This window comes from Mycobacterium sp. E342, assembly GCF_001667665.1.
Taxonomy (GTDB): Bacteria; Actinomycetota; Actinomycetes; order Mycobacteriales; family Mycobacteriaceae; genus Mycobacterium.
On the sequence record NZ_LZJM01000070.1, the window covers coordinates 54,474 to 110,414 of the forward strand.

Sequence of the window (55,941 nt, forward strand, 5' to 3'; positions counted from 1 at the left end):
TGGCCGTCGCGGGGGAGCCTTACGCCAACCGGCTCCGAGAGGCCGGTGCGCCAACGGTATTGGGTGCCGAGCTGCTGCTGGAGGGCGCCGATGCCGCGGCGCCTGATGAGATCGCCGACCGCGATGCCCTGATCCTGTTCACCAGCGGGACAACGGGACTGCCGAAGGCCGTCGGCATCACCGGCCGGCAGCTGACACGGCGGATCAAGGGCATGGCGGCACCGTTTCGTACCGACGCCAAACCCTCGGTGGGGATGATGTGCGTTCCGTTCTTTCACGTCGGGGGCGCGCTGGGCACGCTCGGCAGCCTGTACTCGGGCAACACGTCGGTGGTGCAGCCGCGATTTGACGCCGGCGAGTGGCTGCGCCTGGTGTCCCAACATCGGGTGACCACCACATTCCTCGTTCCGACGATGCTGCAACGCATTCTCGACCATCCGCACTTCGCCGGCGCCGACCTGTCGTCGTTGGTCGCCATCGCCTACGGGGCCGCCGCCGCACCCGTCGCTTTGGTGCGCCGGGCGATGGCCGCCCTGCCGCATGTGGCTTTTACCAACGTGTTCGGGCAGACCGAGACCCTCGGCGCCTACACGACGCTGATGCCCGCCGATCACCGCGATCCTGCACGGGCGGGATCCGTCGGCCGGCCGCTGCCCGGGGTCGACGTGCGCCTGGTGGACCCCGAAACGGGAGAGGACGTGAAGCCCGGGACGGTGGGGGAGCTGTGGGTCAACACCACCCAGAACGTCACCGGCGGTTGGCTGCGCACCGGTGACCTGGCCCGCCAGGACGCCGACGGCTACTTCTTCCCGTGCGGACGGCTCAGCGACACCATCAATCGCGGGGGCGAGAAGTTCGGGCCGACCGAAGTCGAGGAAGCGCTGCGTTCGCACCCGGCGGTGCGGGATGTCGCGGTCGCCGGAATCGCCGATGACGAGCTCGGCCAGCGGGTGGGAGCTGCGGTGGTGGCTTGCGCGCCAGTGACTCTGGAAGATCTGCGATCGCACTGTCGCGAGTCGATCGCCTACTTCAAGCTGCCCGAGCGGCTGGCGCTCGTCGACGACATCCCCTATAGCTCGACCGGCAAGGTCAGCCGCCGCCAGCTCGCCGCGCTGATCGCCAATCAGGGCTGAAACCCGGGAGTTTCGATGCTGTTTCTTCACGAGACCCACCAGGTGGTCGGCACACGGCAGGACGAATTCGAGGCGGCCTACCGCGAGGGCTGGATGCCCACGCTCGCCGCCGCTGATGACGCGCGGCTGCTCTGGTACACCAACCACGCCCATGGATCCGGGCTGTCGTACAACGTGGTCACCATCACCGGCATCATCGACGGCGCGGCGTGGGAAAGGCTCGTGCGCAGGACTCAAAGCGGAGACCTGCGCCCATGGATTCGTGAACTGGACAACCTCCGCCACGAAGTGAGGGGCAAGCTGCTGCTGCCGGTCGACTGGTCACCGTTGCAGTCGGTCGATCTGGCCGGCGTGCCCACGACGGGCCAGACGCACCCGCTGACGATGTTCATGGAGGACACCGGTTGGCCGTACGCGCCGCTCGACGACTACATCCGCTCGTGGGACGAGATCTACTATCGGCCGCTGTCCCGGGCGCCGGCCAGGATGCGCATCCTGGACATCCAGGCGTGTTTCCAGGTGGCGCATGGGAGCCACCGGCGACGAGAGGCCATGCTGTGGCAGAAGATCGACGACTCCAACAACTACGCGGCCCTGGTCCACCTGCTGACCAAGGAGATCCCGCCGGAGCACCGGGCGCCCGGCAGCTACATGTTCGACGCCCTGCAGTACCGCGACCAGTGGCAGAGCCGGCTACTGCGGACGTCGGACTGGTCACCGCTGTACTGAGGCCGTTCGGTTGAGGATCCGGGCGGCCTGCTCGACCATGTCCGCCAGGATGTCGGCGGCGGGCCGGACCCGGCGAATAAGCCCCACCCCTTCGCCGACGAGTATGGCGGCGGTGTCGAAATCTTCGGCCGCAACAGCATTCTCATACTCGGCCACCGCTTCGGGCAGCGACGCGGCCAGCTGATCCTCGTTGCCGTGCCACCTGTCGAGGAAGGCGTTGCCCAGCGCCCGCGCGTTGTAGTCGTCCGGCCAATCCAGCCGTCGCACCAGGTCATAGGCGCGCGTGCGAAAGGTGTCGTCACCGCTGGCCGTCAGCGCCCGATCGTGCGCTAGCGGGGACACCAACGCCTCCGGCGACGCCCAGAACCTGGTGCCCACGAGGGCGCCGTCGGCGCCGAGCGCCAGCGCGGCGGCTAGGCCGCGCCCGTCGCTGACCCCGCCCGCGGCCAGCACCGGCGTGCCCGGAGCGCGTTCGGCGACCAGGTCGGCGACGTCGGGCACCAGCGTGAACGTGGACCGGACGGTCATCCCGTGCCCGCCCGCCTCGCCGCCCTGGGCCACCACGATATCGGCGCCGGCGTCCAGGGCCCGGCGCGCGTGGTCGAGCGTCTGCGCCTGCGCGATCAGCGGGACGCCCGCGGCGCGAATGCGATCGGCGAACGGCTGCAGCTCACCGAAGGACAGCATGATCGCGGCGGGCCGCCGCTCCAGGGCCTCGTCGAGCAGCTCGGGTTGCCGGGCCAGGCTCCAGGTGATGAACCCAGTTCCGACGTTCGCCCCCTCGGCTCGGTCGAATTCGCGCCGCAGCCATTCCGCGTCGCCGTAGCCGCCGCCGATGAGGCCCAGGCCACCGGCCGCCGTCACCGCCGCCGCCAGCCGCCCCCCGGAGATCATCGCCATCGGGGCGAGCACGACGGGGTGTTCGATGCCGAAGAGCCTGGTGACTCGTGTGTCGAGGCTCATTGCAGCTCCCCGGTGAGAAACTGCGCCCGGCCGTGGCCGAAAGACCAATCCTCGTCGCCGTTTTCGGTGACCGAGACGATCAGGTCGGCCGCGTCTAGCCCGCACCGCTCCGCCAGGTTGGTGGCCAGCAGTTCGTAGAACTTCTCCTTCATCGCCCGCGTCCGCCGCCGGCTCACCACATGCACGATCACCTGCCGCGCCGAGCGGGTGATGCCGAGGCCGGTATCCAAAGCGACGATTTCGTGGGCGGGATGGGTGCGCACCACCTGATAGCGGTCCCGCGGGGGCACGCCGAACGCTTCGACGACGGAGTCGTGAACGGCGTCGAGCAGCGCCCGGACCTCCGACGGCGTGCGGCCCTCGATGACGTCGATGTACAGCAGCGGCATTTCGTCTCCTCTGATTGATGTCCTTGGCTATGACGCTAGGTTCGTCGCGAGCGCCTGTGAAATGCCCGCTGTCATCGATCTATGCTTCTCAGGCATGGGCGTGATGGAGAGCGGCAGAGTTGAGTTGCGCCACCTGCGCGCCTTCGAGGCGGTGGCGCGGCTCAAGTCGTTCACCCGGGCCGCCGACGAACTCCGCATCACCCAACCGGCACTCAGCCGCACCATCCGCCAGCTGGAAGACGCGCTCGGTGTCACGCTGGTGGATCGCACGTCGCGGCACGTCGAGGCGACGCCCGCCGGACGGGCGTTCCTCGACCACGTCGAGCGGCTCCTCGCGGAGCTGGAGCGGGCCTTCGGCGCCGTACGCCGGCAGAGGAGCATCGGCCTCGGCTTCAGCTGGTTACTACCCGACCCCTGGGCGCAGGACACCGTGGCCCGCTTCGAGCGGGCCACCGGGACGACGGTACGGCTGGTCCGCACCGACGATGCGCTCAGCGCCGTGCAGCAGGGCCGGGTCGACGTCGCCGTCGTCCGCGGGCAGGTGACGTCAGCGGCCGTGCGGGTCATGCACCTGTTCGACGAGACCCGGGTGGCCGTGTGTTCGGTCCACTCGCCGTTGTCCGGCAGAAGCGAGTTGGACTGGGCCGAGGTGCCGCAGTGGCCGCTGGTCGTCAACACGGCCAGCGGGACCACCGGGCCGTGGTCGTGGCCGGCGGGCGAAGGACCGAAAACCATTGTGGAGACAGAGAATTTCGACGAGTGGCTGGAATCCGTCGCGGCGGACCGCGGCATCGGTGTGATCCCCGACGTCGCCGTCCGGCGCAACATCCACCCCCGCGTCCGATTCGTCGCCCTGCGGGGCGCACCCCAGAGCCCGGTCTCGCTGGCGTTTCTGCCCCGCGCGCGCAGCGCCGTGCTGCGCCGCTTCGTCGAGGCCGCCGTCGAGAGCGCGCGCAACGTTTGAGGGTGCGCTGACGGCTTCGCGCGTGCGCACCCGGCGCCATTGCTCGGCGTGTCGCCGCCGTGGGCGCACACTCAACGGATCAGGCGAGCAGCGCAAAACCCGAGCGCAGCAGCGCCAGGCTGGACGCCACGAGTTCGCCGAGATTGCCGGTACAGCCGTTGCGGCCCCAATTCTCCACCGCCACAACGAGAGCGGCGGCCAGGGCCGAGCCGGTGACCTCGGCGAGCAGGTCGCTGTCCGCCATGTCCGGGTTGCGGCCCTTGACGAAGTCGGTCAGCACGCGCGCGAACGACGCTTGCACGACGCGCAGATGGCCCGCGATCCGCTCGGCGCTGATCAACTCCGCGCGGGCCGTCGCGGCCTGGCGAACCACCTCGAGATCGTGCGGGAAGGCCGCGACGCTCGCGAGCACGGCGTCGAAGAGCGGCTCGGAGGCGGGCCGCCCCGCGAGCGCCTCCGCCAGCCATTCCAGCTGCGTCTCATAGTCCTGGAAGAGCACCGCCTCCTTGGTGGGGAAGTGGCGGAAGAAGGTGCGTTCGGTGACGCCGGCCTCGCGGGCCAGCTCGGTCACGGTGACGTTGGCGAATCCCTTGCGCGCAAAGCTGTTCAGTGCCGCGTGGCGCAGTGCCTCGTGCGTCGATCGGCGGCGTAGCTCGTGGCGGTTCGTCGGCGTGCTCATCCCACCGGGATGGTATCCCGGCCGATCGAAGCGCGTCAGGACTGACATCTTCCTATTGTGTCAGTACTGACATATTCTTGTCACGCGCCGACCCAGGAGGAAGCCATGGCGGACTATGACGCGATCGTGGTGGGAGCGGGACACAACGGCTTGACCGCGGCGACGGTGTTGCAACGCGCGGGCCTGCAAACGCTGTGCCTGGAGGCCAACACCTACGCGGGGGGCATGGCGGCGACCGTCGAATTGATCGACGGCTTCCGGTACGAGATCGCCGGTTCGGTCCAGTTCCCGACGGCGAGCCAGATCACCAAGGACCTCGGGCTGGACACGTTGCCCACGGTGGAGCCGGACGTGATGTCAACCAACATCGGCGACCGCGGTGAGGAACCGATGGTCTTCTACCGCGACCCGATGCGGCTGATGACTCACCTGGGCGAAAAGCACGGCATCGAAGCCGTCACCGGCATGGCCGAACTGATCGGGTGGAGCCAGGGTCCCGCTAAGGCGCTGGGGCGCTTCGACGTTCGCACACCACCGAAGTCCCTCGACGAGATGTACGCGTGCGCGGCCAACGACGCCGAACGGCGGGCCATCCACGAGATGCTGTTCGGGTCGGCGATGGATGTCATCGACCGATACCTGCCGGACAAGGACAAGCACGCGGTCATGCGGGGAATGCTCGCGTTCCTCGCGATCAACTCCACCTACCGCGGCCCCTACACGCCGGGAAGTGCCACCTGCCTGGCCTTCGCCCTGGCGGTGCCGGACGACTCCACGGCGATGATGACCAAACTCAAGGGCGGCATCGGCGCGCTCACCGAACACCTGCGGGAGCTCTTCGTCTCCGATGGTGGTGAGATCCGCTTCCGCGCCAAGGTGGAACAGATCCTCGTCGAGCGCGGCGCGGTGACGGGGGTGCGGTTGCGCGACGGGTCGACGATCACCGCGCCCATCGTGGTATCCAACCTCGCGCCGGACGTCACGCTCACCGACCTCGTCGCGCCCGAGCACGTTCCGGCGGAGCTGATCTCGCGCCTGTCCGGCCGTGACCACCGGGCCTCCTTCGTGCAGATTCACTTCGCCCTTGACGGGCTGCCCGAATTCGCCGCGCCCTACGAGTTCTTGAACGAAGAGGGCATGCAGCAGTCGGTCGGAATCTTCGGCGCGCCGGAGGAACAGCAGCTGCACTGGGAGAACTGCCGGCGGGGCATCGTGCCGGACAACCCGTCGATGGGAATGCAGATCCCGTCGGTGCACGATCCGAGCATGGCGCCGCCCGGCAAGCACGCAGCGAGCGCTTACGCGTACGCCTTCCCGGTCGAAGTCGACCGGCACGACCATGGGCGACTCAAAAACGAGATGGCACAGCGTGTTATCGACAAGGTCACCCGGTTGGCGCCCAACTTCAGGGAGATCGTGATCCGCCACATCACCTTTGCGCCCTACCACATGAACACGATGTTCGGCGCGCCCGCCGGCGACTTCTGCCACGGCCTGCTGCATCCGGACTTGATGGGGCCCAACAGGCCGGGGCCCAAGGGATTCCTCGACTTCCCGATCCCGATCGACGGCCTCTACCTCGGCGGGGCGGGATGCCACGGCGGGCCGGGCATCACCTTCACGCCCGGCTACAACGCCGGCTATCAGGCGCTCGACGACATGGCCTGAAGCCCGGTCAGCCGCCGAACGTTCCGGTGAGCTGCGCCTGCGCGGTCGCGGCGCCGGCGATCGTGTTCTCCGCCTGGACGCCGGCGAGGCCGTCGGGCAACCGGTAGTCGTTGGGAAGCTGGTAGAGCGTGAACCGGTAGTGGTGGGTGCCGGTTCCCGCGGGCGGACACGGGCCCAGATATGCGGCCTGCCCGCCGGTATTCGGCAGGGTGGTCGCCCCGGCCGGCGTCTGACCGTCGGCGGTGCTGCCGGAGCCGGGGGCGATTCCAACTACCACCCAGTGCACGTAGAGGCCGTTGACGGCGTCGGGGTCGTCGACCACGAGCGCCGCGCCCAGCGGGGCCGACCATGTCAACGGCGGCGCCATGTTGGCGCCCTTGCAGGTGTACCGCACGGGGATCGGCGCGCCGTCGGCGAACGCCGGGCTGGCGATGCTCAACGGTCCGCCGGCGGGCGCGGCCGGGACGCTGCGCCCCAGGGTCGTCACCTTCGGGGTCGACGGCGCCGTCGTCCGGGAGTCGCCGTGCCCGCCGCAGCCGGCCAAGCCCAGCACCGGTGCCAGCGCCGCCACGGCGAATGCGATCCGCCACCGGCTGCCCGTCGTCATGGTTTTCATAGATAAAGTGTCGCCGACCGGGGCGCGGCAGAAAAGGTGCTAGCTTCCGGCCTGCTTCACCTCCAGGACCCGCTTGCGCAAGCCCTTGGTGGCGGTGTCCATCAGGCTTTTGGCGCCCCGCTTGAGCAGGAAGCCCGGGACCGGCATCAGCAGGTCGACGGTGAGGTCGAAACGGACGCGGGTGGAATCCCCGTCAGGGGTCAGCGTGTACCGGCCCTCCTGCGCGCGCTGTTGTTTGGCGCTGTCCAGCGTCCAGCTGACACCGTCGTCGTGAACCACGTAGGACAGCACCTGCTCCTCGGTGAAGCCCACCAGTTTGACCACTTGCCGGGACCTGAGCGGATGGCCCTCGTCGTCGCGCTCGAGGATGTCGACGGTTTGATGCACCGAGGACCAGTCGGGCAACGACTCCAGGTCGAACAACACGTCCATGACCTCATCGGGGGTGGCCTCGATGACGACTTCTCGGGATTCGGTGACAGCCATGGGTGCAACATAGCCAGAGCGACGACGCCAGAAACCCGATTTCCCCGCCATAGTCGTGTGCCCTACTCGTGCCCCGTCCGGGGGCTACCGTCTGAAGCCGTGCAGTTGACGTGGGAACGGCTGACCGACGGCGTGCACCGCACCCGGCTGCCGTTCTGCGATGTCACGGTCGGGCTGGTGTGGGGGAGCAGCGGGGTGCTGCTCGTCGATAGCGGTTCCACCCTCACCGAGGCGGCGGTGATCGACGCCGACGTGCGGCGGCTCGCTGGACGCCCGGTGACTCATATCGTGTTGACGCACAAGCATTTCGATCACGTCCTGGGGTCGTCGGTGTTCGCCGGGGCGGACCTCTACTGTGCGCCCGGGGTCGTCGACGCGCTGTCCTCGGCGACGGGCGCACTCCGCGACGACGCGCTGCGCCACGGTGCCGATCCCCGCGCGATCGACCGGGCGATTGCGGCCCTGCATTGCCCCCAGCGGGGGCTGTACGACGCGGTCATCGACCTCGGCGGACGCACCGTCGAGGTTGCGCACCCGGGCCGCGGCCACACGACGTCCGATCTGGTGGCGGTGGCCCCCGGGAGAAACGCGGGCGACCCGATCGTGGTCTTCACCGGTGACCTGATCGAGGAGTCCGGAGATCCGGCCATCGACGCGGACTCCGACCTCGCCGCGTGGCCGGCATCCCTCGATCGAGTGCTTGCGCTCGGCGGATCGGAAGCCCGCTACGTCCCGGGACACGGACGTGTCGTCGACGCGGAGTTCGTGCGCCGCCAGCGCGACTGGCTCGGCCGACGTGCGGCCAGGCGGCCGGAATGACGAAAAGCGCTGTGCCGCACCACGTTGCAAGCTTAAACAGTCGCGCCGATGTGCGGCCCGCCCCGATCGGCGGCCACGCCTCGGCCGGGGTGGGCGCTCGATGGCTGCCGGACTACGGCACGACAACAGTTTTGGCTCGGGTCTTTTGACCCCTGATTGAACGGCCTGTTCCGGGGATAGACTCTCGTTTTCAGGGGAATCTCGCCGAAGAGGAGCTCACGGCCATGGCCATCATTGACTCGGACACCGAGGTCCGGACATCGTTCGAAGACGACCTCGCCGCCACCCAGCGGTACATGGACGGCCCGCGCTTCGCCGGCATCACCCGCCTCTACACCGCTCGCCAGGTAGTCGAGCAACGCGGCACGATCCCCACCGACTACCCGGTGGCGCGCAACGCGGCGACGGCGTTCTACGACCGGCTGCGCGAACTGTTCGCCGCCAAGAAGAGCATCACCACCTTCGGTCCTTACTCGCCCGGCCAGGCGGTGGCCATGAAGCGGATGGGCATCGAGGGCATCTACCTCGGCGGCTGGGCGACCTCGGCCAAGGGCTCCACCACTGAAGACCCCGGCCCCGACCTCGCCAGCTACCCCCTCAGCCAGGTGCCCGACGACGCCGCGGTGCTGGTGCGCGCCCTGCTCACCGCCGACCGCAATCAGCAGTACCTGCGCCTGAACATGAGCGAGCGGCAGCGCGCCACCACACCCGCGTACGACTATCGCCCGTTCATCATCGCCGACGCGGATACCGGCCACGGCGGTGATCCGCACGTGCGCAACCTGATCCGCCGTTTCGTCGAGGTCGGTGTGGCCGGCTACCACATCGAAGACCAGCGGCCGGGCACCAAGAAGTGTGGCCACCAGGGCGGCAAGGTGCTGGTGCCATCCGACGAACAGATCAAGCGGCTCAACGCGGCTCGCTTCCAGCTGGACATCATGCGCGTGCCGGGGATCATCGTCGCGCGCACCGATGCGGAGGCGGCCAACCTGATCGACAGCCGCGCCGACGAGCGCGACCAGCCGTTCCTGCTCGGCGCCACTAACCTCAACATCCCTTCGTACAAGGCATGTTTCCTGGCGATGGTCCGGCGCTTCTACGAGCTGGGCGTCAAGGAGCTCAACGGCCACCTCCTCTACGCGCTGGCCGATTCCGAGTACGCCGCGGCCGCCGCCTGGCTCGAGCGCCAGGGCATCCAGGGCCTGATCTCCGAGGCGGTGAACGCCGGGCGGGAGGACGGACACGACTCGATCGACGACCTTTTCGACCAGGTCGAGTCGCGGTTCGTGGCCGCCTGGGAGGACGACGCCGGACTGATGACCTACGGCGAGGCCGTCGCCGAGGTGCTCGCATTCGGCGAGAGCGAGGACGAGCCCGTCGGCATGACCCCCGAGCAGTGGCGCCAATTCTCCGAGTCCGCGTCGCTGTACGCGGCCCGGGAGAAGGCGAAGGAGCTTGGCGCGGACCCGCCGTGGGACTGCGAGCTGGCGAAGACGCCGGAAGGCTACTACCAGATTCGCGGCGGAATCCCGTATGCGATCGCCAAATCGCTCGCGGCCGCTCCGTTCGCCGACATCCTGTGGATGGAGACCAAGACCGCCGACCTGGCCGACGCCCGGCAGTTCGCCGAGGCGATCCACGCCAAGTTCCCTGACCAGATGCTGGCCTACAACCTTTCGCCGTCGTTCAACTGGGACACCACCGGGATGACCGACGAGGAGATGAAGCGCTTCCCCGAGGAGCTCGGCAAGATGGGTTTCGTCTTCAACTTCATCACCTACGGCGGGCATCAGATCGACGGCGTGGCGGCCGAGGAGTTCGCCACCTCCCTCAAGCAGGACGGCATGCTGGCGCTGGCCCGCCTGCAGCGCAAGATGCGCCTGGTCGAGTCGCCATACCGCACGCCGCAGACGCTGGTCGGCGGCCCGCGCAGCGATGCGGCGCTACAGGCGTCCTCCGGGCGCACGGCGACCACCAAAGCGATGGGCAAGGGCTCGACCCAGCATCAGCATCTGGTGCAGACGGAGGTGCCCAAGAAGCTGCTCGAGGAATGGCTGACGCTGTGGAGCGAGCACTACCACCTGGGCGAGAAGCTGCGGGTGCAGTTGCGGCCCCGGCGTGCCGGCTCGGATGTGTTGGTTCTGGGCATTTATGGCAATGGGGACGAGCAGCTCGCCAACGTCGTCTTCGACCCCATCAAGGACCGCCACGGCCGCAGCATCCTGACCGTCCGCGATCAGAACACCTTCGCCGAGAAGTTGCGCCAGAAGCGGCTGATGACACTGATCCACCTGTGGCTCGTGCACCGCTTCAAGGCCGACGCGGTGTACTACGTGACGCCGACGGAGGACAACCTGTACCAGACCTCGAAGATGAAGTCCCACGGCATCTTCAGCGAGGTGAACCAGGAGGTCGGCGAGATCATCGTCGCGGAGGTGAATCGGCCGCGCATCGAGGAGTTGCTGAAGCCTGACCGCGTCGCCCTGCGAAAGCTCATCACCAAGGAGGATTAGCCGGCGGACGGCGTCCTCCGCGCTGGCGAAGGCGTTGGACGGCAACACCATCCGGGTTTCGGGCCCCGCACGCCCTCGGGGTGGGTATCCAATTTACGAATAAGAAAATTTCTTATTGCCACGTTTGTAAATTCCCGCATGACAACAGTTGTCAGCGGATACGATTTGGCTCGCCGATGGCCCATTAGCCCGAGATGGGCCATCGGCCCCAACTCCTTCAGCCCCAAGGGCTTTCCGCTCGCGTCATCACCCGCGTCCAGCACCGCCCCGGCCCTTAGTTCAGGGGCTGGCGACGGGCGTGCCTTCCTGCGGTATCCGCTCGACGTACCACGCGCAATGTATCGTGTAGCAATAGTTGCATATATGTATGATTGCTCTCATGGATGCGCGCCACACACGACGCGCTGCAGCGGGAAGGAGCGGTTGATGAAGGCGCAGATCAAGACGGCGGTTGCAGTGTTCGGCGGGACGTCCGCGGTTGCCCTGGCGGTCGGATTCGGCGGGGTCGGCGTTGGCCCGGCGGGCGGCGCTTCGGCGCCGGCGGCGCACACGCCGTCCAGCACGGCGGCGACGGTGACGACCGGCGGCATCCACGTGGCCACCCTGGCCAGCTGCGTGTCCGGCCTCGACTGCTAGGCGCGCCATGATTCCGGTGGCCCATCCGCGTGATGGGCCACCGGCGTTTTTCGGGGGAAGTCACGGCGTCGAATCCCGTTTGCCCCCACGCACGCCGGGGTAAGGAGAAGTGGACCACTTGCACGCGGTGCGGGTGGGGATTGGGGACTGCGATGAGATCTGCAGCAAGAAACTCGGTCGCGCTCTTCGGCGGTGCGGCCATGCTCGTGCTGGCGGTTGGGTGTGGCGGCGGCGGCAACAAGGGGCCCAGCAGCACGACCACGCCGACGACGACGCCCTCGTCGAGCGTCGCCCCGTCGACACCGGGTGGCGGCGGCGGAGTCCCCGGCGGCCCGACCGGTGGCGGCGGGCCCGGCGGCGGAGGCGGCGGAGTCCCTGGCGGCCCGACCGGTGGCGGCGGGCCCGGCGGTGGCGGCGGCAGCATCCCCGGTGTCGGGGGTGGCGGCGGCGGCCCGGGTGGCGGCGGCGGGTGCGTCGGCAACGTCTGCGGCGGCTACTGACGCCCGTCTGCTGAGTTGACGCACCGAGACACAGACTTGCTCCCCTAGTCGGCGGGGCTGGGATCACCCGGCCCCGCCGGCTGAAAACTCGACTTCGCCGAACGTGGCGACGCCAACGCCCTAGGCCGGGCACCGCATTCGGGTTATGGTTCTGCCCAACTCGGATGCAAGGGGACTTCAATGGCGAAGCTCAGGTTTGGATATTTCATCGCCCCGTTCCATCGAGCGGGCACCAACCCGACGCTGGCCTTGCAGCGCGACCTCGAGTTCATCGAGCACCTCGACGCCCTCGGCTTCGACGAAGTGTGGATGGGCGAACACCACTCGGCCGGCAGCGAGATCATCAGCTCGCCGGAGATCTTCATCGCGGCCGCGGCCGAACGCGCCAAGCGGATTCGCTTTGGCACCGGGGTCATTTCGCTCTCGTACCACAACCCGCTCTGGGTCGCCGACCGGCTGATGCTGCTGGATCACCTCACCCATGGCCGGATCATCGGCGGCGTGGGTCCGGGTTCACTGCCCAGCGACTCGTCGATGATCGGGCTCACCCCCACGGACACCCGCGAGCTGCTCGAAACGAACCTCGACATCGTCGTCCGGCTGCTGGCGGGGGAGACGGTGAGCGCCAAGACGGCCACGCACCAGTTGTTCGACGCCAAGCTGCAACTCGCCCCGTACTCGGACGGCGGGATCCCGCTGTCGGTCGCCGCGGTCGCATCGCCAACCGGTGCGCGGCTGGCGGGCAAGCACGGCATCGGCCTGCTGTCCATCGGGGCGACGCTGACGGTCGAGGGTTTCAACGCGCTCTCCTATCACTGGGGCATCGTCGAGGAGCGCGCGGCGGCCTTCGGCACCCAGGTCGACCGCAAGAATTGGAGCCTGGTCGGCCTGTTCCACCTCGCCGAGACCGAGAAGCAGGCCCGGGAAGAGGTCAAGTTCGGCATCGAGCCATGGTTCCGCTATTTCCAGAAAGTGGCCGCCTTCCCGCAGATGACGATGCCGGGCGAGCAGCTCGACGAGATGATCGACGTCATCAACGACAACGGGGCGGGCGTGATCGGTACGCCCGAGCGGGCGCGCGAGCAGGTGCAGCGCCTGTGGGATCAATCCGGCGGGTTCGGCTGCATGCTGCAGATGGGCCACGAGTGGGCCAACCCGGCCGCCACGCGGCGATCCGCCGAATTGTTTGCCGCCGAGGTCATGCCGCATTTCCAGGGCCAGGCGCAACCGACGCTGGATGCCGCCGCGCGGGCCGGACAGGCCCGCGAGAGCCTGGCGCAATCGCAGCTGGACGCCGTCGCGCACATGACGAAGAAATACCAGGACGAGGTCGACGCGACGTAGCGGCTCAGCTGCTGCGCCTAGGGAAGCGAACTAGCGTCGGCCGTCCGATTCGCGCTCGGCCGCTTTCACCAGTCTGCCGGCAAAGTACCGGACCGCGCCGCCCATGGCGGCACGCATCACCGGACCCGTCCCGCGCACACCCTCGGTGAACGAACCGGTCCAGCGGATGTCGGTTCCGCCCGCCGGATTCGGCGTGAACACCACCTCGCCCGAGTAGTCCTTGGCCGGGGTCGGGGGCCCGACGAGCTTGTAGGCATGCCGCCGATCCTGCTCGTACTCGACGGTCTGCTCCTGGACCAGCACCGGCCACAGTCCCACCTTGCGGATGGCCCCGATCCCGCCGGGCGCGGGATCGCCCTGCCGGGCCCAGCTCGACTGCACGACGATGGGCTTGGCCCACTTCGACCAGTTGGCGCCGTCGGTCACGAGCCGGAACAGCGTCGCGGCAGGCGCGGTGCTGGTGCGGTTGACCTCGAATGAAAACGTTCTGCCTGACATGACCCACCCCCGCCTGAATTCAGCGACCACGCTGCGTGCCGCTCGCGCGTAGGCTACCGCCCACACCGTGCGTCTCCCGGGTGGGGTTCGCCGGCCGCCCTGCGCGCGCCCTGGCCCGAAAGCGCGACCGTCGGATCTGGCCCGAATGAGGTTCCCCGCGAACGTGCTTCGCGGGCGGCGTGCGGATGATCACCGTCGCGGCGCGCCGGATGCGGCGCGGCCCTGCCTACAGTAATTGCATGGAATCCGGTTTGCGTCGGCACGCCGAGGGCGTCCCCGGCTTGCTCGAGATCGAGGACTGCCTGGACGCCGACGGCAACGTCATGCCGCCGCCGGACGTCACGCTGATCTCGCTGATCGATCGCAACATCGCGAACGTCGGTGACGCCGTCGCGTACCGATTCCTGGACTACAGCCGTTCGGCCGACGGGCTGGTCGAAGAGGTGACGTGGAAGCAGTTCGGGGTCCGGTTGGAAGCCATCGGCGCGCGCGTGCAACAGGCCGCCAGCCGTGGCGAGCGGGTCGCGGTGCTGGCGCCGCAGAGCCTCGACTATGTGATGGGTTTCTACGCGGCGATCAAGGCCGGAACCATCGCCGTGCCGCTGTTCGCGCCGGAGTTGCCCGGGCATGCGGAACGTCTCGATACCGCCCTGCGCGACTCGGAGCCGACGGTCGTGTTGACGACGGCGGCGGCGCGGGGCGCGGTCGAGGATTTTCTGAGCACCCTTCCGCAACGGCAGCGGCCGCGAGTCATCGTCGTCGACGAGATCCCCGACTCGGAGCGGGAATCCTTCGCCCCCACCGAGTTACGTCATGACGACGTCTCCCACCTGCAGTACACGTCGGGTTCGACCCGGCCCCCGGTGGGCGTGGAGGTCACGCACCGAGCCGTCGGCACCAACCTGGTGCAGATGATCCTTTCGATCGACCTACTCGACCGCAACACCCACGGGGTGAGCTGGTTGCCGCTCTACCACGACATGGGCCTGTCGATGATCGGCTTCCCGGCCGTGTACGGGGGACACTCGACGCTGATGTCGCCCGCCGCGTTCGTCCGCAGGCCGCAGCGCTGGATCAAGGCCTTGTCCGCCCAGGCGGGCCGCGCCGTCACCGCGGCGCCGAACTTCGCCTACGAGTGGGCGGCCCAGCGGGGTCTGCCCGCCCCGGGCGAGGACGTCGACCTGAGCAACGTGGTGCTGATCATCGGGTCCGAACCGGTCAGCATCGAGGCGATCACCACCTTCAACAAGGCGTTCGCCCCATACGGATTGAAGCCCACGGCGTTCAAGCCGTCATACGGCATAGCCGAGGCCACCCTGTTCGTCGCGACCATCGCCCCCGCCGCCCAGGCGACCGCCGCCTGTTTCGACCGTGACGAGCTGGGCGCCGGTCGAGCGGTGCGGGTGGCGGCGGACGCCCCGAAAGCGGTCGCGCAGGTCTCCTGCGGTCAGGTGGGCCGCAGCGAGTGGGCCGTCATCGTCGACCCGGACACGGGGACCGAGCTGCCCGACGGCCATATCGGCGAGATCTGGATCCAGGGCAACAACGTCGGCCGGGGCTACTGGGGGCTGCCCGACGACACCCGGCGGGCGTTCGGCGCCCGGCTGCAATCGCGCCTCGCCGAGGGCAGCCACGCCGAGGGGGCAAGCGTCGAACGCTCGTGGCTGCGGACCGGCGACCTGGGCACCCACCTCGACGGCGAGTTGTACGTCACGGGCCGGATCGCCGACATGGTCACCGTCGACGGCCGCAACCACTACCCGCAAGACATCGAGGCGACGGTCGCCGAAGCGTCCCCGATCGTCCGCCGCGGGTACGTGACCGCCTTCGCGGTGCCGGCCGAGGGCACCGATCAACAGCTGGTGATCGTCGCCGAGCGGGCGGCGGGCACCAGCCGCGCCGACCCGCAGCCGGCCATCGCGGCGGTCCGCGCCGCGGTCTCGCGCCGCCACGGGCTGCCCGTGGCCGACGTGCGTTTCCTGCCGGCCGGCGCCATTCCGCGCACCACCAGCGGCAAGCTGGCGCGCCGGGCCTGCCGCTCCCAGTACCTGAGCGGCAGCCTGGGCAGCCACTGACGCCGCCGCGGCACGACGGCCCAAAAGCGGGGTCCTCGCGGCGCGGTTGACTTAGTCTCCCTTCCGGAGGCGAACGATGGTGCTCAAGATTGCGGTGCCGGCGGATCGGATTTGCGGCAACGTCGACACCGGCTACGGAAAGGTCGCCGACGCCTTCCGCGCCAGTTTCCGCGACGGCGCGGAAGTGGGCGCCGCCGTCGCGGTCTACCGGGACGGGGTCAAGGTCGTCGACTTGTGGGGCGGCTATCGGAATGGGTTGGCCAAGGAGCCCTGGCAGCCCGACACGATGGTCAACATGTTCTCCACGACCAAAGGGGTCGCCGCCCTGGTCGTGGCCGTGGCGGTGTCCCGCGGGCTCATCTCATATGACGCCCGGGTGGCCGATTACTGGCCGGAATTCGCGCAGGCGGGCAAGGGCGAGGTGACGGTCCGGCAACTCCTCGGGCATCAGGCCGGGCTGTGCGCGCTCAAACCGAAGCCCACGCTGGCCGACGTCGCGGACCCCGCCAGGCTCTCACCGATCCTCGCGGCGCAGGCGCCGGCGTGGCGCCCGGGAACCCGGCACGGATACCACGCGATCACGCTCGGCTGGTACGAATCCGAGCTGATCCGCCGGACCGACCCGGCCGGCCGCACGCTGGGCCGCTTCATGGCCGACGAAGTCGTCCGGCCCCTGGGACTGGACCTGCACATCGGGCTGCCCGATTCGGTCGATCGCGGGCGGGTGGCGCACGTCCACAACTGGGCGCGCGCGGAGACGCTCCTGCACCTGAACGTGATGCCGCCCGGATTCGTCGGCGCCTCGCTCAATCCGGTCGGCCTGACCGCGCGCACCATCGGGGTCCCGCGCGGAGTCAATGCGTTCAACGGCGACTACAACCGCGACGAGGTGCGCAGGGTCGAGATCCCGTCGGCCAACGGCATCGGCACCGCCCAGGCGGTCGCGCGGCTGTACGGCAGCGCGGCCACCTGGGGAGCCGAACTCGGCCTCGGCGGGGACATCCTCGAGGCGCTGAGGGCACCGGCGCTCGCCCCGAGCCGCGGCGCTCGCGACAAGGTCATGAACGTGGACGTGGCGTATTCGCTCGGGTTCTGTAAACCGGTGCCGCACTTCGCCTTCGGCTCCTCGGACAAGGCCTTCGGCACTCCCGGCTTCGGCGGCTCGTTCGGCTGCGCCGACCCGGACACCGGCGTCGGGTTCGCCTACGTGATGAATCGGCTGGGTTTTCACCTGTGGAGCGACCCGCGCGAACTCGCACTGCGGCAGGCGCTGTTTCGCGATGTGCTCGGCGTGCGACCGCAGACATGACGCCGATGGATCTTCCCGTCCGTTACGGTGAGGGTGCCGAGTTGCCTGGGGGACAGCCGGGAGATCCGCTGCACCAGCACCAGGAGGCGCGATGGTCGACCAGCCCCGCGGGAACGCGCGGTTCGACGGGGTCATCAACCCGTCGGCGGCCGACTCCACGCCGGTAAGACCGTCGATCGTCTGCCCGCCCGCGGGCGCGCCCAACGTCGTCGTGGTGTTGCTCGACGACGTCGGGTTCGGCGCCGCGTCGACCTTCGGTGGGCCGGTGCCGACCCCCGCGCTGGACCGCGTCGCCGGTGCCGGATTGCGCTACAACCAGTTTCACACCACCGCGCTGTGCTCACCGACGCGCGCCGCGCTGCTGACCGGTCGCAATCACCACAGCGCGCATATGGGCACCATCTGCGAGATCGCCTACGGATTCCCGGGTTACGACAGCGTCATACCGCAGAGCACCGCCACCGTCGCCCAGGTGCTGCGAATGAACGGCTACAGCACGGCGCTGTTCGGTAAGGCGCACTTCACCCCGATCTGGGAGATCGGGCCCGCCGGCCCGTTCGACCGCTGGCCGACCGGGCTCGGGTTCGAACGTTTCTACGGATTTCTGGGCGGGGACACTTCGCAGTACGAACCCGCGCTCTACGACCAGACCACGCCCGTTGAGCCGTACCTGGGACGCGATGACTACCACCTGACCGAAGACCTCACCGACAAGGCGATCGACTGGATCCGGCTGCAGAAAACGTCCGCGCCGGACAAGCCGTTCTTCCTGTACTTCGCGCCCGGCGCCACCCATAGCCCCCACCAGGTGTGGCCGGACTGGTCGGACCGCTTCGCGGGCCGATTCGATGACGGCTGGGATGCCCTTCGGGAACGCACCTACGCCCGCCAGCTGGAAATGGGGATCATTCCCGCCGGCGCCGGGTTGACGCCGCGACCCGAGCAGATACCCGCGTGGGCGGACTACGACGACCGCTACAAGCCGGTGGCCCGGCGGTTGATGGAGGTCTACGCCGGATTTCTGGCCCACACCGACGCCCAGGTCGCACGGGTGATCGACGCCGTCGACGCGTTAGGTCATTGGGAGAACACGTTGTTCATCTACCTGTGCGGCGACAACGGCGCGTCCGCGGAAGGGACGCTGCACGGCGCGTGGAGCTCACCGGCCTTCCAGAACGGCATGCCCGAGGACCCCGAGTGGCTGCTGGCCCACATAGCCGACTTCGGCACGCCCCGCTGCGAAAACCACTACAACGTGGGCTGGGCCTGGGCGCTCGACGCACCGTTTCAGTGGATGAAGCAAGTGGCTTCGCACTTCGGGGGAACCCGCAATGGACTGGCGATCTCATGGCCGCGGGGCATCGCGGCGGCGGGGGAGCAGCGCAGCCAGTTCCACCACGTCATCGACGTCGTGCCGACGATCCTGGAAGCCGCCGGCATCGAGATGCCCGCGTGTGTCAACGGCGTCGAACAGAAGCCGATCGAGGGTGTCAGCATGCGGTACTCGTTCGACGACCCCGCCGCAGCAGGCCGGCGGACCACGCAGTATTTCGAGATCTTCGGCAATCGCGCTGTGTACCACGATGGTTGGATCGCCTCGTGTTTCCATGGTCGACTGCCCTGGGTTCGCGCCCAGCGCGCCACCCCGTTCGGCGACACCGAACGCTGGGAGCTCTACCACCTCACCGACGATTTCAGCCAGGGCATCGACCTGGCCGCGCAACGGCCCGACAAGCTCGCGGAGCTGCAGGCCGTTTTCGATGCCGAGGCGCGGAAATACGACGTCTATCCGCTCAGCGACGCGACGCTGGCCCGCGCCTTCCCCGCAAACCGGCCGAGCCTGCTGGCCGAGCGGACCTCGGTCACCTACTACGCCGGGCAGGTGCGCATCCCCGAACCCGTGACATTGAGCTACGCCAGCACCTCATTCGAGTTGCGGGCGCAGCTGACCATTCCGGTGGGGGGCGCTCAGGGCGTGGTCATCTGCATCGGGGGCGCGATGGCCGGGTGGAGCCTGTACTTGCAGCACGGCATTCCCCGCTTCGCCTACAACTACCTGGGTCATGAGCTCACCACCATCGCGGCGGCCGAGCCGCTGCCGGAAGGCCCTGTCGTACTGGGGCTTTCGTTCGAGTACGACGGCGGCGGCCTGGGCAAAGGCGCCTCGGTGTCGCTGAGTGTCAACGACATCACCGCGGCCGGCGGCCGCGTCGAACGCACGGTCCCGTTCCGCTTCTCGATGAGCGGCGAGACATTGGACGTGGGCACCGACACCGGCTCTCCGGTCGTGCCCTACGGGCACGATTTCCGGTTCACCGGCCGAATCGACCGCATCGACGCCACCGTGCACCCGCATCCCACCGATCTGGCCGCGGCGATCGCCGAGGCGGAGATGCGCGCCGCGCTCGGAGCGCAATAGTGCGCGCAATGTGGGGCGGCCTTGTCCCGCTGCTCCTCGGTTGCGCGCTGGAACCGATCGAAGTCGTCATCACGATCATGCTGCTGGGCACCCCGTCGCGCGTGCGGGCGGCCGCGGCTTGGGTCGCGGGGCACATCAGCACTCGCCTACTTCAAGGCCTCATCTTCGGCACGATCCTGCACTGGGGAGCGCGGAGCGCCAACCCGGATCGTCCCCACCACTGGATCACTGCCACCGTGCTGTTGGTGGTGGGCCTGTTGCTGCTGATTGCCGCGGCGCGGAAGCTGTTGACGGACGAAGATCCCGACGCGCCGCCGCCGAAGTGGATGACCATGCTGACGTCGGCCACGCCCCCCGTGGCGTTTTTCATCGGCGCGGGGGTCATCGCAGTGTCGGTGAAAGCCTGGGTCTTCACGCTCGCCGCCATCAGCGTGATCGGCAACGCGAATTTGGACCGGCCCGCCAACGTCGGTTCCTACGTTCTCTTCGTGGCGCTCGCCGCAAGCGTGAATCTCCTCATCGTCGCTGTCGCGGCGGTTTTCCCGGACCGATCACGCACTCTGCTCGACCAGGTCTTGCGCTGGCTGCGTGAGCACGACCGGCCAATCGTGGTCGTCGTGAGCGTGGTATTCGGTACCTGGTTCGCGATCAAAGCCCTGCGCGGCTTCGGGATTCTGTAGCGGCCCCGCCCGTCAGGTGGGGGGCGTGACCGCGCGCCGTCGCAGCCAAAACGCGTAGACCGCACCCACCGCGGCGGTGATCAGCCCGTAGAGCGCGACGGCCCCGTGTTCGTCGGCGTTGGGAAAGTTCGCCGATGCGATCGTCAACGCCGTCGCGGGGTGCCGGCAGCTGCTGGCGAATGCCAGCACCGCCGCTGACTCCCGTTCGGGGCCGCCGAGCACGTGCCCGACGACGACCGTGCCGCCCGCGAACAACACCATCGCCACCAGAGTCGATTCGCCCAGGAGCTTCCACATGCTCGGCGCGGCGGCGATCACGAGAATGACCATGGCCACCGGCAGCGCCCACCGCTGCACGTGGTCGATCGGTCCCTCGATGCGCGCCGCGACCGCCGGCCAGCGCGTCCGGATCGCCATTCCCGCGACGAGCGGCGCCACCACCGACATCAGCATCAGTTCCGCGATCGCCCAGGGGCTTGCGACATACTGGCGGCCGAACACCCGCCCGATCAGCGGCGCGGCCACCGAGATCACCGGAACCGCGAGAACGGCGAGCACCAAGACGAGACCGAGCCCGTATTGAGCGCGCCCGCCCGCCTTCTCGCCCCGCCGCGGCAGCAGCGGCGGCAACGGTGAAATCGCCAGGGTGACAAGCGCGATGGCGACCTGGGGGCGCAGGTCCAGCACCCCCACCAGCACGCCGGCAATGACCGGCGCGGCAACCAGCACGGCCAGCAATGAGCGGGCCAACAGATCCGGCAGGCGCAACACGTAGGCGACGTCGGCGAACCGCGCGGTCAACCCGTAACCGAGGATCACCACGAAGAGGCTGACTTGGAAGGCTATGCGTGCCGCGTCGGCCATGCTCACACCGGCCAGCCTGCCACGCCGGCATCGGTGCGGTGCCGAGATGACCGCGTACCACCAACGGAGGGGCTCGCGAGCCCGTGCCGGATGGCTCCGGGGTGGCATCCTGGCCGTGTGGGTGTGCTCATCCGGTTGGCGGAGCTGTTGATCGTTATCCTGCCCCTGGCGGGTGCGACCGTCGCGGCGGTGCGCGCGTTCGGGGCCAACCGCCGACAGGCGGAGCCACCGCCGCGTGCGGACCACGCCGAAACACCGCGGGCCGGGACACCGCGGGCCGGCGACGATCACGTCGCACGGTGGCGGTCGCTGCGTCGCGTCCTCGACGAGCACAGCCGCACCGACGCGCGATGGCTCGGGTACGAGCTCGACGTCGCCAAGCTCCTCGACTTCCCGCTCATGACGGACATGCGCGATCCGCTCACGGTCGCCTTCCACAAAGCCAAGCTGCGGGCCGACTTCCTGCGCCCCGTCAAAGCCGAAGATCTGCTCGAGGACCGCGACGCCACCGCGCAATACCGGCAGGCCGTCGAGGATTACGTGACGGCCTTCACCGCCGCCGAGACGGAAGCGATGCGCAGGCGTCGCAGTGACTTCTCCGGAGCCGACCAGCAGCGGATCGCGCGGGCTCAGAACCTGCTACGGGTGGCGTCGGATCCCGCGGCGACACCGCAGGAACGCGGGCGCGCGTACGACTTGGCGCGCCGGGAACTCGACGGCCTCATCGTCTTGCCGGCCACTACACAAGCCGGCATCGAACGCGGGATCTCCGGGGAGTTGGAGGGGTGACCTGTGCGAACCCGCTTCGGCCGGCGCATCCGAGTCGCCTGACCTACGGGCACGTGTATCCGCCGTCGATCACGATGTCGGAGCCGGTCATGTAGCTGGAAGCCTCGCTGGCCAGATAGAGGTACAGGCCCGTGAGTTCTTCGGGGCGGCCGATCCGCCCGAGCGGTATCTTCGGCTCCCACTGGCGGTGGTATTCCGTCAGCGGTTCCACGAGTTCGGTGAGGATGTAGCCCGGGCTGACGCTGTTGACCCGGATGTTGTACGGCGCGAACTCGACGGCCATGGCCTTGGTCAGGTGGATCACCGCCGCTTTCGACGTGCAGTAGTGACCCACCTGCTGGGGGATGTTGATGATGTGGCCGGACATCGAGGCCGTGGTGATGATGCTGCCGCCGAGACCCTGCCCGACCATCGCCCTGGCCGCCGCCTGGGCGGTGAGGAAAACGCCTGTGACATTGGTGCTTTGGACGCGTTCGAACTCTTCCGGGGACATGTCCAGCATCGGAGTCGCGGTGATGATGCCGGCGTTGCAGACGGCGATGTCGATCCCGCCCAGCTCCGCGATCACCCGGTCCAGCATCGCGGTCACCTGATCGGGCTGGGTCACGTCGCAGGGGATGGGCACCACCCTGCCCTCGCCGTCCGCGGCGATCTCGCGGGCGACCTGTTCCAACGCCTCCGGGCGGCGCGCCGCGACGGCCACGTCAGCCCCCGCTTGCAGATACGCCTGCGCCACCTTCTTGCCGATGCCGCTGGATGCGCCCGTTATCAGGGCCCGCTTGCCGCGCAGATCGAACAACTTCAAGACGTTCATGCGATATCCCTTGTTCAGACGAGCTCCCTGTAACGGGAACACGTTCTAGTGTGTCCGCCATGGGCAAATTCACCAGGGCCGAAATCGAGCAAGCCGTCGAGAACTACACGCGGGTGGTGGAGGGGTGCAGCGCCTCGGGCGACTGGCGACCTTTCGCCGATCTCTTCAGCGAGGATGTCGTCTACACAGAACATCACTACGGGGTGTTTCACGGCCGTGAGGCCGTGCGGGACTGGATCGTCGCCGTCATGGCGCCGTTCCCGCACATGCGATTTCCATCCGACTGGACTGCCTATGACGAGGACAACGACGCCGTCGTCGTGATGATCAAGAATCTGCTCGACCACCCGACCGATCCCGACGGCGAGCCCTTCTGGTTCCCGAACTGGACCCGGCTGGTCTACGCCGGCGACGGTTTGTTCTCCAGCGAAGAGGACATCTACAACCCGAACCGGGATGCGCCCGGCGTGGTGGCCGCCTGGCTGCAGGCCGGCGGCCGGCTCGAGTCAACCGAGATCCTGCAGCCCCAGGCCTAGCGGTCCGCGCGTCACCGCCGCGACCGGACGGCCACCAACGCCTGCTCCCAGGCCAGCATGGTGGCGGCCTTCAGGTTGGCCGGCTTCACGCTGTCCCTGGACAGCAACGCGGTCGCGGCGGCCTTCGTCGTCGGCGATGCCTTCGACAGATGGCCGGAGTCGAACGGCGGGTGGGGGTCGTATTCGATGGCCAACTGGATCGCCTTGGCGCGGCCTTCGCCACCGATTTCACCGGCAAGCCACAGCGCCATATCAAGTCCCGCCGACACCCCCGCGCACGTCACGACGTTGTCCTGGTGCACGATTCGCTCGTCGCCCACCGGGACAGCGCCGAACGCCTTCAACGCCGGGAGAGCCAGCCAGTGCGACGTGGCGCGCCTGCCCTCGAGCAGGCCGGCCGCCGCCAGGATCACCGACCCGGTGCACACCGACGTCGTCCATCGGGCGCTCCGATGCGCCCGGCGCAGCCAATCCAGCAGCGCCTCGTCGCGGGCATACATCGGTGTGGACGGGCCACCCGGAACGAGAATCACGTCGGGCGAAGACGTTTCGGCCAGCGAGTGGGTGGCGCCGAGCACCAGCACGCCGGAGTCCGCGGTTATCGGCCCCGGCTGGTGCCAGACGAACCGCACTTCAGCGTCGGGCAGGTTGCGCAGCAATTCGTACGGGCCGATCATGTCCAGCGCGGTGAAGCCGGGATAGATCACGATCGCGATCTGGGTCATGGGTGTCGTCCTCTCGGATTCAGGCGTCACTTTCAGGCGAAGGCCTTGCGGTATTGATCGGGCGGGATACCGACCCGGCGAAGGAAGTTGCGTCGCATGGTTTCCGCGGTGCCGAAACCGCATCGGGCGGCGATCGTGACGACGGTGTCGTCGGTCTCCTCCAACTGCCGGCGCGCGGCTTCCGTGCGGATCCGCTCGACGTACTGGCCGGGCGCCTCGCCGACCTCGGCGGTGAACACCCGGGTGAAGTGACGCGGGCTCATCGCCGCCCGACGGGCCAGCTGGTCGATGCCGTGCTCGCCGCCCGGCTGCGCCTCGATCGCCTCCTGCACGGCGCGGATCGATTGGCGTTTGGCTCGCGGCATCCACACCGGCGCCGCGAACTGCGTCTGCCCGCCGGGGCGGCGCAGGTAGAGCACCAGCCAGCGGGCGACGGTCTGCGCGACTTCGGTGCCGTGGTCGTCCTCGACCAGCGAAAGCGCCAGATCGATCCCGGCCGTGACACCGGCCGCCGTCCACACGGTCTTTGAACTACGGAGGAAAATCGGGTCCGCGTCAACGTCGATCGCGGGGAATTCGCGGGCCAACCGCCCGGCGAAGGCCCAGTGAGTGGTAACCCGCTGCCCGTCCAGCAGCCCGGCCTCGGCCGCCAGGAACGCGCCCGTGCAGACCGTGACCACGCGACGGGCGGTTGCGGCAACGGCCTTGATCCAGTCGATCAGCTCGACGTTCGACCGGGCCGCGTCGACACCACCGCCGCCGGGCAGCACCAGCGTGTCGATGCGCTCGCCGGGTTCCGGCAGCGGCGCCGCGACGAACGCGAGTCCGGTCGGGGTGGTGACGGCCTGCCCGTCGACCGAGGCCACCACGACGTCGTACCCGCCCTCGGTGAGCAGTGCCGCGCCGGTGAAGACGTCGTGCGGCCCCACCACGTCGAGCGCCTGCACGCCGGGATAGCCGACGATGACCACTTTGCGAGCCATGGGTTAAGTGTTGGGCACACCCCGGCATGGCGTCTACGCCGCGTATCCCACTAATTAGGACATGGGACCTGACCCTGACCCAGGGCCGTCGCGACGGGCTTGGCAGACTGTCGGCATGGCACAGATAACGTTGCGTGGAAACCCGATCAACACCGTCGGCGAGCTGCCTGCCGTCGGATCCCCGGCACCGGCCTTCAGCCTGACGGGCGGCGACCTGGGGGCGGTCAGTAGCGACCAGCTCGGCGGTAAAGCCGTGGTGCTCAACATCTTCCCGTCGGTGGACACGCCGGTGTGCGCGACCAGCGTCCGGACCTTCAACGAGCGGGCCGCCGCCAGCGGCGCCACGGTGGTGTGCGTGTCGAAGGACCTGCCGTTCGCGTTCGCCCGCTTCTGTGGCGCCGAGGGCATCGACAACGTCAAGACGGCTTCGGCGTTCCGCAGCAGCTTCGGCGAGGACTACGGCGTCACCATCAGCGACGGACCGATGGCGGGTCTGCTCGCCCGGGCCATCGTGGTGGTCGGCGCCGACGGCAAGGTCGCCTACACCGAGCTGGTCCCGGAGATCGCCCAGGAGCCGAACTACGACGCGGCGCTGGCCGCGGCAGGCTAGACCCGAAGGCGGCTAACGTTCGGCCCCCGGGTCGATGAGCTCACGGAAGCTTGCCGCGGGGTGGACCGTGGCGCCCAGGCTCAGCACGCGGTCGCTGAGCCCTTTGTCGGACGTCACCACACGAATGTCGTGCGGTCGGGGGTCGGCTCGGACCCGGCGGACGATCTCGTCGTCAGCCGAGTTCGCGGCCGCCCTGGGGGCGTAGGCGATCTCGATCACCGACGCGGGTATGGGTCTCGACGGCGGCCGTTCGAACACGACGGTCACGTCGTCTCCTTGGGCGGCGGCCCATCGGTCGAGCCGGTCCGCCAGCGCGACCATGGCGCCGCCGCGGTCCTTCCACCAACCGTCCGGGCGGCTCCCGATCACATTCATGCCGTCCACAATCCACCGCACGACCTCTACGGTAGGGCGACGTTTCGCCGCACCGCCGACAGCCGCGAATTCCGCCGCGCGCCATTTCCGTTCGTGGACGTTGAGCGGTTGATACGGTCACCGATATCAGTTTCCGCTGATGCCGTCGCAACGATGGGACAGGTGAATGACGTCGATAGCCGACACCGATGACCGGGTTGTGTCACTGGCGCGGGGAATGCGCGAACTGGTGCGCGCCGAGGCCGCCGAATCCGAGCGGATGCGCACCCTGACCCCGGCGATCGTCGACGAGATGTGGGCAACCGGGCTGATGTCCGCGTTCAACGCGGCGGCGGCCGGAGGTGTGGAACCGTCGTTCACCGAGATGATCGAGACCTGGATCGAAATGGCTTGGCAGGATGGCTCTTTCGGTTGGATCGGCATCGCCAACCTGCCCTCGTCGTTCGCCGCGGCGGCGTACCTGCCCGAGGAGGGTTTCGCCGAGGTGTTCGCGGCGCACGACAACCGCGTCACCATGGGCGGCCAGTTCTTTCCCAACGGTCAGGGGGCGGCCGTCGATGGCGGTTACCTGGTGAGCGGGTCGTGGAACTTCGGCTCGGGCACCGGTCACTCGCAGTACATTGCGGCGGGGTTCCTGCCGATGGACAACGGCGAAATGCGCTGGATCAGTGAGGGCTTCCCCGAGATGCGGGTCGCGGTGATTCCCCGGGATCAGATCAGCTTCAACGACGGCTGGTTCGTGCAGGGGCTCAAGGGGACCGGGTCCTACGACTACAGCGCCCAGGAGGTGTTCGTGCCGGCGAGCCGGACCTTCGAGCTGTTCACGCGCCAGCCGCATCGCGGCACCTCACCGGCCACCCGGATGGGCTTGATGCCGGTCACCGCCGCCGGTCACGCGTCCTGGGCGCTCGGTGTGGCGAAAAGCATGCTCGACGACGTCCAGGAGCTGGCGGCGACGAAGTTCCGAATGAGTGACATGGCGTCGCTGGCCAGCCGACCCACTTTCCAGAAGGGGCTGGCGCACCACCGCGCGGCCTGGCGCGCCGCCCGTCTGCTGGTGCTCGACGCGTTCACCACGGCCGAGGCCGCGGTTGCGTCGGGGGAGGAGCTGACCCCCGCCCTGCGCGCGGACATGCGGGTGGCGGCGGTTTATGCGACCGACGCGGCCAGAAGCTGCGCCGAGTGGGCGCACCTGGTCGCCGGCACCACGTCCATCCGGGAGGGCAGCCGGCTGGAGCGCGCCTTCCGGGACATCTACACCGGCACGCAGCACGCCTTCATCAGCGAGAAGGTTGCCATCGATGTCGCACAGATCTGGCTCGGCATCATCGACGACCAGCCGGGGCTGTGACTCCCTGATCTTGTCGTCGCCTAGACCAGGCGTCCGCCCGGCTGTTGGTCGCTCGGCTGGTCGCGCGCGCCTTCGTCGGTATTGCCGGCAAGCGACGAGGCCAGGCCCGGCCCGGCGGCCCCACCGGCCGAAGCGCCCTGGGCCAGCGAACCGAACGAGCTCAGGGGGGCCGCGCCGGCGCCCAGCAACGTCGACGCGGCGTTGACCGCGGCGGGCATCGCGGGGGCCGCACCCGGCACCGTCGGCGAGGCGGTCGGCACCGTCGGCGTCGGGCCGGCGACCGGACCGCCCGCGACCGGGTTGGCCAGCGGGGGCGTGCGGGCGGCCGAGCCGCCGACGGCGAGCGGCGCCGCTGCTCCCATCAGTCCACCGCCGCCGGTGGGGCCGACGAAGGTCTCACCGGCGATTCGGCCGCCGGCCGAGTGCAAGGTGCCCGCTGTCTCCCCGTCGACCTGGGCGTACATCCGGGCGATGTCGGTGAACGCCGTGCCGGTCCGGGCGACCTCTTCCTGGGCCGCGGTGTTAAGGGCCAGCATGGCGGTGCCCTCCGCGGCGAAGGCCGCCACGGCCTGCAACGAGACCTCGTCCGCCCCGGCGGGGACCAGCGCGGTCACCGGCCCCGACGCGGCCGCGCCGGAGGCCAAACCTCGAGTGGCGATCTCCACCACCTGCAACCCGATGGCCCCGGCGGCCGGGTCATGAGACAGCGGTTCCATGTGCGTGTGCTCCTGTGCGAGCGATGAGCGCCGATACGTCGAGACCAGCTGCGCTGGGCGATGAATCAAGTCTAAGGGCGCCGAGAGAGTGCTGCCCACACTTTCAGGCGGGCCCGACCCGCGCGAGCACACCGCCCAAAACCCCGAAATCGTCGGCCCGCTCCGAACGTCGCCTACTATCAGCGCATGCGCGGCTCAAAGATCCTGATCACCGGCCCGACGGGACAAATCGCGACCCCGATTGCGCGGGCACTCGCGGCCGACAACGAGGTGTGGGGCATCGCCCGCTTCACCGATCCAGCGGCACGGGAGGGTCTGGAAAAGTCGGGCGTCCACTGCCAGACGGTCAACTTGGCGGCCGGTGAGTTCAGCGATCTGCCAAACGATTTCGAGTACGTCCTCAACCTCGCGGTGGCCAAGAGCGGGAACTGGGACACCGACCTCGCGGCCAATGCGGAGTCGGTGGGCCTGCTCATGGCGCACTGCCGCGACGCGAAGGCGTTTCTGCATTGCTCGTCCGCCGCCGTCTATGACCCGCCCGACGACGAGCCCCGCACCGAGAGTGCCGCGCTGGGCGACAACCACAAGCCGTTGTTCCCCACCTACTCCATCTCCAAGATCGCCGGGGAGGTGGTCGCCCGGTCCATGGCGCGGGCCCTTGGAGTGCCCACCACCATCGCGCGGCTCAACGTTCCCTACGGGGACAACGGCGGGTGGCCGTTCTACCACATGGAGATGATGCTGGCGGGCATCCCGATACCGGTTCCGCCCGGGGCGCCCGCGCGCTACAACCCGATTCACGAGGACGACATCATCGCGACCATTCCCAAGTTGCTGGAGGTGGCCGCCGTACCGGCGACCACGGTCAACTGGTGCGGCGACCAAACGGTCAGCATTCAGGAATGGTGCGGCTACCTCGGTTCACTGGTGGGCAAGGAGCCGGTCTTCGAGGTGAGCGAGCAGGCGCTGCGCGGCAACCCCACCGACAGCTCCCGGATGCACGAGCTCATCGGCGGCACGACGGTGGACTGGCGTGACGGCCTGCGCCGCATGGCGGCCAAGTTTCACCCAGAATTGGTCGGCGGGTAGGAAGCCCGCGTGCGTCAACGAGCCGATGATGTGCAGCGGCTGCGGAACCTCGCATTGCTCCGCCGCGTCCGCGACCGGATCGATCGGGAGCACGCGCGGCCGCTGGACGTGGACGGGCTGGCCCGTGACGTGCACATGTCCGCCGGCCACCTGAGCCGCGAGTTCCGCCGGGCGTACGGCGAGTCGCCCTATTCCTATCTGATGACGCGGCGCATCGAGCGGGCGATGGCGCTGCTGCGGCGCGGTGACCTCAACGTCACTGAGGTGTGTTTCGCCGTCGGGTGCTCCTCGTTGGGCACGTTCAGCACTCGTTTCACCGAACTGGTCGGGGTGCCGCCGAGCACTTACCGGCGCCAGGCGGAGGACACGTTGGCCGGCATGCCCCCATGCGTGGCCCAACAGGTGACCAGACCGATCAGGAATCGAGAAGCATCGGTCAGCGGGCCGCGCTTAGCCTGACCGCATGGACATCACGATCCACTCGAGCTTCCTGCCGCACGACGACCCAGAATCCTCGCTCGCGTTCTACCGCGACACCCTCGGCTTCGAAGTCCGCCTCGACGTCGGAAAGGGCAAGATGCGCTGGATCACCGTCGGACCCCCGAACCAGCCCGACACGTCGATCGTGCTGAACCCGCCGGCCGCCAACCCAGGCATCACCGAAAGCGAGCGCCGCACCATCGGCGAAATGATGGCCAAGGGCAGCTACGCCACGTTGCTCTTGGCGACAAAGGACCTCGATCGGACCTTCGAGCATCTGCAGGCCAACGACGTGGAGATCGTCCAGGAGCCGACGGACCAGCCCTACGGAATGCGTGACTGCGCCGTCCGCGATCCGGCGGGCAACCTGATCCGCATCCAAGAACTGCGCTGACGAGTCGCGTGGCTCGAGCCGGGCGCGCAACCGCGAAAGTTCCGAACCCGCAAAGGGTTCGGAACTTTCGCCTGCGCTGAACCCGGGTCAAGATCCCTTGGCGTAGCGAGTCAGGAACCCGAACGCCGCGATCCCCGCGACGGCACCGATCACGCCCCACAGCACGAGCTGGAACACCATCGACCCCAGGAACCAGCCGAACGTCATCCCGATGTAGAGGGCCCAGATCAAGCGGAAGGCGCTCCACAGCGCGACCGCGCCGGCGCTGAGGCCGATGTATAGGCTGCGCTGCCGGTCCACCCGATTGATCTGCTCTTCAATGCCGGCCGGGACGATCTTCATTTCTGACTTCCTTTCGTGGGGCGCCGCCGGATTGGCGTCGTCGTTGCGCCAAGTACAGACGCGAGAACCGGCTACCGATCCCAAAACTCGCCACCCGACCGCTTGCGTCACCACTGGTTCGCGCCAAAAGACAAGAGTCGGGCGACACCGCTGTTGGGGAATAACCTCACTTGCGGACCACCGGCAACAGGTGGGTGAATCCAGATGAACGGTCACCCCTCGCGGCTCGCATCTCGGACCCGCTCGCAGGGTGTCTGGTGTGTGTTCGCGACGCCGTTGGTCAGCCTTGGCGCTGCTTGAATCGAGAAAGGAAACGGTCCGATGATGAACCCCATCAAGCTCGCCGAGCAGGTGGCCGAATCGGTCCTGGCGGTGGGCGGCATCCGGGTCGGCACCGAGGAGCCGGCGTACACGCGCGAGCCACTGACGGGCGCCGTCGAGATCCGCCGCTACGGTCCGCGGATCGCCGCCGAGACGACGGTCGACGCCGACGAAAATCGCGCTCGTGACGTCGGATTCCGGCTGTTGGCGGGCTACATATTCGGCGGCAACCGGGGCAAACGATCAATCTCGATGACGACCCCCGTCAGCCAGCAGTCGAGCGGGGGCGGCCAGCAGATCGAGATGACCGCGCCCGTCGTCCAGTCCGCGGGCGGCGAGACCGGCTGGACGATCCGGTTCTTCATGCCCGCGAAGTGGACGATGGAAACCCTTCCCGCACCCAACGATGATCAGGTCCGCCTCGTTGAGGTGCCGCCCGCCACCGTCGCGGTGCTGCGATTCAGCGGTGACCGCAGCCCTAAGACGGTCGCCTTGCGCACGAAGGAACTCCTGAAGGCGTTGCAGGACAGCGGGATTCAAACGGCCGGCGATCCCGAGGCCTGGTTCTACGACCCGCCCTGGACGGTGCCGATGCGCCGGCGCAACGAGATCGCAATTCCCATCGATCCGACGTCCGCGCCGGGCTAGCCCGAATGGGACGGCACATCGGCCCGTTCCTTGTGATGGCGGGAATCCGTATCGCGCCGCTCGGCATCCTGGTGTGGGCCGGCGGATTGTCATGGTTCCGTTCCCGCAGACAAAGCCCTTCCGCGGGGTCTACGCCCTCCTCGAATTCGGCTGAGTATCAGCCGACCTTGACCACCAGCTTGCCGACGTTCTTGCCGTCGAACAGCATGTTGATCGCCGTCGGCAGCTGCTCGAACCCCTCGACGACCGTCTCGAGCGGAGTGAGCTTTCCGGCCTCAATCAGGCCGGCGATCTCGCTGATGGCTTCCGCCGCGCGCCCGAAGTGGTCGAGGACGATGAAGCCGCGCAGGGTGGCACGCTGGATGAGCAGGTTCCCGAACGCACGCGGACCCGGCGGGGGATCCTCCGCGTTGTAACCGGAGATCAAGCCGCAGAGCGCGACGCGGGCGCCGATGTTGAGGCGCGCGAAGATCGCGTCCATGAGCTCGCCGCCGACGTTCTCGAAGTCGACGTCGATGCCGTCGGGTGTCGCCGCGGCCAGTTGGGCGGCCCAGTCGTCGGCGCGGTGGTCGACGGCCGCGTCGAAGCCCAGGCGGTCGGTGAGCAGCGCGCACTTCTCGGGCCCTCCGGCGATGCCGACGACACGCGCCCCCGCGGTCTTGGCGAGCTGGCCGGCGACCGAGCCGACCGCACCGGCCGCCGCGGAAACGACGACGGTCTCGCCGGGCTGCGGCTTGCCGATATCGCGAATCCCGATCCACGCGGTGAGGCCGGTCATCCCCAGCGCGCCCAGGTAGGCGCTCGGCGAAATGCCTTGCGCGACCTGGACGGGATTGATCAGCGACGTGTCCGAGACCACCGCGTACTCCTGCCAGCCGAGCAGGCCTTGCACCTGCTGACCGACGGCGTAGGTGGAACTCTTCGACGCGACGACCTCGCCGAGGGCGCCCGCTCGCATGACCTCGCCGATACCTACCGGAGGCAGGTAGGACGGGGTGTCGTTGATCCACATGCGGTTCGTGGGGTCCAGCGAGATCCAGTCGACCCGCACCAGCGCCTCGCCGTCGCCGAGGTCGGGGATCGCCTCTTCGGTCAGCTCGAATGTGCCGGGGCCGATGCGTCCGACAGGTCGTTCGCGCAGCAGGAAACGACGGTTTCGTCCGGTCATTAGCGCACCGTACCCTCCGCACACTCGCGCGTTCTACCCTGCATAAAAGGGACGCCGCTCGACTCGGAGGTGGACTCATGAAGGTGATGCCACAACTCGTCCTGGTGCCGGTCGCGGTGGTGGCGTTGACCGTGTCCGCGCAGCCCGGTGTCGCAATCGCGGATCCGCCGCCGACGCAGGTGATCACCACGGTGGCCGTCGGCCCCGCCGGCCAACCGATCAACGGCTATAAGGAGTCGCCTCCGGAGGGCAACGTCGTCGTCGTCGACGACTGCAGCACCGCGTCGCCGTCGGCGGTGGCCGACGATGTCTATTACTGCTCGCCCAGCGCGGCCGGCGCGGGCACCTGCTGGCCGTCGACGCCCGGATCCCTGTTGTGTGTGGACGATCCCTGGCAGCAGCGCCTGCATCGGGTCAGCTACGGCGGCCCGCTTCCGCCCGTGCGGCCGAGCGCGACGCCGGACCCGTTCGCGCTGACGCTGGACGACGGAACCCACTGCCTGCTGCGGAACGGCGGCGCATGGGGCGGACGCGCCGACGGCTACGTCGGCGTTTACGGCTGCGGCGACCCGCACGCGAACCTCGCGGTGCTGTGGCTGCCCAGCCAGGGCGCCGGGAGCTGCATCGACCGCTCGTCGGCGGTGTGGACGGTGAAGGTCGGTCAACTCGGCGCACCGAACGCCGCGCTGCCGCCACCGCAGACCCGGGCGGTCGCCAGCGCCTGGCTCGCGGGGGGCAAGGCCGGGCAGTAAAACCGGGTACGACGCTGCTATAACGCAACGTATGTCGAGCCCCGAGCACACGATCACCCACGTTTCCGATACCGCCCGATGGACGGCCCCGCAGCTCGTAGCCCTCGGTGGTGAGGTGGCGAGCGAAGGCCGCCTGGCGTTGGGGTCACACCAGTGGGACGTGGCGATTTAGGAAGTCGATCTGGTCGGTCACGATCCCGTCGAAGTGCGGGTCCAGGTACGGCTCGAAGTGCGTGCAGTCGTAGGAGCGGACTTCACCGTGGGGGATGCGGGTCACGATCTTCTGGGCTTTCGCGTACGGCGTCACATCGTCACGTTTTGCCAGCTGCACCAGAGTCGGCGCGGTGATGTTTGCGGCCTTGCGCCCCGGTGAGTACAGCGGCACGCGCAGGGCGATGCGGGCGGCGACATCGTTGTTCTCGGCGAGAAGTTGCTCGTGCTTGTCCCCGGCCATCGCTTCGACCAGTTCATACGCGCCGGGTGAGGTCATCATGGCGACGTCGCCGGGCCTACCGACGGACTTCACTCGGTACGGTGCCCGCCCAAACCACACGCCTACCTGATCGCACAGGGCTGCGGCGAAGAGGCGCGCGACCAGTTTGGGTGACTGTGAGAACGCTGATGCGGGTCCGGTGACGTGGGGCACCTGGACGATGGCGGCTGCGAGATCGTGGTCGCGGGCGGCCAAGTTGAGAACGTGACCGCCGCCGAAGGAGGAACCCCAGGCCACCACGCGGGTTGTGTCGACATTGTCCACGCTGCGGACGTAGGCGATGGCGGCCCGCCAGTCAGCGTGCTGTTTGGCGATGTCAAGGATGCGGCGCGGTTGTCCACCACTGGCACCCCAGTGCCGGTAGTCGAACACCAAGGCGGCGTAGCCGGCCTGGGCGAATCGTGCGGCGTAGGCGTCCAGGCGCAGTTCGCGGAAGGCGGCGAACCCGTGAGCTAGTACGACGATGGGCGGGTTCTCGACACCTTCGGGCCGGTAGAGCCACGCCGCGCAAGGTGTGCCCTCGGACATAAAGGTCACATCTTGTCGGACGTAGCTGAGTGGTTGGTTCATGGTCGTGGCCTCCATCGCGTATCTTGAATGCTGTTCAACAAACTTAGCAACCTCTTGAACGGCATTCAACAGAGTGCGACCTAGACGGCAATCGGGAGGACTGATGGCGCGGAACAAGCGCCCGCAAGCCGCCGACGAGAAGCGTGCGGAAATCGTTGCCGCGGCGCAACGGCTGTTCATCGACGCTGGCTATGACGCCACCCCAATAAGCCGCCTGGCCAAGGAAGCTGGAGTCGCACCCAACACCATCTACTGGTACTTCGGAGACAAGGACGACGTTCTGCTTGCAGTTCTCACGGCGGTCGTGGCCGACGTATGGCCGCAGTACCAGGACGTGGCTGGCGAGCCGATTGCGGCTCGTCTGCTTTGGGTGGTGCGTCAACTCACAGCGATGAGCCGCCTGGTGACGACGGTTCATGCCCGCATCGAGCACTCACCGGCCCTGGCCGAATGGCATCACAACTTCCATCTGATCACTGGCAGCCTGTTCCGCCACGAACTGGAAAGCGCCGGGGTCTCGACCGCGACCGTGGAAGCCGAAGTAATGATCGGCATCTTCACCATCGAAGGACTCCTGATTCACCACCAGAATGAAACCGAGCAACGCACCATCTGCGACGCCCTGGCTTCGCGGTGGAGTCAGCGAACCCGAGAACGCGGCGAGCTAGGCCACGCTGATCGACCCGAGAATCGTCAGGCACGCTGAACTACCTGAGTTTGCTATTAGGCAGGTCTGCGGCGACGGGAGCGTTTCGGGTTTACGGCGACACGGTGGACCGCGTTGCACCGGGCAACCGAATCCGCCCGGCCCGATTCACTCTTCAATGACCCGCTCGCCGACCGGTTGGCCGGAGAACACGGTCGCGAAATCGTCGCCAAGGTCCCGCGGTCGACCCGAAATGGCTGGTGGCTCGTCGCGCGGACCAAACTCATCGACGACGCCATCGCGCAAGCCATCGCCGACGGCTGCGACCGGGTGCTGAACCTGGCGGCCCGTTTGGACACCCGGCCCTACCGGCTGGACCTCCCGGCCGATCTCACGTGGGTGGAGGCGGATCTGCCGAAGTTGCTCGGGGAGAAGACGCAGCTGCTCGCCGACGAGGTGCCGCGGTGCCGGCTGACCCGTGTCGCTGTCGATCTGGCCGACCCCGCCGCGCTCGATGCCTTCCTCGACGAGGCCCTGCGCGGCACCACCAGCCCGCTGCTGCTGACCGAGGGCCTGTTGATGTCTCTCGGAGACGGTGACGTCGCGGCGCTGTCGGCGGCCATTACGCGGCCCGAGGTCGCCTGGTGGATGCTCGACTTCGCCGGGCCGGGCCTGAAGAAGATGCTGAACAAGAAAATGGCGGGCATGTTGCAAAACGCGCCGTTCAAGTGCGCACCCGAGAACGGGTTGGCGTATTTCGAAGATTTGGGCTGGCGCACCGTCGAGGTGGAGGCGCTATATGCGGCCGCCCACCGGTTTCACCGCCTGCCGCTGTGGATGCGTCCGCTGGCCTGGCTGCCCCAGCCGGATCCGCGTCACCCGGGCGGCAGAGCGTGGAGCGCGGTGGCCCTGCTTACCCGTTGAGCCGGCTTACCAGACGCGAATCCAGTCGACGAGCATGTCCGCCGGGTAGGTCCCGGGACCCGGGTCGCCGCCGCCGGACCCGGCCACGGCCAGGTTGAACACCGGATAGACCGTGTAGCCCGGGCCGTTGAACGGCCAGTCAGGCAGCGAGCTGGCCGGCACGTCGAAGTACGGCTGGGCCCCGTCGGCGTAGTCCTTCCAGAAACGGATTCCGGCCTCGTCCCACTGGGTGCGCCAGGTGTGCCAGGCGCTGTCCATAGCGATGTTGTGCGTCTTCCACTCACCGCCGTTGGCCTTGGCGTGGACCGTGGTGGCCGAGGGCCAGCTGCCGTTGCCGTACCACTCCATGACGTCGATCTCGCCCTGGTCCTCATTACCGAGCCAGTAGGCCGGCCAGGCGCCGGCGGTCAGGCAGTTGAGCTTGATGCGGGCTTCCCAGGTATGGCCGACCCCGCCGCGCCAAAGGCTTTGCACCTTGCCGCTGTAGTAGGTCGGGCCGTCCTTGGCGGCACGCAGGACGAGGGTGGAGTTGCCGTCGAGGAAGACGTTGCGGCGGTCGTCGCGGTACTGCCCGATGTGGTCGGGCTGCTCCCAGTACGTCGGGTCCTTGATCGTCTCGCGGGCCTTGGCCACGGTCCACTTCGAGGCGTCGGGCGCCGAGCCGGCGGGACCGTCGAACTCGTCGTGAAAGATGTAGGTGCCGGTTTGGCCGCTGGGCGCCGCGGGTGCGGGAGGGCGGTCCGCGGGCGAATCCCGTCCCGAGGGTCGGGCCAGGGCTTGCGGCGCAGGCAGCGCGGCTGCCAGCACGCCGATTCCGGTCGTCAAAATCATGCGGCGGCGATCCATCTTGGGCATACGCAAGGGACCATAGCAGCCGCCGGTGTGCGGAGCCGAAACGAGAAATGTGTCGGTGGCCGCCGCTAACGTTCCGGATATCCGGCGGGCCAGCACGGACGGCGGTACTGCGGCGGTTGAAGGATTAGTCGAAATTCATGGCTGATTCTCAACTTCACGGGTGGTTTGGTCTCAGGATCGGCCGGGCATTCTGAGATCACAAGCCGATAACCACCGGGTGTAGCTATTGCGGGTTGTACTGAGAGGAGTTAACGATCGTGGCCAATACAACGGGAGCGACGGTTATTTTCCTTCAGTCCCATCCGTTATGGACCGCGGCTCAGCGTTACGAGCGCGAACGACGTGACGCGATGCGCCGTCACCCCGCCTTCCGCGCCCGGGAGCGCGCTGCGTTTCCGGGCGGCGAGGTCGTTCCACTCATCCGCGATTTCAAGGTTTACTCGAGCACCAACACCCCGGCCTGAACATTTCCTCGCGCAAATTGCGCAAAAGCGGCGGCACCGGTTACTCATGCCCACAGCAGGTTAATGAGGCAGTGACAACACCCGGGTGACTCCAGCGCCGTTCCGAAGGGCGGCTAAACCTCCGGACGCAGCGACCAACCAAAGTTCGCGGCCTCGCCGCGATTTCTCGAATTGCGGACGGGGAGAAGCGGTATCCAATCATCATCGTGGCATTCGCGCCACCCCGGCGTTGCCCGACTACCCCCAAGGCTCGGGGCGCCGCGATCGCGGTGGGTCTCCGCGCCGCCGCGCTGGAAGGCGTTGGGGCCGTTCGGCCCTACTTCGCGCCCAGTGGCCGTGTCAGCGTGGACCGTGAACATTGCCGCATGCGGGGAGGCAGAGTTGACGCAAGCCGACGAATTGAGCGGCGCCACAACGGGCTTGACCTCAGGTGAGGCGCAACAGCGGCTCGAACAATACGGACCCAACGAGATTGCCGAGCGGCACCGCAATCCGGTGTTGGATTTTCTCGGATATTTCTGGGCACCGATCCCGTGGATGATCGAAGTTGCGCTGGCGTTGTCGCTGGCCGCCCGGCACTGGACCGACGCGGCGATCATCGGGGTGCTGCTGGCGATGAACGGGTTGGTGGCGTATTTCGAGGAGCACCAGGCGGCAAACGCGATCGCGGCGCTCAAACAGCGGCTGGCGACCTCCGCGCGGGTGCTGCGCGACGGCGCGTGGATGACAGTGGCGGTGCGCGAGTTGGTTCCCGGCGACGTGGTCCGGGTGCGCCTCGGCGACGTGGTTCCCGCCGACCTGCGGGTGCTCGACGACGCCACCCTCGAGGTGGACCAGTCCGCGCTGACCGGCGAGTCGCTGGCCGTCAGTCGCGGGCGGGGCGACGACGTGTTTTCCGGGTCGGTGCTGGTGCGTGGGGAGGCCGACGCGCTGGTCTGTGCTACCGGCGCATCGTCGTACATGGGCAAGACCACCGCACTGGTCGAAAGTGCGGGCACGGTCAGCCACTTCCAGCGCGCGGTGCTGCGCATCGCCAACTACCTGATCGTGATCGCGCTCGCCCTGGTCACCCTGACGGTCGCGGTCTCGCTGGTTCGGAGCAACCCGGTGCTGCAAACCCTGGAGTTCGCCCTAGTCGTCACGATCGCCTCGATCCCGGTGGCGCTGCCGGCGGTGCTGTCGGTGACCATGGCCATCGGTGCGCGCCAGCTCGCGCGTCACGAGGCCGTGGTCAGCCATCTGCCCGCGGTCGAGGAGCTCGGCGGCATAGACCTGCTGTGCTCAGATAAGACCGGCACTCTGACCCAAAACCGCCTGGCGCTCGCTGCGCGCTGGACCGCCACCGCCGTCAGCGACGACGAACTGCTCGAGGCCGCCGCGCTGGCCTCGCGTGCCGAAGACAACGACGTCATCGATCTGGCGGTGCTGGCGGCCGCCGGACAACCACCGGCGGAGCGCGTGGACCAGTTCGTTCCGTTCGATCCGGTCAGCAAACGCACCGAGGCGCTGGTGCACGACGCAGGGGGCAAGACCTTCCGGGTCAGCAAGGGCGCCCCACAGGTCATCGCCGCCCTCTGTGGCGGTGATGGCGCGTCCGCCGAGGTCGAAGGCGTGGTCGAACGGTTCGCCGGCCACGGGTACCGGGCACTCGGCGTGGCGAAGACGGCCGACGACGCCTGGCGGCTGATGGGTGTGTTGGCTTTGGCGGACCCGCCCCGCGAGGACTCCGCGGCGACTATCTCCGCCGCACGGGAACTCGGCGTCGACGTCAAGATGGTCACCGGTGATCAGGTCGCCATCGGCCGCGAGATCGCTCGCCAGGTCGGCCTGGGCGACCAGATCCTCGATGCCGCCATCCTCGACGGCGCCGCTGACGACGAGCTGGGCGCCCAGGTGGAAGCTACCGACGGGTTCGCGCAGGTGTTTCCCGAGCACAAGTACTACATCGTGCGGCTATTGCAGGCCCGCGGGCACATCGTCGGAATGACCGGCGACGGCGTCAACGACGCTCCTGCGCTCAAGCAGGCCGACGCGGGCATCGCGGTGTCCGGGTCCACCGAAGCGGCCCGCGCGGCCGCCGACGTGGTACTGCTGGCGCCCGGATTGTCGGTGATCGTACGCGCGATCGGTCTGGCCCGCGAGATCTTCGCCCGGTTGACCAGCTATGCGACCTACCGCATCGCCGAGACCATTCGGGTGCTGCTGCTGATCACCCTGGCGGTGGTGTTCATGAACTTCTTCCCGGTCACCGCCGCGATGATCGTGTTCCTGGCGCTGCTCAATGACGGCGCGATCCTGTCGATCGCTTACGACCACGTGCGTGGCTCACCCAGGCCCGTCAAGTGGGACATGCGCGCCGTGCTGACCATCGCCACCGTGCTGGGTGTCATCGGCGTCGTCGCGACCTTCACGCTGTTCTTCCTCGCCGACAGGGTGTTCGGCCTCAGCCACGACGTCATCCGCACCATGATCTATCTGAAACTGTCGGTCGCCGGACAGCTGACCATATTCTTGACCCGCTCCCGCGGCCCGTTCTGGATGCGGCCGGCGCCAGCCCCGCTGATGGTGGGGGCGGTCATCACCGCTCAAACCATCGCCACCCTGATTGCCGTCTACGGCGTGGCCATGACGCCGCTCGGATGGCGGTGGGCCGGCCTCGTCTGGGGCTACTCCGTGGTGTGGTTTCTGTTCAATGACCGGCTCAAGCTCGTCGCTTACCGCGTACTAGACCACAACTCCGCCCGCGCTAGGTGAAACGGCGGATGTCCCAGGCCGATTCGTCGCCTCAAAGCTTAGGGGCTTAGCAGTGGCACCCCGGCCGGAATTTGTGGTGGTGGGTGCGGTGCTGGGCGCGCTCAGCGGTGTCTTCGGCGTCGGTGGTTCATCTCTGGCCACGCCGTTGCTGTCGCTGCTCGGGCTGCCCGCGTTGATGGCGGTGGCTACGCCGCTTCCGGCAACACTGACGACGGCTCTGACCGCCGGCTGGCCTTACCTGCGTGAGCGCCATGTTCGCCCCCGGGCGGCGTTGTGGTCGTTGCTCGGCGCAGCCCCCGCCACCGTGGTGGGTGCACTGCTCTCGCCTCTGGTCGGTGGCGACCCGTTGCTGATCGCCTCCGGTGTGGTTCTGGTTGCCGTCGGGGTCAGGGTCTTGCGTCCGGCGTCCGACCGGGATCGTCGAGTTGGGGAGGCGCGACGGAAGAATCGCATCCTGTTGGTGGCCGTGTCTGCGGCGGCCGGCCTCTTCACCGGCTTGCTGGCGAACGGTGGGGGTTTTCTTCTCGTTCCGATGTTCCTGCTCTTCTTCGGATTGACGATGCCCCAGGCCGCGGGGACAAGCCTGGCGGTGATCAGCGTGCTCGTCATCCCAACCGCCGCTACGCATTGGGCACTGGGACATATCGATTGGTCGGTGGCCGCGGCGCTCACTCTCGGTGCGGCGCCGTCCGGCGCGGTAACCGCCCTGTGGGCTCAGCGGATGAGTGCCAGGAACTTGCAGGCGGCTTTCGGCTGGTTTCTGATCGCCGGCGGGATTGCGTTCACCGTGTATCGCCTGGCCGGTTGAGCAGTTCGACCACGCCGCCGTCGCTCAGAGCTTGCCGGCGACGAAGTCGGCGGCCTGGTTGGCCATGCCGGCATCGATGTAGGCACCGGCAAGGTGTTGCGGCCAGTTCGCTTTCCAGGTGTTCGGGTCGGCCGGGTTGCAGATCGGGTCGGCGCCGTGGCACAGCTCGATGGTCCGGTCGTTGTAGATCGGGCTGAAGTTGGTGATCGGCCCCACCCACTGGCTTCCGTTGCCGAACAACGCCACAGCCGCGATGTGCTGATCGGCACCCGGCGGCAAGGGGCTGTCGAATCCGAACGCACCGATGGGCGCCGCGAGCACGACGTCGGTGACGGCCGCCCCCAGCGAGTAACCGCCCAGCACCAGCCGGGTGTTGGGGCAGTTGGTGATCATGTCCTGGACATGGCGGCTCATGTCGTTGGCACCCTGAGCGACCTCGGTGTCGGCCGGGTAATTGACGGCATACACGCCGATGTTCTTGTTGACCTTGGATCGCAGCGCGGAGATGAACGCGTTGCCCAGCGTTCCCGGTCCGGGCGATTCCATTCGGCCGCGGGCGAACACCACCTGCACCGGGGGGCAGCTGGCCGCCGCGGCGCTCGGGATGCCGGACGACGGCACCGCGGCGGGCAATACCAGCCCGCCCACGGCCAGGACCGCGGCGAGGACACCAGCAACACAGCTACGAACGGGCGAGGGGCGGCGCACAGCATGATGGTAAAGCGGTCCCGCCCCGGCCGCTGGACTTACGTTTTGTGACCACACCTGATCGCCACCACAACCACCGCGCCGACGCTATCGCCGGAAACGATAGGTTCATCTGATGAGTCACGTCGATGCGAGCGCACCCGAGCGCTTGTTTGCGTTGGCCGAGCAGGTGCGGGGTTTCCTGCCCGCCGACGAGGGCCGCGCTCTCTACGACGCCGCCGTGCGATATCTCGACGGCGGCGTGGGCGTCGAGATCGGCACGTACTGCGGCAAATCCACCCTGTTGCTGGGTGCGGCGGCCCAGCAGACGGGCGGCGTGCTGTACACGATCGACCACCACCACGGCTCGGAGGAACATCAGCCCGGCTGGGAGTACCACGACGCCTCACTGGTCGACGAGGTCACGGGGCTGTTCGACACGCTGCCGACGTTCCGCCGCACGCTCGATGCCGCAGGGCTTGCCGACCACGTCGTTGCCATAGTGGGCAAGTCGCCGGTCGTGGCCTCCGGCTGGCGGTCGCCGCTGCGCTTCTTGTTCATCGACGGCGGCCACAGCGAGACCGCCGCCAACCAGGACTTCGACGGGTGGGCCAAGTGGGTGACGGTCGGCGGTGGACTGGCCATCCACGACGTCTTCCCGGACCCCAGGGACGGCGGCCGACCGCCGTACTACATCTACTGTCGCGCAATCGATTCCGGTCAGTTCCGCGAGGTTTCGGCCACCGGGTCGCTGCGGGTGCTCGAACGCGTCAGCGGGCAGCCGGGCGAACCGATCTAGAGTCGACCGTCAGCGACCCGGGCCGGCGGCGACGCATTCGCAGTCGAAGTCCGTCTGCAAGCCCATCGGCAGTCCGTGGCCGCGGAAGATCCCGGCGCCCGCCGTGGTGTCCGACAGCGCGTCCGCGGCCAGGATCATCGCCGCTCCCGTCCACGTGGTGCGCTCCTCGGGCCACCGCTTCCCGTCCGCGAAGACCAGCCCCGTCCAGTAGGAGCCGTCCTGTTCACGCAGATGCTGCATCGCGCCGAACTGCCGATGCGCGGCCGACCGCTGGCCGATGGCATCGAGCGCCATGACCAATTCGCATGTCTCGGCGCCGGTGACCCAGGGTCTGTCGACCACGCACCGAATGCCGAGGCCGCCGACCACGAAGTCGTCCCACCGCTGCTTGATCCGCGCGGTCGCCGCCGGCCCACGCAGCGCGCTGCCGAGGATGGGGTAGTACCAGTCCATCGAGTAGCGGTCTTTTTCGGTGAACGCCTCGGGGTGAGCCGCGATCGCGTGCCCGAGGCGGCCCAGCGCCAGTTCCCACTCCGGCTGCGGCTCGCCGATCAGGGCGCCGAGCGCCAGGGCGCACCGGATGCTGTGGAAAACGCTCGCGCAGCCCGTCAACAACGCTTCCTGCAGGGGACCGGCTTCGCTTCGGGCCCAACAGATCTCGCCATAGCCGACCTGCAGATCGATGACGAAGTCAATGGCCTTGTGCACGACCGGCCACATCCGAGCGGCAAAGCGCCGGTCGCCCGTGACCAGCACGTGGTGCCAGACACCGGTCGCGATGTAGGCGCAGAAGTTGCTGTCACTGTTGGCGTCCTCGATGACCCCCGCACGCAGCTGGATGGGCCAGGAGCCGTCGGCGCGCTGCGTGCGGCGGCTCCATTCGAACGCGGCGCGCGCCGGTTCCAGCAGCCCGGCGGCGGTGAGCGCCATCGCGCACTCGACGTGGTCCCACGGATCGGTGTGACCGCCCTCAGACCAGGGGATGGCTCCCGAGGGCTCTTGTAGGGCCGCGATCGACGCCGCGGTTTGACGGCACTGCTCGGGACTGAGGACGCCGGGGACCGATGGGGGATTAGACCGACGCAACTGCATATCCCACAGTCGCTGGGCTTTCGGCCGCCGGCTGTTTGACGAAGTACATCGCCACGCTCTTGCCGACTAGGGGATTGAGCAGCGATTCCGCCAGCTGCGTGACCTTCGGCCGCTGCATCAGGTCCCACACCAGGAGTTTGTGGTATGCGGACACGACGCGGTGGTCGGTATTCGACACGCCCACAGCGCATTTCAGCCACCAGAAGGGGGAGTGCAGCGCGTGGGCGTGGTGGGCGTGCGTCAATTGCATTCCACCGTCGACGATTTTGTCGCGCAGTTCGCTGGCCCGGTAGATGCGGACGTGGCCGCCCTCATTGCTGTGGTATTCGTCGGACAGCAGCCAACACACCTGCTCCGGCAGCCAGCGCGGCACGCTGACCGCCAGGGTGCCGCCGACTTTGAGCACCCTGATCAGTTCGGCGATGGCGGCGTCGTCGCGCGGGATGTGCTCGAGGATCTCCGACGCGATCACGCAGTCGAATGTCTCGTCGGCGTACGGCAATTTCAGCGCGTCACCGAGCACCGCCTTCGCCGACGCTCCGGCGGGGGCCTCGCCGGCTTCCGCCATTGCGCGCAGAATGGTGTCGACCGAACGCAATTCGTCCGCGTCGCGGTCGAACGCGACCACGTCGGCGCCGCGCCGATACGCCTCGAAGGCGTGCCGGCCGGCCCCGCACCCGACGTCGATGACCTTGGTCGCGGGCCCGACCCGTAGCCGGTCGAAATCGACGGTCAGCATGGCGCTTCGCCTTCAGCCGCGGCCGTGTTGCGTGCGATCGCCCGCTCGTACACCCGGACGGTTTGAGCGGCCACCGCCTCCCAGCTGAACACGTCGACCGCACGGGTTCGTCCCGCCTTGCCCAGGCTTCGTCGCTTCTCCGGCGAGTCCAGCAGGTCACCGAGCGCACGGGTGAGCGCGTCGACGTCGGCCGGCGGCACCAGTTCAGCGCATGCGCCGTCAGCGCCGAGGACTTCGGGCAGGGCGCCCACCCGGCTGGCCACGATCGGCGTGCCGCTGGCCATCGCCTCCACCGCGGGCAGCGAAAAACCCTCGTAAAGCGAGGGAATGCAGGCGACCTCGGCCGACGCGAACAGCGCGGCAAGCTCGGCGTCGGAAAGCCCACTGGTGATGTGGACGATGTCGGAGATGCCGAGCTCGGCGACGAGTTTATGGGTCGGGCCGTCGGGTTCGACCTTCGCAACCAGCCGCAGTTCGAGATCCCTGATCGTGCGCAGCCGCGCGACCGCCTGCAGCAGGGTGCGCACACCCTTGAGCGGGGTGTCCGCGCTGGCGATGGCGATGACCCGCCCCGGATGCCGGGGCTGCGACCCCGGCTTGAACAGCTCGGTGTTCACACCCAGCGGCACCACGTGCAGCTGCTCCGGCGAGACGCCGAAGTCGCTCACGATGTCCGCCGCCGACGACGACGAAACCGTCAGCAGATCCGGGATCTGGCGCGCCACCTGCTGCTGCATCCCCAGGAAGCCATACCATCGCTGCACCAATGGTTTTCGCCACCAGCGCGCCGCGGCCAGATCGAGCACCCGGTCACGGGTGATGGGATGATGCACCGTCGCCACCACCGGCAGTCCCGCGCCGGCGATCCTGAGCAGCCCGGTGCCCAGGCTCTGGTTGTCGTGGACGACGTCGAAATCGGCCGTCCGGCCGGCCAGTAACCGCGCGGCGCGCATGGTGAATGTCCGCGGTTCGGGAAACCCCGCGGTCCACGTGGTGAGCAGTTCCAACAGGTCGATCGAGTCGCGAATCTCGCTGGGCCGCGGCACGCGGAACGGGTCGGGTTCGCGGTAGAGATCCAGGCTCGGCACTTTGGTCAGCCGCACCCGCGGGTCGAGCAGGTCCGGATAGGGCTGGCCGGAGAACACCTCGACGTCATGACCGAGTTCCACCAGACCGTGGCTGAGATGGCGCACGTAGACGCCCTGTCCGCCGCAATGGGTTTTACTACGGTAGGACAGCAGGGCAATTCGCATACTCAACTCTTCTTTGCTGGTGAATGACCGCGGAACAACGCCGAACCCATCGCGGTCAACGGACTCCCGAGCTCCGTGACAGCAAACTGGACATGTGTCCAGACTATAGTTCGATTGCCTAATCGAGCGCAACGAGCTCGCACGTCACCGGCCGCCGCGTAATCGCTCTGACGGAAATCCGGCACGCAAAGATCATGCCATCCGGCACCGAAGGGGACTGAACCGTTCGCCCCGCCTCCCGCGCACACGGTCCGAAGCGCGATACCCAGCCATGGCTTGTGCGAGCGCTCCAGGGGAGCCGCGCCGCCCGCTCCATGCCGTCCGAGCACCATTTTCGGGCGGTTTGTTAGCATCACGCCCGTGCAGGATTCGGCCGCACCGGGCGAATACGGCGCGCGACGATCGGTATCGCGGCGCGACGCCTTCAAGTTCGCGGCCGCACCGGTGCTGCTCGGTCTGAGCGCGGCGGCCGCACCCTTCAACGACCGGAAGGCCTTCGCCGCCGACTTGCGGCTGATCGATTTCGCCGAGCGCAGGATTTCGCCGGACGAGATCAAGTCGGCGGGCTATGACGGCGTGGTGAACTACGTGTCGGAGTCGCGGCCGGGAGCCAACTTCGAGGCGAAACCGCTCACCCGCGAGTACGCCGACGCGCTGCGCGCGGCGGGCCTGCACATCGTCAGCAACTTCCAGTACGGCAAACCCGGCTGGCCGGACCCGTCGGACTACACCCGCGGCTTCGACGGCGGTGTGGCGGATGCCCAGACGGCCCAACGGTTGCACGGCGCAGCAGGGGGCCCGGGGTCTGCCCCGATCTTCTTCAGCGTCGACGACGACATCGACGAGAACACCTGGAACAGCGTTGCCGTCCAATGGTTTCGGGGGATCAACTCCGCATTGGGCGTGGGCCGCACCGGCATCTACGGGCATGCTGGCGCGTGCGGCTGGGCGATCCGGGACGGCGTCATCGGAAACTCGACCACCGCGGGGCGACGCTGGGCGTGGCAGACGAAATCGTGGTCGCACGGTTCGCGCGAACCTGCGGCGGTGCTGTATCAGGCCGTGGTGAACAGCCCGTCGAACCCGAGTCCCCTCCTCGGCGGCATCAACGTCGACATCGACGACGTGCTCGCGCCGGACTTCGGCCAGTGGGATCTCGCGCGCTGAGCGAGCCGCTCCCGACGCACGACGCCCCGCGAGCCGAGGGCCCGCGGGGCGTCGCGTCCTATCCGGGCGTTACTTGAGGTCGAACCGGTCGGCGTTCATGACCTTGACCCAGGCGGCGACGAAGTCCTCGACGAACTTGCCCTCGTTGTCGTCCTGGGCATAGACCTCGGACAGGGCACGCAACACCGAGTTGGACCCGAACACCAGGTCGTTGGCGGTGGCCGTCCACTTCAGCTGGCCCGACTTGCGGTCGACCACCTCGTAGACGTTCTCCGCCGACTCCGACGTCTTCCACGCGTTGTCCATGTCGACCAGATTGACGAAGAAGTCGTTCGTCAGGACGCCGGGCCGGTCGGTGAACACGCCGTGCTTGCTCCCGCCGTGGTTGGCATTGAGCGCGCGCAGGCCACCGACGAGCACGGTCATCTCCGGACCGGTCACGCCCAGCAGGTAGGCCCGCTCGTGCAGCAACTGCTCCAGCGGCGCCTTCTCGCCGGCGCGGATATAGTTGCGGAACCCGTCGGCCCGCGGTTCGAGCACCGCGAACGACTCCACGTCGGTGTTCTCCTGGGAGGCGTCGGTGCGCCCGGGCGCGAAGTGCACCGAGATCTCGTAGCCGGCGTCCTTGGCCGCCTTCTCGACCGCCGCGGATCCGGCCAGCACGATCAGGTCGGCCAGCGAGATCTTCTTGCCGCCTGACGCCGACGCGTTGAAGTCCTGCTGGATCTTCTCCAGCACGGGCAGGACCTTGTCCAGCTCGGAGGGCTCGTTGACTTCCCAGCTGCGCTGCGGCTCGAGGCGCAGCCGCGCCCCGTTGGCGCCGCCCCGCTTGTCGGTGCGCCGGAAGCTGGACGCCGCGGACCAGGCCGTCTTGACCAACTGCGGAACCGACAGGCCGGAGTCGAGCACCTTCTGCTTGAGCGCCGCGACGTCCTTGTCATCGACCAGCTCGTGGTCGACCGGCGGAACCGGGTCCTGCCACAGCTGCGGCTCGGCAACCCACGGCCCGAGGTAGCGGCTGATCGGTCCCATGTCCCGGTGCAGCAGCTTGTACCAGGCCTTGGCGAAGGCTTCGGCGAGCTCCTCGGGGTGGTCCAGCCAGCGCCGGGTGATGTCGCGATAGATCGGGGACTCACGCATCGAGATGTCGGTGACCAGCATCGTCGGTGCGCGGCCCGGGCCGCCGAACGGATCGGGGATCGTGCCCGCGCCGGCGCCGTCCTTGGCGACGAACTGCCAGGCATCGCCGGGGCTCTTGGTCAGCTCCCACTCGTAGCCGTAGAGGGTCTCCAGGAAGGTGTTGTCCCACTTGGTCGGGGTGGGCGTCCAGACCACCTCCAGGCCGCTGGTGATGGCGTCCTTGCCCACGCCGGTGCCATACGAGCTCTTCCAGCCCAGCCCCTGCTGTTCGATCGGGGCGGCCTCGGGCTCGGGGCCGACCAGATCGCCGCTGCCGGCGCCGTGGGTCTTGCCGAAGCTGTGCCCACCGACGATCAGCGCGGCCGTCTCCTCGTCGTTCATCGCCATCCGCCCGAACGTTTCGCGGATGTCGATCGCGGCGGCGATGGGATCCGGTTTGCCCTCGGGGCCTTCCGGATTGACGTAGATCAGACCCATCGTGGTCGCGCCGTAGGGCTCGGCGAGGTCGCGCTTACCGGAGTAGCGCTTGTTGGTGCCCAGCCATTCGTCCTCTTCGCCCCAGAGGATCTCTTCGGGCTCCCAGACGTCCTCACGGCCGAAGGCGAAGCCGAAGGTCTTGAACCCGAACGACTCCAGGGCGCAGTTGCCGGCGAAGATGATCAGGTCCGCCCACGAGATCTTGTTGCCGTACTTCTTCTTGACCGGCCACAGCAGCCGGCGCGCCTTGTCCAGGCTGACGTTGTCCGGCCAGCTGTTGATCGGGGCGAAGCGCTGCATACCCTGACCGCCGCCGCCACGGCCGTCGTGAATGCGGTAGGTACCCGCGGCGTGCCAGCTCATCCGGATGAACAGGCCGCCGTAGGTGCCGTAGTCGGCGGGCCACCAGTCCTGGGAGTTGGTCATCACCGACATCATGTCGGCCTTGAGTTCGTCGACGTCGAGCTTGGCGAACTCCGCGGCGTAGTCGAAGTCGTCGCCGAGTGGGTTGGCCTGCGAGGAGTGCGGGTGCAGCGTCGACACGTCGATCTGGTCGGGCCACCAATCCCGGTTCGTCAGCGGCGCATTGGATTTCGGCTTGGGGGAGGGGATTGCGGGGTTTTCGCTCTCGCTGGTGCTGGCCGTCTTGCTGTCCTCGTGGGGCGGCCGGCCTTGGGAGATATCGCTGGACACAGCATTCCTTTCTTAGGGGTGATTGGGCTGCGAGCTAGGAACCTGCGGTCGAACAGTCGGGGCACACGCCCCAATAGATGACCTCGGCCTCGTCGAGGACGAAGCCGTCGAGAATTTCGTTCTCGTCTGACGGGGTGAGGCAGGGGGCAGCACCCACCGCGCAGTCGATGTCGGCGATCACGCCGCAGGATCTGCACACGACATGGTGGTGGTTGTCGCCGACGCGCGACTCGTAACGGGCGACCGATCCGGAGGGCTGGATCCGGCGGACCAAACCCACCGTGCTCAGCGCGTTCAGGACGTCGTACACGGCCTGGCGGGAGACATCGGGCAGGCCGACGCGGACCGCCGAGAAGATGGTCTCGGTGTCGGCGTGGGGATGGGCGTCCACCGCCTCCAGCACCGCGACCCGGGGGCGGGTCACTCGCAGATCGGCCATCCGCAGTCGTTCCGCGTAATCGGCCGGAGATGACACCGCACCAATATGACGCACTTATCTGGAACGAGTCAAGAGTTTAGTGTGAAACAGAGCACAACTACAGGTGACGAATGGGGTCCGTCACGTCACGCTCATGTCGGCTTCAGGGCGCTGCCTTTGCGCCAGTCGTCCCAGCTGATCGTCCAGTCGCCGTTCTGCGCCAGCGTCAACGGTGGGCCACCGCTGTGGCGGACCTCGACCACATCACCGGGCACCGAGAAGTCGTAGAACCACTTCGCGTTGTCGGCGTTGAGGTTCAGGCATCCGTGCGACGTGTCCTGATGGCCCTGAGCCCACACCGTGGCGTCGAGCTCATGCAGGTAAATGCCGTCGGTGCTGATCCGCGTGGCGTAGTTGATGGTTTCGCGATAACCCAGGCGCGAGTTCTTGGGCAGGCCGAATGTCGAGGAGTCCATGACGACGGGATTGCCCTTGTCGAGGACGGTGTAGATACCCGGCGGCGTCCACAGCGAGATGCTCTTGCCGCCGACATTTTCGGCGCCGCCCATACCCATCGAGGTGGGCATGGTCCGCATCAACGTGCCGTTGTTGAAGACGCTGACTTGTTTGGTGGCATCGTCGGCGATGGAGACGTGCGCGTCGCCGATCCGGAACGATACCTTGGTGTCGTCTTGCCCGAATAGGCCGTTGCCCAGGGCGATTCCGTAGATCTTGGCCTCGGCGGTGACGGTCGTCCCCGGTGCGTAGTAGTGCTCGGGCCGCCAGTGCGCGGTTTGGTCGTCGACCCAGAACCACGAGCCCTGCACCTTGGGGTCGGTGGTCACAGCCAGCTGCCGTTCGGCGGCGGCCCGGTCGGCGATCTGCTCGTCGAAGTGGGCGACGACCACCGTCCCGACGCCGTACGTCCCGCCGTCTTTGAGCGCGGCCTCCGACGTGGTGGTGAACGAGACCTTCGTCTGGTTGGACGGTTTGAGCGTCGAAAAGGACGAAACCTGGTTCGACGCAAGGCCATTGGGGCCTCGGCTGTTGACCGTAAACGTGTAGGTGCGGCCATAGCCCAGCGGGACCGTGGGCTTCCACACGGTGTTGTCGGGCGTCATCACACCCTGCACCTGCTTGCCGCTCTCGTTGACCATGCTGACGTCGGTGAGCGTCCCCGACTCGGCCTTGACCATCACGGGTGCGAGTGGATCGACGTTGCGCGCATCCGGGCCGGGTGTGATGGTGACTTGTGCCGGTCCTGCGGTTTTCGGCGACGCGTTGCGATGACCGCAGCCGCCGTCGAAGCAACCCAACGACGCCGCGATCACGACGCCGCCCGCCACCGCCACGACCACCAGCGCGGCGATCAGCAACCGGCGGGGCCTGCGATCCCCGGGGATCCGGCGCACGGGCCGATCACTGTTCGTGGACATCATCGGGCGGTCGGATCCTTGCGTTCTGTTGGTTGCCGGGTTGACGTCGCTGCCCAGCGGGAGGATGTTGCCCATCAGGTGCCACGGTCGCGCGATTTTTAAACCGGCGCCTGCGGGCGCGGGGAGGATGGGGTCATGGCCGACGACGAACTCGACCGTCTTTATTGGGCGCCCCCGAAGGATTTCGTCGCGGAGCGCACCAAATTGACGGCCGCGGCCAAGCGCCGCAGGGACGAGGCCGGCGCAAACCGGATCGCCGCGGCCAACAAACCGACCACGGCCGCGTGGGTCGTCAATCGACTCGCGCTGCGGCACACCGACTCCGCACGGCGCCTGGGGGACCTGGGCGACCGGCTGCGCGCCGCGCACGCCGCGATGGACGGCCAACGTATCCGCGACTTGTCCGCCGAGCAACATCAGCTCATCGACGAACTCACGCAGGCAGCACTGCGGGCGGCCGACGTCAGCAACCCGTCCTCCGCCGTGCGCGACGACATCACCGGCACACTGCAAGCCGCCATCGCCGAACCCGAGGTGAGGGAGCGGCTCGGCCGGCTGGTCCGCCCCGAGCGATGGTCGGGTTTCGGCGATTTCGGCGCGGCGGCTCCGGTGACGACGACCACGCGGACAGGAAGGGCGAAGGAGCGGTCGACGCCTCCGCGGCCCGCGAAGCGGCCCGCGCGCGACGCGGCCAAGGAGCGGCGGCTGGAAGAACTGACCGCAGCGGTGACCGCCGCCGAGCGCCGGAAGGCCGACGCCGACGCCAGGCTGTCGGAGCGTCGGGCCGAGCGTGACGCGTCCCGGCAGCGACGTGAGCAGGCCCTCGAGGCTCTGCGAACAGCCGAACGCGACCTCGAGCGCGCCGAACAAGGCTACGAGCGGGCCAACGAAGCCACTCGTGCCGCCGGGGAATCGGTGAAAGCGGCGAAAGCACAGTTGAAGCGGGCGTGACGAGGGCGACCGGCCCGCGGCGGGGTTTCCCTTGTTCCCGCGGGGGTACTAGCCCACCCGTGACGTCTTTATGGTTGGACAATCGAGCCGAACAGCCTTGGGCCGCAAGCGAGCTTGACAAGGGCCCTCGTTCCGCGGATGTCATCGTCGTCGGCGCCGGCATCACCGGGCTGATGACGGCGGTGTTGCTGGCCCGCGCGGGCAAGGACGTGCTGGTGCTCGAGGCGCGCACGGTGGGGGCCTGTGCGACGGGGAACACCACCGCAAAGATCAGCCTGCTGCAGGGTACCCACCTGTCGAAGATCCTGCCCCGGCATGGCAGTGAACTGGCGCGTGCGTACGTGGAGGGCAACCGCGAGGGCCAGGACTGGGTGGTCGACTACTGCCAATCGCATGACATCGCGGTGCAGCGTGAGGACGCCTACACCTATGCCCAGTCGGCCAAGGGGGTGCCGTTCGCCCGCCTGGAGCTGACGGCGTGCCAGGCGGTTGGGCTGCCCGCGGTCTGGGAAGACGACGCCGGGGTGCCCTTCCCGTATCACGGCGGGGTGCGCCTGCCCGACCAGGCGCAGTTCGATCCCATGCCGTTCCTGGACGCGCTGGCCGGCGAGCTGCTCGGCCGCGGTGGCCGGCTGGTCGAGCACACGCGGGTCCGGCGGGTGTCCGGCCGCGGGGACCGGGTTCGGGTGCACGTCAACGACGCGGCCCAGCGCGACGTGGAACTCGAAGCCGGCCAGCTGATTCTCGCGACGGGTATCCCGATCCTGGATCGCGGCGGATACTTCGCGCGCGTGAAGCCGAGCCGGTCCTACTGCTTGGCCTTCAAGGTGCCGGGCAACATCACCAGGCCGATGATGATCTCCACCGATTCGCCGACGCGCTCGGTGCGGTATGCGCCCGTCGCGGACGGGGAACGACTGATCGTCGGCGGGGCCGGCCACACCGTGGGTCGAAAAAAGAGCCCCTCGACGGCGCTCGAAGAACTGGCCTCGTGGGCCCGCCGGCACTACCCGGGCGCCGAACAGACACATTTCTGGTCGGCGCAGGATTACACCCCCATCGACCAGCTGCCCTACGTCGGACCCATCCTGCCGAATACCCGAACCATCTTCGTGGCAACGGGTTTCAACAAATGGGGCATGACCAACGGGGCCGCCGCGGCGTTGGCCCTGTCGAGCCGCATCCTGGGCGGACGGATGGACTGGGCCAAGGCGTTCGCCAGCTGGAGCCCGCACGAGCTGACCGGGCTGCCCACCGCCATGCAGTTCAATGCCGAGGTGGGATTCGATCTGGCCAAGGGCTGGATCACCCCGCTGCTGCGCAGCGGCCGGCGGAGCCCCGGCGCGGACGAGGGCGGCGTGGTGAGCGGGCCGCCGTGGCATCTGGAGGCGCGTTGCCGCGTCGACGGCGTCGAGCATGTCGTTTCGCCGGTGTGCCCGCACCTCGGCGGGATCGTGAACTGGAACGACGCCGATACGGCGTGGGAGTGCCCCCTGCATGGGTCGCGATTCGCACCGGACGGCACCCTGCTGGAGGGGCCCGCGACCCGCGACCTCACCGCCTCGAGTTGAGCGGCATCACACCTGACGCCACGACGGCTGGGTGGGGTCCACCAACTGCATGTCGACCGGTCCCATGCCGAAGACGGCGATCACTGCGGGGTCAGGCTGGCCGGCCGGAACGCCATCGTAGTGCGGAGTGCGGGCAACCCGCTTGACGTAACCGCCCGGCCCGACCGGGACCGCGCCCTGGGGTGCAAAACCGTTGCCGCTGTTCACAAACCACGTGCCGGACACCACGACCTGAATCCGGTCGGTCGCATAGGTGTGTGGCGCGCTGAACCAACCCGGATTCCACCTCATCATGACCAGATAGGGCCCCGGCCGGTCGAAGTCGCCGTACAACATGGCCATTTCCCCGCTGCGCGGCGGCAGATTGCCCCAGGGCCGGAAACCAATGTCTTGGTAGGGCAGGACGAATGTCTCGGCAGGGTCAGGGCCGGTCTTCGGCGGCGGCGACAACGGGATTTCTCCCACACCGTCTGCCTTGTCGCCCGCGGCCAGCGCCGCCAATAACAGGGGCGTTGCCAGCAGCAGCGATCGCCGGTTCGGTTCCATATCGCTCATCATTGCAACGATATTCGAGTTTGTTCAGGTTGACTTCGCGTAGACCAGCCAGCGCAACTCGATCGGCGAGTGTTCGCGGTCGACGTCGAACACATCGCGCCCGTTGGCCCATCCCTCGAACCAGCCCGTGGGCGGCCAGCCGCCCACGGGCAGGTGGGCCTTCTCGTATTCGTAGGCGGAATCGTCGGCAACCAGTGCGAAATCAAGGCCGTCCGCCGCACCCGCCATCTGGTCGCGGGTGTAGATCATGGTGTTGCACTGCTGGCCGAGCTCCATCGCGGCGTCGTCCGGGACGTACCCCTCGCGCGGCAAGAAGGCGTTGAACACCAGACGTCCGCCGGGCGCCAGACAAGCGGCGGCGAGTTCGAACATGCCCCGCAACTCGTGGGTCGTCCGGAAGTCGGGCACAACCTCGGAGAGCACCATCAGCTGGTATTCCTCGTGGACGCTTTCCATCGCGGTGAACACATCGCTTTGAATCACCCGCACTGCCAGCGCTTCGCGCTCCGCCTCCGAGCGCATGACATCGGCAAGCTTCGACGCCATCTCGACCGCGTCCACCGGGTGTCCGCGACGGGCGAGGGCCAAAGCGTTGCGCCCGGTTCCCGCGCCGACGTCCAGCACGCGGTAGGTCATCGGATCGGGCGCCTCGGCGGCCAGCGCCAGCACGCGCGCGTCGGGCTCGGTGCCGAACAGCGGCGGCGGACGGACGGCCACCCACTCGTCGTAATCGGCGTCGAGACTGCGCCATTCGGCTTTGACCCGGAAATTCACGCCCGTCCCGAAGGGGGCGTTGAACGAGATGACGATGTCCGACCGGGGCGAAGCCTTGAAACCCTTCGCCAGCTCCGCCTCGAGGGTTGCCCTGAGCTGAGACGACTGTTCGGGCGTGTACCAAACGCCCAGCGTGGCACAGACGTTGCCACACAACTGGACATATTCGTCGATCAAGGCGGGCACTGCCGGCACCCGGATGTGCCCCTCGGCCATCGATCGGCGGTACAACCGCCTGACTATCGCTTCGTGGAGCATCGACGGATCGAAGGGGTCAGAAGGCGGATCCTGCACCAGAACCTTCTACACGACCCGGCCGCTTAGCACCACTGAACGTCGCGCCGATCAGCCCGAGCGGGCGACGCCTTCGAGGAGGTCGGCGGCCATCGCGACACTTTCGGCGGGCTTGGTCATCTGTGCGGCGACCTCCCGGGCGCGGGCAGCGCATTCCGGGGTGAGGATCGAGCGCAGGTCGGCGACCAGCGAGTCCAGTGTGCTGTCAAAGAAGCCCCGCCCGGCACCGACTCCCAGATGTGCGACGCCCTCCGCCCACATCGGCTGATCCCACACCGTCCAGAGGATCAACGTGGGGACGCCGGCGCGCAACCCCGCCGCGGTGGTGCCGGAGCCACCGTGGTGCACCACCGCGCGGCAGGCCGGAAAGACGGCGGCGTAGTTGAGCGCATCCACCACCTTGACGTGCTCGGACCGCGCAACGTCGCTGAAGTCGTTGGCGCCGGCGCAGATCAACGCGCGCTCGCCCAAGTGCGCGCACGCGGCGCTGATGACGGCGACCGTCTCGACGGGAGAGTCGATTGGCGTGCTGCCGAACCCAAAATAGATCGGCGGCGTGCCGGCCGCGATCCACGACAAGACCTCGTCGTCGGAAGCGGTCGGCAACTCCAGCGTCAGCGAGCCGACGAAGGGTCGTTGACCACCGGGCTCCAGCCATTCCGCCGCCGGCCCGGGCAGGCACAGCTCGTCGTAGGTCTGCAGTTCCAGCAGTCCACTTGCCGCGTCCGTCGCCGGCATAGCCACCTCGGGCAAGCCGAGGGTGAGCCGTTGGGCGTATTCAGCCTCCTTCGTGAGCCCCGAATACGGCCCGCCCGAGGGCATCAGCCGTGCCGGAAAGACGTGCAGCGCGGCGAGCGGAATGCCATGAGACTCGGCGACATTCGCGGCCAGCGCCTGGTCGTTCATGTGCGCAAGGAGCAAGTCGGCCCCTTCTGTCAACGACGTCAGCGCGGCGCTTTTCTCCATCCAGATCCGGGTCACCCGCTCAACGACTTGAGAGAAGG

The 55,941-nt window shown here is 68.0% G+C and carries 57 protein-coding genes (2 of these 57 running past the window's edge); 31 read left to right on the top strand and 26 right to left on the bottom strand.

Annotated elements, in window-relative coordinates:
- A protein-coding gene (locus A5692_RS03610) for a class I adenylate-forming enzyme family protein (protein ID WP_068052174.1) crosses the window boundary here: on the top strand, positions 1–1,133 show its 3' portion. It extends 304 nt beyond the left edge of the window; the window shows 1,133 of its 1,437 coding nt (coding positions 305–1,437); the start codon falls outside the window, past its left edge; the stop codon is at positions 1,131–1,133.
- 15 nt (positions 1,134–1,148) lie between these two features.
- Positions 1,149–1,862, top strand: coding sequence for a hypothetical protein (locus tag A5692_RS03615; RefSeq protein WP_068052176.1), 714 nt, complete (start codon positions 1,149–1,151; stop codon positions 1,860–1,862).
- Here A5692_RS03615 and A5692_RS03620 read toward each other — a convergent pair.
- Together A5692_RS03620 and A5692_RS03625 are read right to left on the bottom strand one after the other, a co-directional pair.
- Positions 1,848–2,825: a nitronate monooxygenase family protein gene (locus tag A5692_RS03620; protein WP_068052179.1), complete on the bottom strand. Its 978-nt coding sequence runs from the start codon at positions 2,823–2,825 to the stop codon at positions 1,848–1,850. The genes A5692_RS03615 and A5692_RS03620 overlap by 15 nt on opposite strands.
- Positions 2,822–3,214 (bottom strand): tautomerase family protein, encoded by a 393-nt coding sequence (locus A5692_RS03625; protein WP_068052182.1) that lies wholly within the window; start codon positions 3,212–3,214, stop codon positions 2,822–2,824. The genes A5692_RS03620 and A5692_RS03625 overlap by 4 nt, the downstream gene beginning before the upstream one ends.
- Before the next feature lie 94 nt (positions 3,215–3,308).
- Between A5692_RS03625 and A5692_RS03630 the strand changes: the two genes are divergently transcribed.
- A complete protein-coding gene (locus A5692_RS03630) occupies positions 3,309–4,178 on the top strand; it encodes a LysR family transcriptional regulator (RefSeq protein WP_231984167.1) in 870 nt (289 codons plus the stop codon).
- 79 nt (positions 4,179–4,257) lie between these two features.
- Here the strand turns inward: A5692_RS03630 and A5692_RS03635 are convergent, their stop codons facing one another.
- Entirely contained in the window at positions 4,258–4,857 is a 600-nt protein-coding gene (locus A5692_RS03635; protein ID WP_068052184.1) for a TetR/AcrR family transcriptional regulator, read from the bottom strand.
- 105 nt (positions 4,858–4,962) lie between these two features.
- Here A5692_RS03635 and A5692_RS03640 point away from each other — a divergent pair, with 105 nt between their 5' ends.
- A complete protein-coding gene (locus A5692_RS03640; protein ID WP_068052188.1) occupies positions 4,963–6,525 on the top strand; it encodes an NAD(P)/FAD-dependent oxidoreductase in 1,563 nt (520 codons plus the stop codon).
- Between the two features lie 7 nt (positions 6,526–6,532).
- Here the strand turns inward: A5692_RS03640 and A5692_RS03645 are convergent, their stop codons facing one another.
- Together A5692_RS03645 and A5692_RS03650 are read right to left on the bottom strand one after the other, a co-directional pair.
- Positions 6,533–7,141, bottom strand: coding sequence for a YbhB/YbcL family Raf kinase inhibitor-like protein (locus tag A5692_RS03645; protein WP_068052195.1), 609 nt, complete (start codon positions 7,139–7,141; stop codon positions 6,533–6,535).
- A gap of 39 nt (positions 7,142–7,180) precedes the next feature.
- The gene (locus A5692_RS03650; RefSeq protein WP_068052198.1) at positions 7,181–7,627 is read right to left on the bottom strand and encodes an SRPBCC family protein; all 447 of its coding nucleotides are present in this window, start codon (positions 7,625–7,627) and stop codon (positions 7,181–7,183) included.
- Between the two features lie 99 nt (positions 7,628–7,726).
- Between A5692_RS03650 and A5692_RS03655 the strand changes: the two genes are divergently transcribed.
- From A5692_RS03655 to A5692_RS03670, 5 genes are all read left to right on the top strand, one after another.
- Positions 7,727–8,446 carry an MBL fold metallo-hydrolase gene (locus tag A5692_RS03655; RefSeq protein ID WP_068052201.1) on the top strand — a complete coding sequence of 240 codons (720 nt, stop codon included), beginning with the start codon at positions 7,727–7,729 and terminating at the stop codon, positions 8,444–8,446.
- A 224-nt stretch (positions 8,447–8,670) separates the two neighbouring features.
- On the top strand, positions 8,671–10,959 hold the full coding sequence (gene aceA / locus A5692_RS03660; RefSeq protein WP_068052204.1) for an isocitrate lyase ICL2: 2,289 nt from the start codon (positions 8,671–8,673) through the stop codon (positions 10,957–10,959).
- A 426-nt stretch (positions 10,960–11,385) separates the two neighbouring features.
- Positions 11,386–11,595 carry a hypothetical protein gene (locus A5692_RS28815; protein WP_068052206.1) on the top strand — a complete coding sequence of 70 codons (210 nt, stop codon included), beginning with the start codon at positions 11,386–11,388 and terminating at the stop codon, positions 11,593–11,595.
- A gap of 152 nt (positions 11,596–11,747) precedes the next feature.
- A complete protein-coding gene (locus A5692_RS28820; protein WP_156765912.1) occupies positions 11,748–12,095 on the top strand; it encodes a hypothetical protein in 348 nt (115 codons plus the stop codon).
- Between the two features lie 180 nt (positions 12,096–12,275).
- Positions 12,276–13,439 carry an LLM class flavin-dependent oxidoreductase gene (locus tag A5692_RS03670; protein WP_068052209.1) on the top strand — a complete coding sequence of 388 codons (1,164 nt, stop codon included), beginning with the start codon at positions 12,276–12,278 and terminating at the stop codon, positions 13,437–13,439.
- A 30-nt stretch (positions 13,440–13,469) separates the two neighbouring features.
- On the opposite strand, the gene A5692_RS03675 is transcribed toward A5692_RS03670, so the two are convergent.
- Positions 13,470–13,937 (bottom strand): SRPBCC family protein, encoded by a 468-nt coding sequence (locus A5692_RS03675; protein ID WP_068052212.1) that lies wholly within the window; start codon positions 13,935–13,937, stop codon positions 13,470–13,472.
- A 239-nt stretch (positions 13,938–14,176) separates the two neighbouring features.
- Here A5692_RS03675 and A5692_RS03680 point away from each other — a divergent pair, with 239 nt between their 5' ends.
- The 4 genes from A5692_RS03680 (at position 14,177) to A5692_RS03695 (ending at position 20,420) form a co-directional block, all read left to right on the top strand.
- Positions 14,177–16,012, top strand: coding sequence for a fatty acyl-AMP ligase (locus tag A5692_RS03680; protein ID WP_068052362.1), 1,836 nt, complete (start codon positions 14,177–14,179; stop codon positions 16,010–16,012).
- A gap of 76 nt (positions 16,013–16,088) precedes the next feature.
- Positions 16,089–17,321, top strand: a complete 1,233-nt coding sequence (locus A5692_RS03685; protein ID WP_068052215.1) for a serine hydrolase domain-containing protein — start codon at positions 16,089–16,091, stop codon at positions 17,319–17,321.
- A 91-nt stretch (positions 17,322–17,412) separates the two neighbouring features.
- The gene (locus A5692_RS03690; protein WP_068052216.1) at positions 17,413–19,740 is read left to right on the top strand and encodes an arylsulfatase; all 2,328 of its coding nucleotides are present in this window, start codon (positions 17,413–17,415) and stop codon (positions 19,738–19,740) included.
- Positions 19,741–19,748: 8 nt separating this feature from the next.
- Positions 19,749–20,420, top strand: coding sequence for a GAP family protein (locus A5692_RS03695; RefSeq protein WP_068052365.1), 672 nt, complete (start codon positions 19,749–19,751; stop codon positions 20,418–20,420).
- Between the two features lie 12 nt (positions 20,421–20,432).
- Here the strand turns inward: A5692_RS03695 and A5692_RS03700 are convergent, their stop codons facing one another.
- Positions 20,433–21,284, bottom strand: a complete 852-nt coding sequence (locus A5692_RS03700) for a bile acid:sodium symporter family protein (RefSeq protein ID WP_231984175.1) — start codon at positions 21,282–21,284, stop codon at positions 20,433–20,435.
- A 117-nt stretch (positions 21,285–21,401) separates the two neighbouring features.
- Here A5692_RS03700 and A5692_RS03705 point away from each other — a divergent pair, with 117 nt between their 5' ends.
- A complete protein-coding gene (locus tag A5692_RS03705; RefSeq protein WP_068052218.1) occupies positions 21,402–22,073 on the top strand; it encodes a hypothetical protein in 672 nt (223 codons plus the stop codon).
- A 43-nt stretch (positions 22,074–22,116) separates the two neighbouring features.
- Here the strand turns inward: A5692_RS03705 and A5692_RS03710 are convergent, their stop codons facing one another.
- The gene (locus tag A5692_RS03710) at positions 22,117–22,887 is read right to left on the bottom strand and encodes an SDR family oxidoreductase (RefSeq protein ID WP_068052220.1); all 771 of its coding nucleotides are present in this window, start codon (positions 22,885–22,887) and stop codon (positions 22,117–22,119) included.
- Positions 22,888–22,946: 59 nt separating this feature from the next.
- On the opposite strand from A5692_RS03710, the gene A5692_RS03715 reads away from it, so the two are divergent.
- Positions 22,947–23,423 (top strand): nuclear transport factor 2 family protein, encoded by a 477-nt coding sequence (locus A5692_RS03715; protein ID WP_068052225.1) that lies wholly within the window; start codon positions 22,947–22,949, stop codon positions 23,421–23,423.
- Between the two features lie 11 nt (positions 23,424–23,434).
- On the opposite strand, the gene A5692_RS03720 is transcribed toward A5692_RS03715, so the two are convergent.
- Positions 23,435–24,271 carry a DJ-1/PfpI family protein gene (locus A5692_RS03720; protein ID WP_369830256.1) on the bottom strand — a complete coding sequence of 279 codons (837 nt, stop codon included), beginning with the start codon at positions 24,269–24,271 and terminating at the stop codon, positions 23,435–23,437.
- A complete protein-coding gene (locus A5692_RS03725) occupies positions 24,181–25,131 on the bottom strand; it encodes a GlxA family transcriptional regulator (protein ID WP_068052238.1) in 951 nt (316 codons plus the stop codon). The genes A5692_RS03720 and A5692_RS03725 overlap by 91 nt, the downstream gene beginning before the upstream one ends.
- A 115-nt stretch (positions 25,132–25,246) precedes the next feature.
- Between A5692_RS03725 and tpx the strand changes: the two genes are divergently transcribed.
- Positions 25,247–25,741 (top strand): thiol peroxidase, encoded by a 495-nt coding sequence (gene tpx / locus A5692_RS03730; protein WP_068052245.1) that lies wholly within the window; start codon positions 25,247–25,249, stop codon positions 25,739–25,741.
- Between the two features lie 12 nt (positions 25,742–25,753).
- Here the strand turns inward: tpx and A5692_RS03735 are convergent, their stop codons facing one another.
- Entirely contained in the window at positions 25,754–26,137 is a 384-nt protein-coding gene (locus A5692_RS03735; protein WP_068052248.1) for an NYN domain-containing protein, read from the bottom strand.
- Positions 26,138–26,282: 145 nt separating this feature from the next.
- On the opposite strand from A5692_RS03735, the gene A5692_RS03740 reads away from it, so the two are divergent.
- On the top strand, positions 26,283–27,467 hold the full coding sequence (locus A5692_RS03740) for an acyl-CoA dehydrogenase family protein (protein WP_068052251.1): 1,185 nt from the start codon (positions 26,283–26,285) through the stop codon (positions 27,465–27,467).
- 20 nt (positions 27,468–27,487) lie between these two features.
- On the opposite strand, the gene A5692_RS30325 is transcribed toward A5692_RS03740, so the two are convergent.
- Positions 27,488–28,183, bottom strand: coding sequence for a PE family protein (locus A5692_RS30325; protein WP_068052254.1), 696 nt, complete (start codon positions 28,181–28,183; stop codon positions 27,488–27,490).
- Positions 28,184–28,369: 186 nt separating this feature from the next.
- On the opposite strand from A5692_RS30325, the gene A5692_RS03750 reads away from it, so the two are divergent.
- From A5692_RS03750 to A5692_RS03760, 3 genes are read left to right on the top strand one after another with little or no spacing between them, the layout of a single operon-like run.
- Positions 28,370–29,272, top strand: coding sequence for an NAD(P)-dependent oxidoreductase (locus A5692_RS03750; protein ID WP_068052257.1), 903 nt, complete (start codon positions 28,370–28,372; stop codon positions 29,270–29,272).
- Between the two features lie 9 nt (positions 29,273–29,281).
- Positions 29,282–29,731 (top strand): helix-turn-helix transcriptional regulator, encoded by a 450-nt coding sequence (locus tag A5692_RS03755; protein ID WP_068052259.1) that lies wholly within the window; start codon positions 29,282–29,284, stop codon positions 29,729–29,731.
- Positions 29,732–29,735: 4 nt separating this feature from the next.
- A complete protein-coding gene (locus A5692_RS03760) occupies positions 29,736–30,146 on the top strand; it encodes a VOC family protein (protein WP_068052262.1) in 411 nt (136 codons plus the stop codon).
- An 87-nt stretch (positions 30,147–30,233) separates the two neighbouring features.
- Here A5692_RS03760 and A5692_RS03765 read toward each other — a convergent pair whose 3' ends face one another.
- Entirely contained in the window at positions 30,234–30,488 is a 255-nt protein-coding gene (locus A5692_RS03765; protein ID WP_067926656.1) for a hypothetical protein, read from the bottom strand.
- A gap of 321 nt (positions 30,489–30,809) precedes the next feature.
- Between A5692_RS03765 and A5692_RS03770 the strand changes: the two genes are divergently transcribed.
- Positions 30,810–31,457, top strand: a complete 648-nt coding sequence (locus A5692_RS03770) for a heme-binding protein (RefSeq protein ID WP_068052263.1) — start codon at positions 30,810–30,812, stop codon at positions 31,455–31,457.
- Between the two features lie 157 nt (positions 31,458–31,614).
- Here A5692_RS03770 and A5692_RS03775 read toward each other — a convergent pair whose 3' ends face one another.
- Positions 31,615–32,625, bottom strand: coding sequence for an NADP-dependent oxidoreductase (locus A5692_RS03775; protein ID WP_068052268.1), 1,011 nt, complete (start codon positions 32,623–32,625; stop codon positions 31,615–31,617).
- Positions 32,626–32,702: 77 nt separating this feature from the next.
- Here A5692_RS03775 and A5692_RS03780 point away from each other — a divergent pair, with 77 nt between their 5' ends.
- Positions 32,703–33,377, top strand: coding sequence for a hypothetical protein (locus A5692_RS03780; protein ID WP_068052272.1), 675 nt, complete (start codon positions 32,703–32,705; stop codon positions 33,375–33,377).
- A 145-nt stretch (positions 33,378–33,522) separates the two neighbouring features.
- Here the strand turns inward: A5692_RS03780 and A5692_RS03785 are convergent, their stop codons facing one another.
- Positions 33,523–34,440, bottom strand: coding sequence for an alpha/beta hydrolase (locus tag A5692_RS03785; protein ID WP_068052368.1), 918 nt, complete (start codon positions 34,438–34,440; stop codon positions 33,523–33,525).
- A 103-nt stretch (positions 34,441–34,543) separates the two neighbouring features.
- Here A5692_RS03785 and A5692_RS03790 point away from each other — a divergent pair, with 103 nt between their 5' ends.
- On the top strand, positions 34,544–35,146 hold the full coding sequence (locus A5692_RS03790; protein ID WP_082962340.1) for a TetR/AcrR family transcriptional regulator: 603 nt from the start codon (positions 34,544–34,546) through the stop codon (positions 35,144–35,146).
- A 75-nt stretch (positions 35,147–35,221) separates the two neighbouring features.
- Positions 35,222–36,010 (top strand): SAM-dependent methyltransferase, encoded by a 789-nt coding sequence (locus A5692_RS03795; RefSeq protein WP_082962341.1) that lies wholly within the window; start codon positions 35,222–35,224, stop codon positions 36,008–36,010.
- Positions 36,011–36,016: 6 nt separating this feature from the next.
- On the opposite strand, the gene A5692_RS03800 is transcribed toward A5692_RS03795, so the two are convergent.
- Positions 36,017–36,865, bottom strand: a complete 849-nt coding sequence (locus A5692_RS03800; protein ID WP_068052277.1) for a family 16 glycosylhydrolase — start codon at positions 36,863–36,865, stop codon at positions 36,017–36,019.
- A 257-nt stretch (positions 36,866–37,122) separates the two neighbouring features.
- Here A5692_RS03800 and A5692_RS29690 point away from each other — a divergent pair, with 257 nt between their 5' ends.
- The 3 genes from A5692_RS29690 to A5692_RS03810 all read left to right on the top strand — a co-directional run bounded on the left by A5692_RS29690 (position 37,123) and on the right by A5692_RS03810 (position 40,891).
- Positions 37,123–37,329, top strand: a complete 207-nt coding sequence (locus A5692_RS29690; RefSeq protein ID WP_156765913.1) for a hypothetical protein — start codon at positions 37,123–37,125, stop codon at positions 37,327–37,329.
- A 381-nt stretch (positions 37,330–37,710) separates the two neighbouring features.
- Positions 37,711–40,083 carry a plasma-membrane proton-efflux P-type ATPase gene (locus tag A5692_RS03805; protein ID WP_231984170.1) on the top strand — a complete coding sequence of 791 codons (2,373 nt, stop codon included), beginning with the start codon at positions 37,711–37,713 and terminating at the stop codon, positions 40,081–40,083.
- Between the two features lie 52 nt (positions 40,084–40,135).
- Positions 40,136–40,891, top strand: coding sequence for a sulfite exporter TauE/SafE family protein (locus A5692_RS03810; protein ID WP_068052280.1), 756 nt, complete (start codon positions 40,136–40,138; stop codon positions 40,889–40,891).
- Between the two features lie 24 nt (positions 40,892–40,915).
- On the opposite strand, the gene A5692_RS03815 is transcribed toward A5692_RS03810, so the two are convergent.
- A complete protein-coding gene (locus tag A5692_RS03815; RefSeq protein ID WP_369830257.1) occupies positions 40,916–41,599 on the bottom strand; it encodes a cutinase family protein in 684 nt (227 codons plus the stop codon).
- 115 nt (positions 41,600–41,714) lie between these two features.
- Between A5692_RS03815 and A5692_RS03820 the strand changes: the two genes are divergently transcribed.
- Positions 41,715–42,377, top strand: coding sequence for a class I SAM-dependent methyltransferase (locus A5692_RS03820; protein WP_068052285.1), 663 nt, complete (start codon positions 41,715–41,717; stop codon positions 42,375–42,377).
- Between the two features lie 9 nt (positions 42,378–42,386).
- Here the strand turns inward: A5692_RS03820 and A5692_RS03825 are convergent, their stop codons facing one another.
- Genes A5692_RS03825 through A5692_RS03835 form a run of 3 tightly spaced genes read right to left on the bottom strand, consistent with a single transcriptional unit; the run spans position 42,387 to position 45,461 of the window.
- Positions 42,387–43,463, bottom strand: a complete 1,077-nt coding sequence (locus A5692_RS03825; protein WP_068052378.1) for a prenyltransferase — start codon at positions 43,461–43,463, stop codon at positions 42,387–42,389.
- Positions 43,450–44,208 (bottom strand): class I SAM-dependent methyltransferase, encoded by a 759-nt coding sequence (locus A5692_RS03830; RefSeq protein WP_068052288.1) that lies wholly within the window; start codon positions 44,206–44,208, stop codon positions 43,450–43,452. The genes A5692_RS03825 and A5692_RS03830 overlap by 14 nt, the downstream gene beginning before the upstream one ends.
- The gene (locus tag A5692_RS03835) at positions 44,202–45,461 is read right to left on the bottom strand and encodes a glycosyltransferase family 4 protein (RefSeq protein ID WP_068052290.1); all 1,260 of its coding nucleotides are present in this window, start codon (positions 45,459–45,461) and stop codon (positions 44,202–44,204) included. Before A5692_RS03835 ends, A5692_RS03830 begins: the two co-directional genes overlap by 7 nt.
- Before the next feature lie 360 nt (positions 45,462–45,821).
- Between A5692_RS03835 and A5692_RS03840 the strand changes: the two genes are divergently transcribed.
- Complete coding sequence (locus tag A5692_RS03840; RefSeq protein ID WP_068052293.1) at positions 45,822–46,628, top strand: DUF1906 domain-containing protein; 807 nt, start codon at positions 45,822–45,824, stop codon at positions 46,626–46,628.
- Between the two features lie 69 nt (positions 46,629–46,697).
- Here the strand turns inward: A5692_RS03840 and katG are convergent, their stop codons facing one another.
- The 3 genes from katG to A5692_RS03855 all read right to left on the bottom strand — a co-directional run bounded on the left by katG (position 46,698) and on the right by A5692_RS03855 (position 50,795).
- The gene (gene katG / locus A5692_RS03845) at positions 46,698–48,938 is read right to left on the bottom strand and encodes a catalase/peroxidase HPI (protein WP_068052300.1); all 2,241 of its coding nucleotides are present in this window, start codon (positions 48,936–48,938) and stop codon (positions 46,698–46,700) included.
- Positions 48,939–48,972: 34 nt separating this feature from the next.
- On the bottom strand, positions 48,973–49,413 hold the full coding sequence (locus tag A5692_RS03850) for a Fur family transcriptional regulator (protein WP_082962342.1): 441 nt from the start codon (positions 49,411–49,413) through the stop codon (positions 48,973–48,975).
- A gap of 95 nt (positions 49,414–49,508) precedes the next feature.
- Positions 49,509–50,795, bottom strand: a complete 1,287-nt coding sequence (locus tag A5692_RS03855; protein ID WP_068052380.1) for an Ig-like domain-containing protein — start codon at positions 50,793–50,795, stop codon at positions 49,509–49,511.
- Positions 50,796–50,927: 132 nt separating this feature from the next.
- On the opposite strand from A5692_RS03855, the gene A5692_RS03860 reads away from it, so the two are divergent.
- Together A5692_RS03860 and A5692_RS03865 are read left to right on the top strand one after the other, a co-directional pair.
- Positions 50,928–51,743, top strand: a complete 816-nt coding sequence (locus A5692_RS03860; protein WP_068052306.1) for a hypothetical protein — start codon at positions 50,928–50,930, stop codon at positions 51,741–51,743.
- A gap of 59 nt (positions 51,744–51,802) precedes the next feature.
- Positions 51,803–53,314: an FAD-dependent oxidoreductase gene (locus tag A5692_RS03865; protein WP_068052308.1), complete on the top strand. Its 1,512-nt coding sequence runs from the start codon at positions 51,803–51,805 to the stop codon at positions 53,312–53,314.
- Between the two features lie 6 nt (positions 53,315–53,320).
- Here the strand turns inward: A5692_RS03865 and A5692_RS03870 are convergent, their stop codons facing one another.
- The 3 genes in view from A5692_RS03870 to A5692_RS03880 are tightly spaced (at most 51 nt apart) and all read right to left on the bottom strand, a layout consistent with a single transcriptional unit that may run on beyond the window.
- Positions 53,321–53,869, bottom strand: coding sequence for a tat pathway signal sequence (locus A5692_RS03870; RefSeq protein WP_068052383.1), 549 nt, complete (start codon positions 53,867–53,869; stop codon positions 53,321–53,323).
- A 24-nt stretch (positions 53,870–53,893) separates the two neighbouring features.
- Entirely contained in the window at positions 53,894–54,937 is a 1,044-nt protein-coding gene (locus tag A5692_RS03875; RefSeq protein ID WP_068052313.1) for a bifunctional 2-polyprenyl-6-hydroxyphenol methylase/3-demethylubiquinol 3-O-methyltransferase UbiG, read from the bottom strand.
- Positions 54,938–54,988: 51 nt separating this feature from the next.
- Positions 54,989–55,941, bottom strand: the 3' portion of a protein-coding gene (locus tag A5692_RS03880; RefSeq protein WP_068052315.1) for a glycosyltransferase. 229 nt of this gene lie beyond the right edge of the window; 953 of the gene's 1,182 nt are visible here — the last part of the coding sequence; its start codon lies off the right edge, out of view; the stop codon is at positions 54,989–54,991.

Coding starts and splice junctions, on each gene's coding strand:
- A5692_RS03615 (WP_068052176.1), top strand. CDS start 1,149: ATGCTGTTTCTTCACGAGACCCACCAGGTGGTCGGCACACGGCAGGAC.
- A5692_RS03620 (WP_068052179.1), bottom strand. CDS start 2,825: ATGAGCCTCGACACACGAGTCACCAGGCTCTTCGGCATCGAACACCCC.
- A5692_RS03625 (WP_068052182.1), bottom strand. CDS start 3,214: ATGCCGCTGCTGTACATCGACGTCATCGAGGGCCGCACGCCGTCGGAG.
- A5692_RS03630 (WP_231984167.1), top strand. CDS start 3,309: ATGGGCGTGATGGAGAGCGGCAGAGTTGAGTTGCGCCACCTGCGCGCC.
- A5692_RS03635 (WP_068052184.1), bottom strand. CDS start 4,857: ATGAGCACGCCGACGAACCGCCACGAGCTACGCCGCCGATCGACGCAC.
- A5692_RS03640 (WP_068052188.1), top strand. CDS start 4,963: ATGGCGGACTATGACGCGATCGTGGTGGGAGCGGGACACAACGGCTTG.
- A5692_RS03645 (WP_068052195.1), bottom strand. CDS start 7,141: ATGAAAACCATGACGACGGGCAGCCGGTGGCGGATCGCATTCGCCGTG.
- A5692_RS03650 (WP_068052198.1), bottom strand. CDS start 7,627: ATGGCTGTCACCGAATCCCGAGAAGTCGTCATCGAGGCCACCCCCGAT.
- aceA (WP_068052204.1), top strand. CDS start 8,671: ATGGCCATCATTGACTCGGACACCGAGGTCCGGACATCGTTCGAAGAC.
- A5692_RS28815 (WP_068052206.1), top strand. CDS start 11,386: ATGAAGGCGCAGATCAAGACGGCGGTTGCAGTGTTCGGCGGGACGTCC.
- A5692_RS28820 (WP_156765912.1), top strand. CDS start 11,748: ATGAGATCTGCAGCAAGAAACTCGGTCGCGCTCTTCGGCGGTGCGGCC.
- A5692_RS03670 (WP_068052209.1), top strand. CDS start 12,276: ATGGCGAAGCTCAGGTTTGGATATTTCATCGCCCCGTTCCATCGAGCG.
- A5692_RS03675 (WP_068052212.1), bottom strand. CDS start 13,937: ATGTCAGGCAGAACGTTTTCATTCGAGGTCAACCGCACCAGCACCGCG.
- A5692_RS03680 (WP_068052362.1), top strand. CDS start 14,177: ATGGAATCCGGTTTGCGTCGGCACGCCGAGGGCGTCCCCGGCTTGCTC.
- A5692_RS03685 (WP_068052215.1), top strand. CDS start 16,089: ATGGTGCTCAAGATTGCGGTGCCGGCGGATCGGATTTGCGGCAACGTC.
- A5692_RS03690 (WP_068052216.1), top strand. CDS start 17,413: ATGGTCGACCAGCCCCGCGGGAACGCGCGGTTCGACGGGGTCATCAAC.
- A5692_RS03695 (WP_068052365.1), top strand. CDS start 19,749: ATGTGGGGCGGCCTTGTCCCGCTGCTCCTCGGTTGCGCGCTGGAACCG.
- A5692_RS03700 (WP_231984175.1), bottom strand. CDS start 21,284: ATGGCCGACGCGGCACGCATAGCCTTCCAAGTCAGCCTCTTCGTGGTG.
- A5692_RS03710 (WP_068052220.1), bottom strand. CDS start 22,887: ATGAACGTCTTGAAGTTGTTCGATCTGCGCGGCAAGCGGGCCCTGATA.
- A5692_RS03715 (WP_068052225.1), top strand. CDS start 22,947: ATGGGCAAATTCACCAGGGCCGAAATCGAGCAAGCCGTCGAGAACTAC.
- A5692_RS03720 (WP_369830256.1), bottom strand. CDS start 24,271: ATGCGGTTTCGGCACCGCGGAAACCATGCGACGCAACTTCCTTCGCCG.
- A5692_RS03725 (WP_068052238.1), bottom strand. CDS start 25,131: ATGGCTCGCAAAGTGGTCATCGTCGGCTATCCCGGCGTGCAGGCGCTC.
- tpx (WP_068052245.1), top strand. CDS start 25,247: ATGGCACAGATAACGTTGCGTGGAAACCCGATCAACACCGTCGGCGAG.
- A5692_RS03740 (WP_068052251.1), top strand. CDS start 26,283: ATGACGTCGATAGCCGACACCGATGACCGGGTTGTGTCACTGGCGCGG.
- A5692_RS30325 (WP_068052254.1), bottom strand. CDS start 28,183: ATGGAACCGCTGTCTCATGACCCGGCCGCCGGGGCCATCGGGTTGCAG.
- A5692_RS03750 (WP_068052257.1), top strand. CDS start 28,370: ATGCGCGGCTCAAAGATCCTGATCACCGGCCCGACGGGACAAATCGCG.
- A5692_RS03760 (WP_068052262.1), top strand. CDS start 29,736: ATGGACATCACGATCCACTCGAGCTTCCTGCCGCACGACGACCCAGAA.
- A5692_RS03765 (WP_067926656.1), bottom strand. CDS start 30,488: ATGAAGATCGTCCCGGCCGGCATTGAAGAGCAGATCAATCGGGTGGAC.
- A5692_RS03770 (WP_068052263.1), top strand. CDS start 30,810: ATGATGAACCCCATCAAGCTCGCCGAGCAGGTGGCCGAATCGGTCCTG.
- A5692_RS03775 (WP_068052268.1), bottom strand. CDS start 32,625: ATGACCGGACGAAACCGTCGTTTCCTGCTGCGCGAACGACCTGTCGGA.
- A5692_RS03780 (WP_068052272.1), top strand. CDS start 32,703: ATGAAGGTGATGCCACAACTCGTCCTGGTGCCGGTCGCGGTGGTGGCG.
- A5692_RS03785 (WP_068052368.1), bottom strand. CDS start 34,440: ATGAACCAACCACTCAGCTACGTCCGACAAGATGTGACCTTTATGTCC.
- A5692_RS03790 (WP_082962340.1), top strand. CDS start 34,544: ATGGCGCGGAACAAGCGCCCGCAAGCCGCCGACGAGAAGCGTGCGGAA.
- A5692_RS03800 (WP_068052277.1), bottom strand. CDS start 36,865: ATGCCCAAGATGGATCGCCGCCGCATGATTTTGACGACCGGAATCGGC.
- A5692_RS03820 (WP_068052285.1), top strand. CDS start 41,715: ATGAGTCACGTCGATGCGAGCGCACCCGAGCGCTTGTTTGCGTTGGCC.
- A5692_RS03830 (WP_068052288.1), bottom strand. CDS start 44,208: ATGCTGACCGTCGATTTCGACCGGCTACGGGTCGGGCCCGCGACCAAG.
- A5692_RS03835 (WP_068052290.1), bottom strand. CDS start 45,461: ATGCGAATTGCCCTGCTGTCCTACCGTAGTAAAACCCATTGCGGCGGA.
- A5692_RS03855 (WP_068052380.1), bottom strand. CDS start 50,795: ATGATGTCCACGAACAGTGATCGGCCCGTGCGCCGGATCCCCGGGGAT.
- A5692_RS03860 (WP_068052306.1), top strand. CDS start 50,928: ATGGCCGACGACGAACTCGACCGTCTTTATTGGGCGCCCCCGAAGGAT.
- A5692_RS03870 (WP_068052383.1), bottom strand. CDS start 53,869: ATGAGCGATATGGAACCGAACCGGCGATCGCTGCTGCTGGCAACGCCC.